The sequence below is a fragment of the Staphylococcus massiliensis CCUG 55927 genome, from assembly GCF_000298075.1.
Taxonomy (GTDB): domain Bacteria; phylum Bacillota; class Bacilli; order Staphylococcales; family Staphylococcaceae; genus Staphylococcus; species Staphylococcus massiliensis.
Map to the genome: position 1 here is coordinate 1,363,751 of NZ_JH815593.1, position 57,671 is coordinate 1,421,421.

At 36.6% G+C, this 57,671-nt stretch carries 53 protein-coding genes and 1 pseudogene (2 of these 54 running past the window's edge); 17 read left to right on the plus strand and 37 right to left on the minus strand.

All coding sequences use genetic code 11. The annotated features are described in order from the left end of the window. The 4 genes from A33S_RS0106765 to A33S_RS0106780 all read right to left on the minus strand — a co-directional run. A protein-coding gene (locus tag A33S_RS0106765) for an Ig-like domain-containing protein (RefSeq protein ID WP_017176660.1) crosses the window boundary here: on the minus strand, window positions 1-1,189 show its 5' portion. 12,857 nt of this gene lie to the left of the window's left edge; only the first 1,189 of its 14,046 coding nucleotides appear in the window; the start codon lies at window positions 1,187-1,189; the stop codon falls past the left edge of the window. 277 nt (window positions 1,190-1,466) lie between these two features. Beyond that, on the minus strand, window positions 1,467-2,372 hold the full coding sequence (gene rocF, locus A33S_RS0106770) for an arginase (protein ID WP_009384692.1): 906 nt from the start codon (window positions 2,370-2,372) through the stop codon (window positions 1,467-1,469). A gap of 358 nt (window positions 2,373-2,730) precedes the next feature. Continuing rightward, window positions 2,731-4,104 (minus strand): YjiH family protein, encoded by a 1,374-nt coding sequence (locus A33S_RS0106775; protein ID WP_009384694.1) that lies wholly within the window; start codon window positions 4,102-4,104, stop codon window positions 2,731-2,733. Window positions 4,105-4,365: 261 nt separating this feature from the next. Next, window positions 4,366-5,496 carry an MFS transporter gene (locus tag A33S_RS0106780; RefSeq protein ID WP_017176661.1) on the minus strand — a complete coding sequence of 377 codons (1,131 nt, stop codon included), beginning with the start codon at window positions 5,494-5,496 and terminating at the stop codon, window positions 4,366-4,368. A 108-nt stretch (window positions 5,497-5,604) separates the two neighbouring features. On the opposite strand from A33S_RS0106780, the gene A33S_RS0106785 reads away from it, so the two are divergent. The 4 genes from A33S_RS0106785 (at window position 5,605) to A33S_RS0106800 (ending at window position 9,260) form a co-directional block, all read left to right on the plus strand. Then, window positions 5,605-6,432: a LysR family transcriptional regulator gene (locus A33S_RS0106785; protein WP_009384698.1), complete on the plus strand. Its 828-nt coding sequence runs from the start codon at window positions 5,605-5,607 to the stop codon at window positions 6,430-6,432. 197 nt (window positions 6,433-6,629) lie between these two features. Then, window positions 6,630-7,814, plus strand: coding sequence for a S8 family peptidase (locus A33S_RS0106790; protein WP_009384700.1), 1,185 nt, complete (start codon window positions 6,630-6,632; stop codon window positions 7,812-7,814). Window positions 7,815-7,901: 87 nt separating this feature from the next. Beyond that, window positions 7,902-8,273 carry a PH domain-containing protein gene (locus A33S_RS0106795; protein ID WP_009384702.1) on the plus strand — a complete coding sequence of 124 codons (372 nt, stop codon included), beginning with the start codon at window positions 7,902-7,904 and terminating at the stop codon, window positions 8,271-8,273. Window positions 8,274-8,750: 477 nt separating this feature from the next. Further along, the gene (locus A33S_RS0106800; RefSeq protein WP_009384704.1) at window positions 8,751-9,260 is read left to right on the plus strand and encodes a GNAT family N-acetyltransferase; all 510 of its coding nucleotides are present in this window, start codon (window positions 8,751-8,753) and stop codon (window positions 9,258-9,260) included. 922 nt (window positions 9,261-10,182) lie between these two features. Here A33S_RS0106800 and galU read toward each other — a convergent pair. Further along, a complete protein-coding gene (gene galU / locus A33S_RS0106805) occupies window positions 10,183-11,052 on the minus strand; it encodes a UTP--glucose-1-phosphate uridylyltransferase GalU (protein ID WP_017176662.1) in 870 nt (289 codons plus the stop codon). Between the two features lie 244 nt (window positions 11,053-11,296). On the opposite strand from galU, the gene A33S_RS12500 reads away from it, so the two are divergent. Continuing rightward, window positions 11,297-12,880, plus strand: coding sequence for a M20/M25/M40 family metallo-hydrolase (locus tag A33S_RS12500; protein ID WP_026048974.1), 1,584 nt, complete (start codon window positions 11,297-11,299; stop codon window positions 12,878-12,880). A gap of 20 nt (window positions 12,881-12,900) precedes the next feature. Here the strand turns inward: A33S_RS12500 and A33S_RS11685 are convergent. Next, window positions 12,901-14,598, minus strand: a pseudogene (locus A33S_RS11685) (SdrD B-like domain-containing protein); the annotation flags it as partial. Window positions 14,599-14,740: 142 nt separating this feature from the next. Between A33S_RS11685 and A33S_RS0106820 the strand changes: the two are divergent. After that, window positions 14,741-15,268: a hypothetical protein gene (locus A33S_RS0106820; RefSeq protein WP_017176664.1), complete on the plus strand. Its 528-nt coding sequence runs from the start codon at window positions 14,741-14,743 to the stop codon at window positions 15,266-15,268. On the opposite strand, the gene A33S_RS12585 is transcribed toward A33S_RS0106820, so the two are convergent. Further along, a complete protein-coding gene (locus A33S_RS12585; protein WP_009384712.1) occupies window positions 15,200-15,643 on the minus strand; it encodes a YSIRK-type signal peptide-containing protein in 444 nt (147 codons plus the stop codon). The genes A33S_RS0106820 and A33S_RS12585 overlap by 69 nt on opposite strands. Before the next feature lie 471 nt (window positions 15,644-16,114). Between A33S_RS12585 and A33S_RS11690 the strand changes: the two genes are divergently transcribed. Further along, window positions 16,115-16,372, plus strand: coding sequence for a hypothetical protein (locus A33S_RS11690; RefSeq protein ID WP_009384713.1), 258 nt, complete (start codon window positions 16,115-16,117; stop codon window positions 16,370-16,372). Between the two features lie 37 nt (window positions 16,373-16,409). On the opposite strand, the gene sdaAA is transcribed toward A33S_RS11690, so the two are convergent. From sdaAA to A33S_RS0106845, 3 genes are read right to left on the minus strand one after another with little or no spacing between them, the layout of a single operon-like run. Continuing rightward, window positions 16,410-17,330 carry an L-serine ammonia-lyase, iron-sulfur-dependent, subunit alpha gene (sdaAA, locus tag A33S_RS0106835; protein ID WP_017176665.1) on the minus strand — a complete coding sequence of 307 codons (921 nt, stop codon included), beginning with the start codon at window positions 17,328-17,330 and terminating at the stop codon, window positions 16,410-16,412. A 13-nt stretch (window positions 17,331-17,343) separates the two neighbouring features. After that, the gene (sdaAB, locus tag A33S_RS0106840; RefSeq protein WP_009384715.1) at window positions 17,344-18,021 is read right to left on the minus strand and encodes an L-serine ammonia-lyase, iron-sulfur-dependent subunit beta; all 678 of its coding nucleotides are present in this window, start codon (window positions 18,019-18,021) and stop codon (window positions 17,344-17,346) included. Window positions 18,022-18,041: 20 nt separating this feature from the next. Next, window positions 18,042-19,073 carry a PTS sugar transporter subunit IIC gene (locus tag A33S_RS0106845; protein WP_009384716.1) on the minus strand — a complete coding sequence of 344 codons (1,032 nt, stop codon included), beginning with the start codon at window positions 19,071-19,073 and terminating at the stop codon, window positions 18,042-18,044. A 519-nt stretch (window positions 19,074-19,592) separates the two neighbouring features. Between A33S_RS0106845 and A33S_RS0106850 the strand changes: the two genes are divergently transcribed. Further along, window positions 19,593-20,948 carry an alanine/glycine:cation symporter family protein gene (locus tag A33S_RS0106850; RefSeq protein WP_009384717.1) on the plus strand — a complete coding sequence of 452 codons (1,356 nt, stop codon included), beginning with the start codon at window positions 19,593-19,595 and terminating at the stop codon, window positions 20,946-20,948. 514 nt (window positions 20,949-21,462) lie between these two features. Here the strand turns inward: A33S_RS0106850 and A33S_RS0106855 are convergent. From A33S_RS0106855 to A33S_RS0106935, 17 genes are all read right to left on the minus strand, one after another. Further along, window positions 21,463-22,236 carry an inositol monophosphatase family protein gene (locus A33S_RS0106855; RefSeq protein WP_009384718.1) on the minus strand — a complete coding sequence of 258 codons (774 nt, stop codon included), beginning with the start codon at window positions 22,234-22,236 and terminating at the stop codon, window positions 21,463-21,465. Between the two features lie 14 nt (window positions 22,237-22,250). Beyond that, a complete protein-coding gene (locus tag A33S_RS0106860) occupies window positions 22,251-22,751 on the minus strand; it encodes an isoprenylcysteine carboxylmethyltransferase family protein (protein ID WP_009384720.1) in 501 nt (166 codons plus the stop codon). 33 nt (window positions 22,752-22,784) lie between these two features. Further along, the gene (locus tag A33S_RS0106865) at window positions 22,785-23,378 is read right to left on the minus strand and encodes a YdeI/OmpD-associated family protein (RefSeq protein WP_009384721.1); all 594 of its coding nucleotides are present in this window, start codon (window positions 23,376-23,378) and stop codon (window positions 22,785-22,787) included. A gap of 106 nt (window positions 23,379-23,484) precedes the next feature. Beyond that, the gene (locus A33S_RS0106870; protein WP_009384722.1) at window positions 23,485-23,832 is read right to left on the minus strand and encodes a zinc ribbon domain-containing protein YjdM; all 348 of its coding nucleotides are present in this window, start codon (window positions 23,830-23,832) and stop codon (window positions 23,485-23,487) included. Between the two features lie 76 nt (window positions 23,833-23,908). After that, entirely contained in the window at window positions 23,909-24,769 is an 861-nt protein-coding gene (locus A33S_RS0106875) for an NAD-dependent epimerase/dehydratase family protein (protein WP_009384723.1), read from the minus strand. Next, a complete protein-coding gene (locus A33S_RS0106880; RefSeq protein ID WP_009384724.1) occupies window positions 24,769-25,326 on the minus strand; it encodes a sugar transferase in 558 nt (185 codons plus the stop codon). The genes A33S_RS0106875 and A33S_RS0106880 overlap by 1 nt, the downstream gene beginning before the upstream one ends. Window positions 25,327-25,338: 12 nt before the next feature. Beyond that, the gene (locus tag A33S_RS0106885) at window positions 25,339-26,544 is read right to left on the minus strand and encodes a glycosyltransferase family 4 protein (RefSeq protein ID WP_017176666.1); all 1,206 of its coding nucleotides are present in this window, start codon (window positions 26,542-26,544) and stop codon (window positions 25,339-25,341) included. Window positions 26,545-26,569: 25 nt separating this feature from the next. Then, on the minus strand, window positions 26,570-27,793 hold the full coding sequence (locus A33S_RS0106890) for a lipopolysaccharide biosynthesis protein (RefSeq protein WP_017176667.1): 1,224 nt from the start codon (window positions 27,791-27,793) through the stop codon (window positions 26,570-26,572). Then, a complete protein-coding gene (locus A33S_RS0106895; RefSeq protein ID WP_017176668.1) occupies window positions 27,783-29,201 on the minus strand; it encodes a hypothetical protein in 1,419 nt (472 codons plus the stop codon). The genes A33S_RS0106890 and A33S_RS0106895 overlap by 11 nt, the downstream gene beginning before the upstream one ends. Continuing rightward, window positions 29,188-30,270 (minus strand): glycosyltransferase family protein, encoded by a 1,083-nt coding sequence (locus tag A33S_RS0106900; RefSeq protein WP_017176669.1) that lies wholly within the window; start codon window positions 30,268-30,270, stop codon window positions 29,188-29,190. The genes A33S_RS0106895 and A33S_RS0106900 overlap by 14 nt, the downstream gene beginning before the upstream one ends. Window position 30,271: 1 nt before the next feature. After that, entirely contained in the window at window positions 30,272-31,396 is a 1,125-nt protein-coding gene (gene wecB, locus A33S_RS0106905) for a non-hydrolyzing UDP-N-acetylglucosamine 2-epimerase (protein ID WP_009382153.1), read from the minus strand. 3 nt (window positions 31,397-31,399) lie between these two features. Then, on the minus strand, window positions 31,400-32,506 hold the full coding sequence (locus tag A33S_RS0106910) for a polysaccharide biosynthesis C-terminal domain-containing protein (protein ID WP_009382155.1): 1,107 nt from the start codon (window positions 32,504-32,506) through the stop codon (window positions 31,400-31,402). Window positions 32,507-32,518: 12 nt separating this feature from the next. Next, window positions 32,519-33,547 (minus strand): nucleoside-diphosphate sugar epimerase/dehydratase, encoded by a 1,029-nt coding sequence (locus A33S_RS0106915; protein WP_009382156.1) that lies wholly within the window; start codon window positions 33,545-33,547, stop codon window positions 32,519-32,521. A 5-nt stretch (window positions 33,548-33,552) separates the two neighbouring features. Continuing rightward, window positions 33,553-35,331: a polysaccharide biosynthesis protein gene (locus A33S_RS0106920; protein ID WP_392450426.1), complete on the minus strand. Its 1,779-nt coding sequence runs from the start codon at window positions 35,329-35,331 to the stop codon at window positions 33,553-33,555. Between the two features lie 65 nt (window positions 35,332-35,396). Next, a complete protein-coding gene (locus A33S_RS0106925) occupies window positions 35,397-36,161 on the minus strand; it encodes a tyrosine-protein phosphatase (RefSeq protein ID WP_009382158.1) in 765 nt (254 codons plus the stop codon). Between the two features lie 5 nt (window positions 36,162-36,166). Continuing rightward, complete coding sequence (locus A33S_RS0106930) at window positions 36,167-36,862, minus strand: polysaccharide biosynthesis tyrosine autokinase (protein ID WP_009382160.1); 696 nt, start codon at window positions 36,860-36,862, stop codon at window positions 36,167-36,169. 11 nt (window positions 36,863-36,873) lie between these two features. Further along, window positions 36,874-37,533 carry a Wzz/FepE/Etk N-terminal domain-containing protein gene (locus A33S_RS0106935; protein ID WP_009382161.1) on the minus strand — a complete coding sequence of 220 codons (660 nt, stop codon included), beginning with the start codon at window positions 37,531-37,533 and terminating at the stop codon, window positions 36,874-36,876. 445 nt (window positions 37,534-37,978) lie between these two features. On the opposite strand from A33S_RS0106935, the gene scdA reads away from it, so the two are divergent. The 3 genes from scdA (at window position 37,979) to A33S_RS0106950 (ending at window position 41,189) form a co-directional block, all read left to right on the plus strand. Next, entirely contained in the window at window positions 37,979-38,656 is a 678-nt protein-coding gene (scdA, locus tag A33S_RS0106940) for an iron-sulfur cluster repair di-iron protein ScdA (RefSeq protein ID WP_009382162.1), read from the plus strand. Window positions 38,657-38,839: 183 nt separating this feature from the next. After that, entirely contained in the window at window positions 38,840-40,369 is a 1,530-nt protein-coding gene (locus A33S_RS0106945) for an AbgT family transporter (protein ID WP_009382163.1), read from the plus strand. 406 nt (window positions 40,370-40,775) lie between these two features. Then, complete coding sequence (locus A33S_RS0106950; RefSeq protein ID WP_009382164.1) at window positions 40,776-41,189, plus strand: 6-pyruvoyl trahydropterin synthase family protein; 414 nt, start codon at window positions 40,776-40,778, stop codon at window positions 41,187-41,189. 672 nt (window positions 41,190-41,861) lie between these two features. Here the strand turns inward: A33S_RS0106950 and srtA are convergent. From srtA to A33S_RS0106975, 5 genes are all read right to left on the minus strand, one after another. Next, a complete protein-coding gene (gene srtA, locus A33S_RS0106955) occupies window positions 41,862-42,488 on the minus strand; it encodes a class A sortase SrtA (RefSeq protein ID WP_009382165.1) in 627 nt (208 codons plus the stop codon). A 132-nt stretch (window positions 42,489-42,620) separates the two neighbouring features. Then, window positions 42,621-43,199 (minus strand): tubby C-terminal domain-like protein, encoded by a 579-nt coding sequence (locus A33S_RS0106960; protein ID WP_009382166.1) that lies wholly within the window; start codon window positions 43,197-43,199, stop codon window positions 42,621-42,623. A 411-nt stretch (window positions 43,200-43,610) separates the two neighbouring features. Beyond that, complete coding sequence (locus tag A33S_RS0106965) at window positions 43,611-44,306, minus strand: thioesterase II family protein (RefSeq protein ID WP_009382168.1); 696 nt, start codon at window positions 44,304-44,306, stop codon at window positions 43,611-43,613. Then, window positions 44,303-45,037, minus strand: a complete 735-nt coding sequence (locus tag A33S_RS0106970; protein WP_017176670.1) for a 4'-phosphopantetheinyl transferase family protein — start codon at window positions 45,035-45,037, stop codon at window positions 44,303-44,305. Before A33S_RS0106970 ends, A33S_RS0106965 begins: the two co-directional genes overlap by 4 nt. Before the next feature lie 391 nt (window positions 45,038-45,428). After that, complete coding sequence (locus A33S_RS0106975; protein WP_009382171.1) at window positions 45,429-46,082, minus strand: metal-dependent transcriptional regulator; 654 nt, start codon at window positions 46,080-46,082, stop codon at window positions 45,429-45,431. 127 nt (window positions 46,083-46,209) lie between these two features. Here A33S_RS0106975 and A33S_RS0106980 point away from each other — a divergent pair, with 127 nt between their 5' ends. From A33S_RS0106980 to mntC, 3 genes are read left to right on the plus strand one after another with little or no spacing between them, the layout of a single operon-like run. Next, window positions 46,210-46,968: a metal ABC transporter ATP-binding protein gene (locus A33S_RS0106980; protein ID WP_009382172.1), complete on the plus strand. Its 759-nt coding sequence runs from the start codon at window positions 46,210-46,212 to the stop codon at window positions 46,966-46,968. Continuing rightward, entirely contained in the window at window positions 46,965-47,801 is an 837-nt protein-coding gene (locus tag A33S_RS0106985) for a metal ABC transporter permease (protein ID WP_009382173.1), read from the plus strand. The genes A33S_RS0106980 and A33S_RS0106985 overlap by 4 nt, the downstream gene beginning before the upstream one ends. Next, on the plus strand, window positions 47,798-48,706 hold the full coding sequence (gene mntC / locus A33S_RS0106990) for a manganese ABC transporter substrate-binding lipoprotein MntC (protein ID WP_009382175.1): 909 nt from the start codon (window positions 47,798-47,800) through the stop codon (window positions 48,704-48,706). The genes A33S_RS0106985 and mntC overlap by 4 nt, the downstream gene beginning before the upstream one ends. A 152-nt stretch (window positions 48,707-48,858) precedes the next feature. Here mntC and A33S_RS0106995 read toward each other — a convergent pair whose 3' ends face one another. The 3 genes from A33S_RS0106995 to A33S_RS0107005 all read right to left on the minus strand — a co-directional run bounded on the left by A33S_RS0106995 (window position 48,859) and on the right by A33S_RS0107005 (window position 50,306). Continuing rightward, complete coding sequence (locus A33S_RS0106995) at window positions 48,859-49,533, minus strand: DNA-3-methyladenine glycosylase family protein (protein ID WP_009382177.1); 675 nt, start codon at window positions 49,531-49,533, stop codon at window positions 48,859-48,861. A 1-nt stretch (window position 49,534) separates the two neighbouring features. Next, window positions 49,535-49,894 carry a DUF488 domain-containing protein gene (locus A33S_RS0107000; RefSeq protein WP_009382179.1) on the minus strand — a complete coding sequence of 120 codons (360 nt, stop codon included), beginning with the start codon at window positions 49,892-49,894 and terminating at the stop codon, window positions 49,535-49,537. A 118-nt stretch (window positions 49,895-50,012) separates the two neighbouring features. Beyond that, a complete protein-coding gene (locus A33S_RS0107005; RefSeq protein ID WP_017176671.1) occupies window positions 50,013-50,306 on the minus strand; it encodes a hypothetical protein in 294 nt (97 codons plus the stop codon). Window positions 50,307-50,870: 564 nt separating this feature from the next. Between A33S_RS0107005 and A33S_RS0107010 the strand changes: the two genes are divergently transcribed. The 3 genes from A33S_RS0107010 to A33S_RS0107020 all read left to right on the plus strand — a co-directional run bounded on the left by A33S_RS0107010 (window position 50,871) and on the right by A33S_RS0107020 (window position 55,055). Beyond that, window positions 50,871-52,247, plus strand: coding sequence for an alanine/glycine:cation symporter family protein (locus A33S_RS0107010; protein ID WP_009382183.1), 1,377 nt, complete (start codon window positions 50,871-50,873; stop codon window positions 52,245-52,247). 181 nt (window positions 52,248-52,428) lie between these two features. Beyond that, window positions 52,429-53,580: a dicarboxylate/amino acid:cation symporter gene (locus A33S_RS0107015; protein WP_009382188.1), complete on the plus strand. Its 1,152-nt coding sequence runs from the start codon at window positions 52,429-52,431 to the stop codon at window positions 53,578-53,580. Between the two features lie 407 nt (window positions 53,581-53,987). Continuing rightward, on the plus strand, window positions 53,988-55,055 hold the full coding sequence (locus A33S_RS0107020; protein ID WP_009382193.1) for a YkvI family membrane protein: 1,068 nt from the start codon (window positions 53,988-53,990) through the stop codon (window positions 55,053-55,055). 486 nt (window positions 55,056-55,541) lie between these two features. On the opposite strand, the gene A33S_RS0107025 is transcribed toward A33S_RS0107020, so the two are convergent. Both A33S_RS0107025 and A33S_RS0107030 read right to left on the minus strand, forming a co-directional pair. Beyond that, window positions 55,542-57,143 (minus strand): ABC transporter permease, encoded by a 1,602-nt coding sequence (locus tag A33S_RS0107025; RefSeq protein WP_009382194.1) that lies wholly within the window; start codon window positions 57,141-57,143, stop codon window positions 55,542-55,544. A 1-nt stretch (window position 57,144) separates the two neighbouring features. Further along, window positions 57,145-57,671: the 3' portion of an ABC transporter ATP-binding protein gene (locus A33S_RS0107030; RefSeq protein ID WP_009382195.1), read on the minus strand. It continues 367 nt past the right edge of the window; the window shows 527 of its 894 coding nt (coding positions 368-894); its start codon lies off the right edge, out of view — the gene reads right to left on this strand; the stop codon is at window positions 57,145-57,147.

Genomic DNA, 57,671 nt, shown 5'->3' on the forward strand with positions numbered 1-57,671 from the left:
CTGTAGTCATCGCTTCAGTCACTACTACTTCTGAAGTATCCTCAGTATCACGAGGCGATTCAGTAAACGTTGTCGCTTCAGTCTTATCTGAAGTAGTTGATGCTTCAGTTGTACTTTCTTGTGTTGGTTCAGTAGACGTTGAATCAGCCGTTTGAGCTTCATTAGTCTTATCAGATGTTTCTGATTGCGCTGTATCTGCTTCGTTTGTAGCTTGAGACGCTTCAGTTGTTTCAGGTGACTCACTCACTAATTGCGCTTGAGGTGTCTCTTCAACTTTAGAATCTGTTTCAGATTGAGGTTTTTCAGATGCTTCAGTTACACTTACGGTATTTGATTCTTGTGATTCAGTTTCAGTTGATGATGGACTTGTCGCTTCATCGCTAGTTTCAGTCGTTGATTCTTTAGATGCTTCATTAGTCGCATCAGTTGTCGATGTTTCTTCAGTTTGTGCTGGTTGTGTGATTTCTTCAGTGCTTGAAGGTTCTTCGCTTATAATCGTAGGTTCTGGTTCTATTGAAACGTCTTTAGATTCAGTTTCAGTTGAAGTAGTGTCGTCTTGATTAGTAGTATTTTGAGAAGTTGTAGATTGATCATCAGTAGTTGGTGGTGTAATTTCATTTTCAGTTGTAGAAGGTTCACTAGCTTTAGCTTCAGACTCTGTAGATGTCTCAGAAGTGCTATCACTAGATGTTGTTTCAGTAGGTTGTGTAATTTCTTCAGTTTGAGATGGTTCATCACTTACAATTTCTGTTTCAGGTTCAGTAGAACTTGGTGGCGTTGTTTCATCAGCCGCAACTGTTTCCTCGGCAGTTGTAGTTTCGGTTGCCGTCGCATCTGTAGTCGTATCGGCTTCAGCTGATTCTACTGCTTTATCAGGTGTCTCGATTGTCACACCTTCAAGTTCGATATTTGGATTGTCATTATTCTGAATAACTGTTTCAACTGGTGCTTCAGTAGGTGCGACAACTGGTGTTTCAGTACTTGTTTCTGGAGGTTTATCGCCATCTCCTACATCAGCTTTATTTTCCCCTTGCGACGTTAAAGGACTTTCTGCTGCTTCTGCTTGCTTATCAATACTAAATAGTAATGTAGCCCCTAGCATAATTGACGCAGTTCCCATAGAGAACTTACGTATAGAGTAATGGTTAACTTTCTTAGGTAAAACACGGTTCTTCTTACTTTTTTTCATTCTATCTCCCCTGACCCAAATAGATTTATTATTACTATACACTTATTTAAAAGATTCAATCATCGCTGTTTTTATTTGTTTGAATATTTAGAATTATACTAGTCTTAAACTTTTAGATAAAGCAATAAATTAGGTTAGGATTTTATTATAATTTACTAATACCAAATTTGTCTTTAACTAAATTTTTCAAAATACAAAAAGTCTACCTCATAAAGAGATAGACTTCATATATACCAAGCGTTAGCACATTATATATTTTTTAAGAAATATTGATATTTTACAGTAAAGTTTCACCAAAGAATGACCCTAAAAGCAACACTGCTTGTTCAGCCGTTCGGTTCTCATAATCAATAAGCGGATTTACTTCTACTAAATCCATTGAAGTAATTACGTCTGCTTCATGTAATAACTCTAATGCATAGTGACTTTCGCGATATGTAATACCGCCAGGAACTTTAGTACCTGTACCAGGTGTTTCAACTGGATCTAGCGCATCCACGTCTAAAGATAAGTGAATGCCATCTGTTTTGTCTTTTAAATAAGAAACACTTTCTTCAATCACAGCTTTGATACCCATCTTATCGATATCTTTCATCGTGTACGTGCGAACATTGTGTTTCTTAATATATTGTCGCTCACCATAATCAAGGTCACGCATACCAATTAACACAATGTTCTCAGGCTTCACTTTCGCACCATTGAAATTCACATTCGCAAGCCCTTCATCACCTTCACCTAGCAACATACGTAAAGGCATACCGTGCACATTACCACTCGGAGAATCTTCAGGTACGTTTAAATCACCGTGCGCATCATACCAAATGATGCCTAAATTTGAATAATGTTCCGCAACGCCTGAAATAGAGCCGATTGCGATCGAATGGTCTCCACCGAGAATGAGTGGAAACTTATCATTTTTAATTGTTTCAGAAACGGATGTCGCGAGCGCATTCGATACTGACAGAATTTCTTCATAGTTTTGAAGCCCTTCTTGTTGAGAATGAAACTTGTCTAAATCAAGAAATGGCATTTCAATATTACCTTTATCGACAACATCAAGTCCGATACGCTTTAAACGCGGTATCAAACCTGCATATCGTATCGCATCCGGTCCAAAGTTCACCCCTAATTTCTTCTGACCAAATGTCGATGGTGCACCAATGATTTCAATTTGTTTCGTCATTACATTTACCCCTTTGTCAAAATATTGAAATAATTCAGTTTATAACTTATCCCTTTGAAAAGACCTAAAATAAAGACCCAGAACACAATCGTTCCAGGTCAATAACTTTAGCTTTTATATAAGTAATCATACGCGTTTAATACAATTTCTTAACAGCTGACTCCTAGGGGAGTAGCGTGAGTCCGGAGACTACAGGCTCCGGCCACGCCCCAGGAAAGCATGCTATTATAAGAAATTGTATTCAATTTCTTAAACACTTAGACTACGACTTATATTTAAAAGAGATATCAACCTTACTATTATTTTCAAGGAATTAAATCAGAATATCAAGTTTAAATATAAAACATTACTTATTATATTAAAAAATTAAATGCGCAATGAGTACAATAATCGGTAATGTAATAATTGTACGAATTAAGAAAATCACAAATAATTTACCAATACTTACTGGTATCTTCGAACCTAAAATAACGCCACCAACTTCAGATAAGTAAATCAACTGGCTGACACTTAATGCGCCGATTACAAAGCGTGTTAAATCACTTGATACATCTTGGATGAGAATTGAAGGTAGGAACATATCCGCAAATCCAATAATCATTGCTTCAGAAGCATCTTTCGCTTCAGGCACTTGAAGTAAGTCTAAGATTGGTATGAAAGGCATACCTACAATTTGGAACACCGGCGTGTACGTTGAAATAATTGTAGCAAGCGTTCCGATAGCCATCACGACTGGTAAAATAACGAACCACATATCGATTACAGTTTTGAACCCTGAAATAAAGAATGATTTTAAATCAGGTGCCTTGATACCTTGTTCAACAGCTTGTTCATATCCATAACGTATCGGCGACATCCCTTTAGGTAATCGTTCTTGATTAGAAGTATTCTTTTCACCTGTAACATACGTATCCGACACTTTGTTTAAAGGCCAAATTCTCGGCATAATGAACGCTGCAACTAAACAAGATGCGATTACAGTTAAGTAGAATAAAAAGAATTTATCCATTAAACCTACCGTATCTGCGATTACAATCGCGAACGTTAACGATACAACACTGAATGTTGTTGCGATAACCGTCGCTTCACGTCTTGTGTAGAAACCTTGTTCATATTGTTTACTTGTGATGATAACCCCTACCGTACCATCACCGATAAACGAAGCTAAATTATCTACAGTTGAACGTCCTGGTAACGTAAACAACGGTCTCATGATTGGTCTAAATATTGGTCCTAATAGTTCAAGTAATCCGTATTCCATTAATAATGGTAGAAACAGGGCAGCAAAGAAGAATACTGCGACAAGTGTCGGTAATAAATCGTTAAACACAAGCGCACCTGTATCTCCTGAATACACCATTTTAGATCCGACTTTCAGATACGTCATCCATGCGAATACAACCGCAAGAATTCGGATAATTAACCACCCTGGATGTAATTTAAATGTACTTTCGATTAAGCTATCTGGTTTCACTTTGTGCTTCAATACCGTTGAGAAAAGTATTGATAAGATACCTGAAATCGTGATAATCGCTACGATCAAGATAGGCATCGCGTCCCCTAATAAATCCTTTAACTTTCCTGCTAAGAAGGCAACAGGTAAAGTCGTTTCAGTTTTACCTTCATCATTCGTCGTAGGTACTGGCACTAAGAATAGGATAATACCAATCAAAGACATTAATATAAACTTGAGACGTCCCTTATTTTTCTCTTTTTGTGTATAAGTTGTCATCATTCCACCTCAATTCTCTTAAATATTTGAGTTAGTCACTCATCTAGTGTTTTTATATTTATACATTCCTCATAATTATTACACATTTTACATCACTTGAAAAGCCCTTTTAATAAATCAATCATTTTAATTTAGAAATGATAAAACCTTTTAGTTTTACGTGTTTTCACTAACTTATTACCGCGCTAAAAGACTAAAATAGGCAATGACCTCGATCAAGAGATCATTGCTTACATTCATTTAATATGCATAAATATTAAATTAAGCCTTTCGAGAAAGGTATATTTGCATGGTTATCGTAAATAATAGTATGCATAATGCATAAATCGGTAAATAAGCAGCTTGATGGATGAAGTAGAGCATAACACCTCCTAATAAAGCTCCTAAAGCACTCCCTAAATAATTCATTGAATTGTTCAATGCGATAGCAGTCTTGTGATGCTTGATAGGCATTTTCAAGATGATGCTTTGTGGCGGGGCTTGAGATGCCCAACCTGCTAATCCCCATAAAAAGAAACTTACATATGCGATATATGGCCACAGTGGTACGACGATTAACAATGCTATGGAAATAAATAATATACCAATTACGAATACTTGAAGTCTTTTCACACGGGATGAACGATCGATTAAGTAACCTATCCCAAAGCTACCTATAAGACCACCGAGTCCCCATACCATCAAGAGTAGCTTCATGTGACCTTGCATCGAGTAAGATTGAGGTATTGAGGCTGAGTACGTGTATAACCCGAGACTCGCCATACCCATCGTTAACGTGACTGCTAGAACACATAGGACGGACGATGATTTTAAGACATTTAAATGGTCGAGTATCGAAGTCTGCGCATGACCCTCAAGCTTAGGAAAGAAACTGATACAAACTAAACTTACTAAAGCAATAAATGTTATTATCATGAAAGCGATGCGCCAATTAAAGACATCCGCGATCATCATACCAAATGGAACACCGAGCACCGTTCCGACACTCATGCCACCGATTAATGTCGCGACAACTTTACCTTTATGCTTAGCCTGAGCGAACTGACTTCCAGTGTGAATCGCTTCAGGTACGTACATACCTGCACCTATACCTGCCAAGCCACGACTTAATACGTAAACCCAAATTAAATTTGAAAAACTTGTCGAAATATTTGCTATGATGAACGTAATTAAAGCAATCATGAGTAACGTCTTATGACTCAATTTACTAAATATTGCCGCGCTTAATGGCGCCGAACACGCAAAACACAACGTGAATATGGTAACACCCTGCCCGATTAAACTTTCATTCACCTGAAACGATTGACTCATGCTTGGTATTAAACCTGCAATAATATACGCATCCATGCCGAGCGCAAACATACCTATTGCGAGCACAATAATCTTACGCATTCGAATTCCTCCTTAAATATGACTAGTTCCAACATAGCGTGTGGTACTTAACTAAGGAATATCGAATCGTTTAACGGGGGTTTAACTATTATTTAAGGAGTGATAAAAGTGGACATTGATGCGATACGTTCGTTTATAGATGTATCTCAAACTAATAGCCTGTCGAAGTCATCTTTAAGACTTAATATGACAACGCCAGCACTCAGTAAACGCATCAAACTCATTGAGGCACATTTCGATACCGTCTTATTTAACCGTTCATCTAAAGGAATATTTTTAAACGAGGATGGCAAACGCGTGCTTGAATCATTTCAAGTCATTCAACATGAACTAGATGAGCTACAACAGGCGCTCAAAACTGCATCGTGGTCACGCATTAGAATCGGCGTCCTACCAAGCTTCTCATTATATTATATGACGCAATTCTTAAATTTAGACCAGCTTCAACAACTTGATATCGCGATTGAGAATAATTCATTTACCCTCAAGGAAAAGCTCAACCAGGGGGCATACGACGCTATCGTGGGGGATTTAAGCCTTTTTGAAAAGGGACAATATGTACATGAAACACTTTACAAAGAACCTTTTACGCTCGTGCTTTCAAAGACACATCCTTTAAATAAAACTGCAATAAAAGATTTAAGTTCACTTAAAAATTATAACTTGTTATTACTTGAACCGCCGTGCGACACGTTTAATTATTTAAGCCATCATTTTAAAATGGATGCGACCAATATACATTATTATAGAAGCTTTGAATCAATGCTTACGAAGCTGATTACAAGTCACGCGATAAGTATCGTGCCTCATTCTTATACAAACACAACTTATCGAAACCTTTCATATTTAAAGTTAAATCATCATAAGCGTCATATCGGTATTGTAAGTTCGAACTTTGAAACTTTACGTCGTCTCAAACAAATTACACATGAGTAAATAACCTTTAAATTTATTTTATAACCATTTTTTAAAAATTAATTATTTTTGTAAAATAGTGATTTTTACACAGAATTAACAAAAACCCCTAAATATAAAGTTTATTATAAAATTAAATATTCGTATTGTTTCTTTTTCTAAAATAACCTATATTAATACATGTACCTTAAAAGATAGAATAGAAATGGGGTCTTTTAATGAAGAAAGTATTATTTGCGACAGTTGCAATGTTCGTAACGTTATTACTTGTTAGCACAAGTGCTTTTGCTAAAAGTAATGACAACAGCAAGAACGACAAAAAAGCATCTGATGAAACGTACATCGTGAAATTTGATGGACCAGCTGGCAATGGTTTATTAAAAGCTAACGGTCTTTCTAAAGAAGATATCAAACATAAGTTTGATTACGACAACGTGTATCAACTTAAATTATCTGACAAGAAAGCGAAACAACTTAAGAAACATCCTCACGTTGAATTCGTTGAAAAGAACAAAACTGCTAAAGTTGATCCTATGAAAGGTAAATCATCAGGTAGCGGTATGTCAGCTCAACGTATTCCTTACGGTTTACAAAACATCCACGCACCTCAAGTACATAATCAAGGTGTAACTGGTAAAGGCGTAGATGTAGCAGTTGTAGACTCTGGTGTAGACGCTAGTCACGAAGATTTAAATGTAGTTAATTCTTTCTCAGCATTTAACGGCGGCGCTAATGGCGACCCATCATACGACGGTGTAGGACACGGTACGCATGTTGCGGGTACAATCGCTGCTAAAGACAACGGCTATGGAGTTGTAGGTGTAGCACCAGATGCTAATATTCACTCAGCTAAAGTTTTAGATAGCCAAGGTTATGGTGACTACGTAACAATCGGTCGCGGTATCGAATGGGCTGTTCAAAACAACGTAGACGTTATCAACCTTTCATTATATGTAGGTCAAGATTCTCAATTCATCCGTGACGTAACCCGTTACGCTAACAATAACGGTATCGCAGTTATCGCTGCTTCAGGTAACTATGGTAACCCTCAAGGTACAGGCGATAACATCAAATTACCTGGTCGTTATGAACAAGTTATGTCAGTAGCGGCAAGTGACCGTAACAACTACCGTGCACCATTCTCATGTACAGGTCCAGCTAACGAAATCACAGCTCCTGGTGTAGACACATTATCTACTACACCTAACAACACTTATGGTGCTATGAGCGGTACTTCAATGGCTTCACCACACATCGCTGGTGTAGCAGCATTAATCGAACAAAAATATCCAAACGAAACAACTTACCAACACCGTGCACGCATGAACAAAACTGCAGAACCACTTGGTAACCCTTGGTGGTACGGTAATGGTTTAGTTCAAGCAGATAGAGCAGTAAGCTAATCGAGCTTAAATCAAGCAAGTATGGAACACTTTAGTTGCATACTTGCTTATTTTTTGACATACTTTTAACAAAAGGAGTGATCATATATGGGTTTATTCGATGAACTACTCGGTAGCGCGAGTGAAATGCATCCCGGCGACGTTGAACAAGAATTTGGTGACTTTCTTATAGAGAATGAGCACGTTGAAAAGACCTTTAAGCTACTGCGCGACTTACTCATTTTCACCAACAAACGCCTGTTAATTATTGATAAACAAGGTTTTAGTGGTAAGAAGATGGAACTTCGCACAGTTCCTTATAGTTCAATTAAGTCCTTTTCAGTGGAGAATGCGGGACGCTTTGACATCGACGCAGAATTAAAACTATATGTCGCTGCAGCACCACCGTTAGCTTTCCTACTTGATAAGAAGACTGATATCAAGCATCTAAATGCGATTCTTTCAAATGCAATCTTATAAAGTTTATTGAGTTGAAGCTTATGTAACATTTAAGCTTCAACTTTTTTTATTTCTTGAAAATGGGGGTAAGAAAAGGTATGGCTTTTCAAGGGGAGTCACTGGCAAGCTAAGCGATGTGAGTTAGTATGGGTGAAAGTGTATTGGGTTATGTATGATTTCGCGCGGGTGCATGTTATTAGCAAGATTACAATTCGACCGACGCAAGGTTAGATTTAGCATGAGAATAAGCGATATAAACAATCGTTCCAAGGCAGGATTATCACGAGAATAAGCGATATAAACAAACATTCTAAGGCTTGATTTAACATGAAAATAAGCGATATAAATGATTTGAATTCAAGCGTTACAACACTTGATATCATGCGGTTGCATGCGATTTACATATATCCCACGAAAGGTCTAGACCATATCTTTTTAAAAATTTCTAATTTTTGTATATAGTGACAATGTACTACGTTAAAAAAGGAGTGTAAGATTATGATCGAAACAAAACATCTTAATTTGATACAACCTTCTGTAAAGTATAACGAGGATTTATTTAACATTCATTCAAATCCCGTCGCAACAAAATACACCCCTCAAAATATTCATAGCCAGTCCGATGAAACCAAAGAAATGATTGGTTTATGGCAAGAACATTGGTCTAAACATGGCTACGGTTATTTCATGATAATTGAAAAAGAAGAAGACAAATGCATCGGCGCTTGTGGCATCGGTCATAAAGAAGTCGAAGGCGAAACATTCTTAAATGTGTTCTTCCGCTTACACCCCGACTATACCGGCAAAGGTTATAGTAAAGAAGCACTGAGCGCCGTATTGAAATGGGAACAAGAAAAATTACAGTTGAACCGTCGTTTACTCGTACGTACCGACGTTGAGAACATTGCAGCTATCAAATTAGCTGAATGGTTAGAACTCGAGTACAAACCCGAGTGGGACAACAAAGAAGTTGAAGGCGACAGATTCTTCTTATCTAAAAAGCAATGAACATATACAAACACCCGATATCACTGGGTAAGTTAAGGACTAAGTGTCTAATAGACTTACTTTAAGCGATATCGGGTGAAATTTTTAGGTTTGACTTATGTTGTTCAAAATATTTTAAGTGAGGATATACAGTTTATGATATATAGTCGCCATGTTACATTGTTTGCGTCAGTCTTTGTAACATGCGCTCCTTATTACATTGTTTGCTTCAGTCTTTGTAACATGGCTTCCTTGTTACATTGTTTACCTCTGTCTTTGTAACATGGCTTCCTTGTTACATTGTTTACCTCTGTCTTTGTAACATGGCTTCCTTGTTACATTGTTTACCTCTGTCTTTGTAACATGGCGTCCTTATTACATTGTTTAACTCTGTCTTTGTAATAAGGAAAATTTTCGAAACCGAAAATTTCTCATTATTTAAATCGTTCGGTAAGTATTGATTTAGACTTATATACGGTAACGGGGTCGTTATGCGATTGTTTTATTTTTCTTTCGCGTAACGGCGTCCTTATGCGATTGTTTTTATTTTCTTTCGCACAACGGCCTCCTTATGCGATTGTTTCATTTTTCTTTCGCGTAACGGACCCCTTATGCGATTGTTTTTATTTTCTTTCGCACAACGGCCGCTACCCGGCTGTTTTATATACTGCTATAACAATGTAAACCAACTTCAGCATCCGAAATTGCCCGTACCACCTATACCAACCCTTATACCTTCTGCTCAATTCTCAAATAGGTAACTTGAAGCTCAAAGCTTCAAGCTCCTTCTTTAATTGCTCGAATGAAATATTGAAGCCCCAATGGCTTCAAGCCCCCTCTTTAAATCTTCGATCGGAAACTTGAAGCGCCGTCGCTTCAAGCACCACTTCTAAACATAAAAATAGAACCTTGAAGCACGCATGCTTCAAGGCTCTTATCTCAATTATTCATCTAGTAATGATTTCATGTATGAACGAACTTCGTCTTTCATTTTAGGGTCTTTTAATGCGAAGTCTAAAGTTGTTTTAACGAAGCCAATTTTTTCACCGACGTCATAACGTTTGCCGTCGAATTGGTAAGCGTAAACTTGTTCTTCTTGGTTTAGTGCTTCAATCGCATCTGTTAATTGGATTTCGCCGCCTGCACCAATACGGTGTTCAGCTAAGTAGTCGAAGATGCGTGGTGATAAGACATAGCGACCCATAATTGCTAGGTTAGAAGGTTCTGTACCTGGTTCCGGTTTCTCAACGAATTGGTTAACTTCGTATAAACCTTCTTTTTGGTCTTTCGGGTCAACGATACCATAGCGATGTGTCTTTTCACGCGGGACCTCTTGAACGCCAATTACAGATTTACCAGTATGTTCGTATTGTTCAATTAATTGTTTGATCGCAGGTTTCTCAGAAACGACGATGTCATCTCCTAATAACACTGCAAAAGGCTCGTCGCCAATAAATTGACGTGCAATCCAAATTGCGTGACCTAGCCCTTTCTGAACTTTCTGACGTACATAAAAGATATTCGCAAGTTCAGAAGAATACTGTACCTTCTTAAGTATGTCTTCTTTCCCTTTCGCTTTTAAGTTCATTTCAAGTTCTGTTTGAATGTCAAAATGATCCTCAATCGCTCTCTTATGTTTACCAGTAACAATAATAATGTCTTCAATTCCTGCGTCTGCCGCTTCTTCAACAATATATTGAATCGTTGGCGTATCAAGGATTGGTAACATTTCTTTAGGCATTGCTTTTGTTGCCGGTAAGAAACGTGTGCCAAGTCCTGCAGCAGGTATAATTGCTTTCGTTACACGAGTCATACACTTTCCTCCATTTAATAACAACTAATTTCATTTTATATGAAACAACCGTTTAAAGACAACTAAAGTTATTTATTTCTTTGAAAATTAAAATAATTATATGAAATATTTCTTTAACTTTAAGTCAGAATACAACTCATCATTGAAAAGTTTAGTAAAAAAGTATATATTTTAAAATAGTGAGAATTTTCTAAATAGTTTACAATATATGTAAACCTTCATTAACTACCAAGGAGTGAAAGACATGACAGCATTATGGCAAACGCCTGAAGATCGTTATGATTTACTGCAACGCCTAATCAATCATCAATCTGTTACATTTTCAGAAGGTGAACAATCATTTCCTTATCTTGTAAGAGACTTGATGATGAAGCTCGATTATTTTAAAGAACGTCAACATCAAATCACTTTAGAACCAGCCGATGACGCACGTCATAGCGTCCTCGTTCATTATAAAGCACCTACTTCGAAACAAACGATTGTACTCATTAGCCATTTTGATACAGTAGGTGTCGAAGATTTCGGCACAACCGAATCACGCGCATTCGACAGTGCTGACTTGGAAGGGCTTTTCAAGGAGGAACCAACACTACTGAACCAAGAAAGTTTGAAGGACTTTGAGAGCGGTGATTACATCTTTGGCCGTGGTGTGATGGATATGAAGGCCGGGCTGATGTTACATATGTCACTCATTGAAAAGGCCATTAGAGAAGCATGGGATGTTAATTTAGTCCTTGTTACGGTGCCTGATGAGGAAGTCAATTCGCTCGGTATGCGTACGGCGGTTAAGGCTTTACGACGTATTAAAGAGGCACATGACCTCGAGATTAAATTACATTTAAACGGCGAACCAACGTTCCAGCAGGCGTCAGATGACAATAGCCATTATGCGTACACAGGTACGATTGGTAAGTTAATGCCAGCGGTACTGTGCTACGGGCGCGAAACGCATGTCGGCAACCCGCTAAACGGCGTGAGTTCGAACTTCATGTTTAGCTTTGTGAATCAGGAGATGGAGTACAATACGGCCTTTCAAGAGGAATTTGAAGGCGAAGTAACGCCACTTCCTCTGTCGTTGATGAATACGAATCTTAAGCATCATTACGACGTTCAAACGCCGTTTCGAACAATTGGACTCTATAATGTATTCACGTTTAAGGAAACGCCTGAGACGGTATACGCGAAGTTCCAAGAGATTGTGAAGAAAGCCGCAAAGTATTGTGAAGCGCGTTATCAAGACATCATGGCTCAAGCGAATTATGATATGCCAGTCACTATCAAAGTCCTTTCTTATAAGGAGCTTAAGGCATATGCGACTGAAAAACTCGGTGCCGACGCCGTAAATGCTATTATCGACGAATGCTTGAAAGCACAATCTGAAACGCATATGCAGTCGATTCATCTTGTAGACACACTGATGCACCGTTGTCGTGAAATCGGACCTGCGATGGTCACATTCTTCGCACCGCCTTATTACCCGTCAGTGAATACGTCGTATAACGATGAAGTCGAAAGTATCTTAGAAACCATTCGCACGACGTCAGCTGAAAGATTTAATCGCGAAAGTAAGCGTCTGCACTACTTCAACGGTATTTGCGATTTAAGTTACGTGCGCAAAGATGCCTCATTAGAAGACATCGATACCTTCGTCGACCAAACACCGGTTTACAATTATTCTTATGTAATTGCAGCCGATGATATTGAAGCAATTTCTGCGCCTGTCTTGAACTGCGGTCCTATCGGTAAGGATGCCCACAAGATTTCAGAGCGCTTGCATAAAGAAAGCGCTTTTAACGAGTTGCCCGTCATACTAGAATCAATCGTGTAATCATTCGCATTATTGATTGTTACCTCTACACTTGATCCGTCTGAATCTAGGGCATCATCACCATTATTCACAACTGTTGCTTCGTAACCTTCCGGTGTTTTGAAGTTTACTGTGTAATTTCCATTTTCTAAACCTGTGAAGTTGTATTTACCTTCATCGTTTGTTGTTGTCTCAGTCGTACCGTCTGGTTTTGTAAGAGTAACTTCTACTCCTGAGATTCCTTTTTCATTACTATTTTGAATACCATCATTGTTACTATCTTCCCATACATAGTCACCTAATTCATATTTCGCTGGATCTTTAGGTGTTTCTACAACAGGTTTTACATATCCTGAATCAATCGTGTAATCATTCGCATTATTGATTGTTACCTCTACACTTGATCCGTCTGAATCTAGGGCATCGTCACCATTATTCACAACTGTTGCTTCGTAACCTTCCGGTGTTTTGAAGTTAACCGTGTAATTTCCATTTTCTAAATTATTAAAAATATAATTACCATAGTTATCTGTGTATTGCTTTACTGTTGTACCGTCTGGTTTTGTAAGGGTAACTTCTACTCCTGAGATTCCTTTTTCATTACTATTTTGGATACCATCTTTATTGCTATCTTCCCAAACGAAATCACCTAAGTTGTATCGTTTATTTACGCCATCTGCGTTACCTTCATTTCCAGTAACAATTGTTGTATTATCCCAGAAATACGATCCTCTATTACCATATACGTCTGAAGATTCAAGAATAGATCTCAACTTTAAAGGATTACCAGATTCATCATATTTACTTGTTACTTTGATAATGTACGGTTGGCTAATATTTCCAAGCTCTACTATAGCTCTGTCTTGCCCATCTTGATAAATATTAAGATTATTTGAAACATTTTCATAATTAGACTCGTCTACGTAATAACTTTCTGTTAATTTATCAGTAGGATCTACGTAAAACACTTGAATGTCAGTCACGTCAGTGTTTATTTGACCACTACTTGTACTAGGATCATCTAGATAGCCTTGAAGAATAACGTTGGCATTATAAAGTTCATTGTCTTGGGGATTTACATAAATATATTGAGTATAATCATTAGAGCCACTTTCGTAGTCAACGTCTGTTATCATAGAAGTTATACTTTGAACACCATTACCTTGTGCAACATCACCAAAATTGACTTCTAACGTTTCGTTTAAAGATTCTCCTGCAATATTATAATTTAAATTATATATACCACTGTCTTGAGTATTTTTGCGATCAATAAATTGTGATAAAGAAAATGAACCAGTTACTTCTGATTTGTTATTAACATAGTCTGTGAATGTGTAAGTAAGTTCTTTAGTCTCTGTATTGTATACTCCATCAGCTACCTTATAACCCTCAGAGTTTACTAACTCCATGATTTGCTCATTGTTAAGTTTACTATAATCAGCATCACCATCTATGGAAACATTTTCATCAATTTTTACAGTGAAATAATCTCCACCTTTTACAGGGCCTAAAGTTTTAAAAGAACTTTCTAACTTAAAATTACCACTATTATTTGGCTCGATATAATTTTGTGTTATCGAAGCGCTAGTAACTTGAATTATGTCGTTAACATTAGAACCTGTGGTCGCTGATAAACCTGCTAAATAATTATCAGTTGTATTGCTCATATTGTATGTTGTTGCGACGTTTCTAGGCGCAATCGCAGGTGTAGCAACAGGCGCTTCAGGACTATTAGCCATAGCTATTAATGCAGCAGCTTGAATTGCTTCTTCAATTTCAGCATCTGTAGCATTCGCGTAGTCTACATTTAAGTTTTCTTTAACAGCTTTAGCTGTTTCAACATCGTAACTTGAATCAATGTAGTTATTAACGAAAGCTTCTTTGTTATCAGTAGTAGCTAAAGATTCTTTAGCTTCTGGTGCTGATACTGTAGAACGTGTAGCAGTTTTAGTTGAAGCTGGTTCTTCAGTTGATGATACTACTGAGTTTGTAGTTGGTTCTGAAGTTGCAGCTCTTTCAGCAGTTGCTGGCTGTTCAGTTGAAACTTCTTCTGTACTAGGTTTCTTTTCTGTTGAAGATTGCTCAGTTGAAACTTCTTCTGTACTTGCTTTTTCTTCTGTTGGTTGCTCAGTTGAAACTTCTTTAGTACTTGCTTTTTCTTCTGTTGAAGGTTGCTCAGTTGAAACTTCTTCTGTACTTGCTTTTTCTTCTGTTGAAGGTTGCTCAGTTGAAACTTCTTCTGTACTAGCTTTCTCTTCTGTTGAAGGTTGCTCAGTTGAAACTTCTTCTGTACTTGCTTTCTCTTTTGTTGAAGGTTGCTCAGTTGAAACTTCTTCTGTACTAGCTTTCTCTTCTGTTGAAGGTTGTTCTGTTGAAACCTTCTTTTGTACTAGCTTTTTCTTCTGTTGAAGGTTGCTCAGTTAAAACTTCTTCTGTACTAGCTTTCTCTTCTGTTGAAGGTTGTTCTGTTGAAACCTTCTCAGTGCTTGCTACTTCTGTTGTAGCGGCCTCTTCTGTACTTGGTTGTTCTGTAGAAGCCTCAGTTGTAGTGTTTTCCACAGTTGCAGGTTCTTCTGTTGATGTAGGTGTTTCAGCCGAAGATGCGTCTTTGTTCGACTCTTCAATTGACACTGCCTCCGCAGCTTTAGCATCTTGTCCTGCTCCGAATAATAGAGTAGCACCGACAATAATTGAAGCAGTTCCTACTGAAAATTTTCTAATTGAGTATTTGTTTAACTGATTTGGTAAGTAATTCTTATTTCCATTTCTTTTCAATTTAGACATTAATTTACCTCCATTTTTTATAACAACATTATCTTTATGTATATGTTGTTTTGCACTATATATTTTACTGTATACCTCTTTAAATGTAACTATTTTTCATGAAAATTAATATTACATTTTTATTACAACATTATTTATATTAAAACTATATTTTACAAAAGTTTATAGTTTCAAATAATGTTATAGCAATCTTGTTACTTATATTTTTTTCAATTTATTCAATAAAATGACACACAATGATAAGAATTTGTCTACATTTATTTTCTAAATATTTTGATAGAATGAAGTTGGGTTACAAAGGAACCCTCCCACATCCCTATACGTCTAATATGGATACCTATCATTAAAGAAACAGGCACGTTTATACGACTCCTATATAAACGTGCCGCTCTTTTATTTTTCAGAAAATTTAAAAATTGACTTGCTTGTTTTATAAATAAACTATAGAATGATGCTAAGGGGATGAGGGGTATGATTAAACAACTCGCTTTTATATTTTTAGCATTTGTCGTCAATACGACATTAACGGTATATTTAACGACCGAAGGATCATCATTAAACTTATTACTTAAATCTATGTCAGTCAGTTTGATGATTTTCTTTATCGTTTATTACGTCAAATTAAATATTGAGCTGCGTAAAAAGGAGTCTGAAGAGGAAACTCAAAGAGAGACGATTACCCGAGTAACGCGTAAAGCACATAAAAAAGACAGTGATGCACTCGAATGAGTCACATCACTGTCTTTATTTTATATCGTTACTTCTATTAAGAAAGTGTTTCTACTGGGTCTTTTTCTTGTGATTCTTCTTTCTTATCACCAAAGATTTTAGCTTTGATTGCTTCACCAGTTGGCGTACCAGCTAAGCCACCAATACCTGTTTCACGTAATGACGCTGGTAAGTTACGGCCAATTTTGTCCATAGCCATGATAACTTCATCAACAGGAATTTTACTTTCAACACCAGCTAACGCTAAGTCAGCTGAGATAAGACCATTACCTGAACCGATTGCATTACGCATTACACATGGAATTTCAACTAAACCTGCAACTGGGTCACATACTAAACCTAATAAGTTACTTAAGCTAATTGCTAAAGCGTGACCAGCTTGGTCAGGTGTACCGCCAAATGTTTGAACCGCTGCAGCTGATGCGATTGCTGAAGCTGTACCAACTTCAGCTTGGCAACCACCAGTAGCACCTGCAACACTGGCATTATTCGCGATAACCATACCGCATAAAGAAGATGCAAATAAAAATTCAATCATTTGTTCATTTGTTAAACCGTGTGTTTGTTCTAACTTAAATAATACACCTGGGATAGTACCTGATGAACCAGCAGTTGGTGTCGCACAAATGATACCCATAGCTGCGTTAACTTCGTTAGTAGCTACAGCACCTTTAACTGCTTCGATCATTTCATTACCTGATAATGCGTGGTTATTTTCTAAATATTTTTGAACACGGATGGCATCTTGTCCTGTATAACCAGTAACACTCTTAACGCCCTCGCCTGTTGTACCTTTTTCTACAGCATCACGCATAACATCTAAGTTCTTTTGCATAAGACCAATTACGTCTTCGCGAGACATTTGTCTCATATCCATTTCATGTTGAATCATGATTTCAGCAAAAGTCATATTGTGTTTATTCGCATACTCAATAATTTCTTGAATTGAATCAAACATTGAAATCTCTCCTTTATTGAATATAAGAGAAATGTAATCTCGAATATTTTTCTTTAATCTTATTTAATAAGTCTTCTGATATACCTTTGTTCAAATGAAGTGCTAGTAAACATTTATCTTTGTTCATTGTTTTAATTTCTTCATTAATATCAATATTGTTTTCAATTAAATCGTTAATTAAGTGGTTTACTGATGAGATATCACTTTTACCATCTACTACTAATAATGGTGGAGTGTGATTTAAAAGAATACAGCTTTGGTTAACGTGGATACTCTTAATCTTGATGATACCGCCACCGATTGAGATACCGTTAACTTCTACGTGACGATCACCAGCATCAATTTTAATTAATGCACAGTTAGGATGTTCACCTAAGCTTGTACCTTTTTCTTCGATGATTTCGATTGGAATATTTTTCTCTTCTGCGATATCAAATGAATGTTTGATACGTTCATCGTAAGTACTAAATCCTAATAATCCACCAATAATAGCTAGGTCAGTTCCGTGACCTTGATGTGTCTCTGCGAATGATTCGTAGTAATGAATTGTAATTGATTCAGGCTCAGCGTCAAGAACTGCTAAAGCAGATTGACCGATTTTTACAGCGCCTGCTGTATGAGAACTTGATGGTCCCATCATAACTGGGCCGATAATGTCAAAAGCACTTTGATAGTTTTTTGTACGTGCCATTTATAAACACTCCCATAAAATTAATTTGTTTGTTTCTTAAAATGAGGCATTTTTAAGTTAAAGTTGAAATTCATTTTTTGCATACCTTTTGAAATAATGAAAGCTAGTACTAAGCTTGTAATAGCCACAATAACAATTGTGATAATAGATGTCACGGCATTGTTGAAACCAAATAATACGATTGCACCTGCAATAGGTGTTGCCATGCCTGTCACACCAACGACTAAACCAAATGCTGTTACGATACATGCGTTAACCATACCGATGATTGCATTCGCACCATAAAGCTGAATTGGATACTTCGCAATTAAGTCAATTTGAGTTAATGGTTCAATTGCTACAGCAAAAGCCTTTGAAGGATTACCAATTTTTAAGTTCTTGAACATAACGAAGTTTACGAATGAGCTACCCATACAACATAATGCACCGATTGCCATTGGTACGCCTGTTAAACCAAGTAAGCTTGTAAATACCATTGAGCTTAGTGGTGTCATACCAACTACAGGAATGATAGCACCTAACACGATTGCAAGGACGTAAGGGTTAGCGTCACCTACAGATGTTACGGCTGTACCGATTTGTTTTAAGACAGCTGTTACACTTGGAGCGATTAATGTCGCGATACCAAATGCTAATGCTGGACCAACTAAGATCACTACGATTAAGTCGATACCTTCTGGAAGTTTCTTCTCTAAGAATTTAATTAAGAACGCAACTAAGTAAGCTGCTACGAAAGCTGGTAACAATTTGAAATCATGAAGTACTAAACCGATAATAACTGCGAATACTGGCGATACTTTCATGTTTAAACATGTTAGAATACCAACAGCAATACCGCTTAGACTTCCTGCTAAGTCACCTAAAGTTTGGAAAAATTCGATGTGGAACACGCCACCTATCGCATAGCTTAAGAACGCTTGGGGTAAAAACGTTGCACAAGCTGCACCAGATAATGCCTGTAAACTAACTTTTCCGTTTGGAGCGAAATTTAGGAACAATGTCATAGCGAGTAACACTAGAATTAATGTTCCAATTCCTAAAATAATATTCATTTTTTACTTACCTCTTTTCTAGACCTCTATTCTTTTCTTTACCACTCATAGTGTACAACTAAATGAAAGCGCTGACAAATGAGTGCTATGTATAAAAATACACTTTATTAAATTTAAATTCACATTTTTAACATTGAATTTACAATTTGTGAAATCATTTAACGCGTTAAAGCGTGTCATCACTGAATACTGCCAAACTTTATCACAATAAAGCGGTGATGTAAATATGTAAAAAAATAAATTATGACGATTTTTTGAATAACCCGTTTTTGCAATTATTCACTATTTTTCGATATTTTCCGAAAATTTGGATAAATAGAATTTTACTTAAAATAAGCATTTTTATTTAAAAAGAATATTGGTATAATAATTGATAATACAACTTGAACGTGTAATTTTATCACTTTAATTCTTTAAAAAAATAATTACATATATTTAATAAAGGGGATATATATGTAAATCACGATTCAAAGGGAGAAATTTTCAAGTTGTGATTTAAATGACAAAGGGGTCATCAACATGGAGAAAATCGTAGCTTTTTCAGATTGGTTGTGGGGCTACCCACTTGTTTCATTGTTGCTACTCGCAAGTTTGTTTACAACCATCTATTTAGGGTTCATCCAATTTAGGCATTTCCCTACTATTATGAAGCAAACTTTCGGAAGCATTAACAAGACGCCTAAAGGTGAAGGTACCATCACACCAAGGCAAGCATTAACATCCGCACTATCATCAACAGTTGGTGCGGCAAATATCATCGGTGTACCTACCGCGATCATGATGGGTGGACCAGGTGCCGTCTTCTGGATGATCGTCATCGCCTTCTTAGGTATGGCACTTAAATTTAGTGAGAACGTACTCGGTATTCACTACCGTGAGAAGAATAAGAAAGGCGAATTCGTCGGCGGTCCAACGCATTATATGAAGAAAGGCTTCAAGAATAATTCAGTCGGTAAAGTCTTCGCCTCTATCTTCGCATTCGCGTTAATGATCGAAATCATTCCAAGTATTATGGTACAAGGGAACTCAGCTTCAGGTACCGTGAGTGACACATTTAACGTAGACGCTGGCATCGTAAGTATCATCATCGCTGTAATCGCAGCACTCGTTGTATTCGGCGGCGTTAAACGTATCGCGACATTCACAGAATTCCTCGTGCCCATCATGGTAGGCCTCTACCTCATCCTAGGTTTCGTCATTATTATCATGAACATCGCACACTTACCTGGTATTGTGGCCCTCATCTTTGAAAAGGCCTTTAGACCAGACGCGGCAATTGGAGGTAGTTTCGGTGCAGCACTAGCGGCAACCATTCGTTGGGGATTCGCACGTGGTATCTATTCAAACGAAGCAGGTCTAGGTACATCACCTATCGCACATGCTGCAGCTAAGACCGACCACCCTGTACGCCAAGCATTCTGGGGTATCAGTGAAATCATCGTAGATACAATCGTCATCTGTAGTACAACAGCTTTCGTCGTACTTGTATCAGACGTATGGAAAGAAAGTGACGCTAAAGAGAATTCAGCAGCACTTACTGCACGAGCATATGAACACGCTTTTGGTGGTATCGGTAGTTCGATTGTATCGATTTCAATGATATTCTTCGTGTTCTCAACTGTTATCGTTATTATCTATTATGGAACACGTATGGCGGAGTTCTTGTTCGGTATGACAGCTAGTGCAATTATGAAACTCGTTTACCTTGCTTCAATTATTATTGGTGGCTATGGTGTAGGTACTGAGTTATGGAAATTACTCGATTTAGCATTAGCAATCGTTTTAATTCCAAACATTATCGCCGTCCTCATCTTAGCACCACAAGTTAAACGTCTTACAAAAGACTTCTTCGATCGTAAACTTCATCATGATTAATAAATGAACGCGTGCTTTCAATGAGCACGCGTTTACTTTTTATATAATAATGGTGAAACGTGTTACACACGTTTCTTCAACTTTGATTCAGAGAAATAAACGAAATTACACATGCCTTGAAACTTGATTACGATTTCACCATCAAGTTTCAAACGCCTTGAGACTTGATGACGGTTCGCTCATCAAGTTTCAAACACCCTGAGACTTGATGACGGTTCGCTCATCAAGTTTCAAACGCTCTGAGACTTGATGATGGTTCGCTCATCAAGTTTCAAACATCTGGTATAACAGGTTTAATCAATACTTACGTTATTTCCGTAAACTACTTCTTATATATTTCCTAAAAGGACAGCAGTTTTCCAAAAACTGCTTCCTATTAAACCTTTTCATAAATTAATGCTACCGTATTACACAGTCTCATTAACACCGAGCTATAGCATTACCTACTCTACATATCCAATATAATTACAAATTAAAAAGACGTGATATGCCTCGACAATCACGCCTTACCTTATTACTCATTAATTAACTTGATCACATCATCAAATACATCTGGATGCGCAAATACCGCACCTTTCACATGATTCAAATCAATCGGATTTCCTTTTAAATCAGAAATTACTAAACCAAGTTGTTCGGCATACAATAGCTGCGTACTCATATCCCAAACATTCGCATAGAAATCGATACTCGCTCCAATTTGCCCGTTTATAATCTTCATCGCACCAATACCGCCTGCACCTTCGTATCGAAAACCAAACGATGCTTGAATGAGCTTTTCAGTGAGGAGACCGCCGGCAGGCTCAGGATCAAATGAAATTAACGAATCTGCTAACGATGGTAATAAAGGCGTCTTGATTTCAGTACCATTCACTGTAGGCACTTCGCCATCAACTGCTTTATAGAATTTCTGGTTCACGAAATCGTAATGGTAGGCTAATGACGGCTTGCCATCGATAAATAAACTTAACACAAGACAGTAGTCATCCTGTTGTTTAACAAGATTTGTCGTGCCGTCAATCGGGTCGATAATCCAAACATAACCCTGGTTCATGTTGATGCCTGAATTATCCTTCTCTTCACCAACAATTTGATGATCTGGAAAGTGTTCATCGATTAACGCTTCAAAATCACGCTGGATATCTTCATCGAGACTTGTCACGAGATCAGTAGGACTTAACTTCGTTCCCACTTCAAACGTTTCCATCTTCTTGGCTACAAAATCAGGTAGTTCTAAGATCCATTGTGACATGATACCATCTATTTCAAGCAAATTACGGTTCGCCATCAATACCGACTCCTTTAGAAACTTTCTTTTAACATTGCATTCTCGTCTTTAATTCGAAACCACATGTAAAATACATATGGAATCATAATCAATATATTAAAATATGTTTGCGAAATGAACATGATTCCTAGAACTTCAAGTGGTGTCACGATAAAGTACTCAGGGTGTCGTACGAACTTGTACACCCCGTCCGTCACGCGCATCCCACTCGGCACCTTAAACAAGCGCAATGCCCACGTTTCATGTAATATGTACCAAATATAAAACCATAAACTATAAGCTATCGTGATAAGCACGAGCCCTATCACAACGTTCATCGTATATGACGGTTTCACAATGAGCGTCATCACAATCGTACATAAATAATAAATATGACAAATGAGTTCAAGCTTCATCGACGTTTCAATTTTAAGTTCCTCTAAACCGTGCTGCTTTAATGCTCTGGCATGCCACTCAGACACACCTAACATAAAGCAACGCATTACATACAATAAAACAATAATCCAAGTTATCATGATGTTCACCTCTCGTTGTAGTTGGATTCAAAATTATTTATCGTTTATACCTTTACCATCTAGAATATGATCGTAGTACTTTTCAAGACGTGATTTCTGCGTCGCCTCACGCTTCGCACCACCAATAAAGAGTGCATACGCACGTTGACGTCCAGGGGTTAAACCTTTAAACGCCGCTTCAAAGTCTTCGTCTTCTTTAAAGGCCTCAAGCAATACTTCAGGGAAATCTTCCTCAGACATGCCCTTCTTCTCAACCTTTAAACCTTTCTTCTCAACTTCAATAGCCGCTTCAACATACTTTGGAATCTCATCAAAGACTGCCTTCACGTCTTCAACACTCTTAAAGCGCATTTGACGCGCAGATTGAACATGCTTCGTTTGTTGAATTAATAATTGCTTCTTATCGTCAATTAATGCACCCTTATGGAAAAGCAACGCACAATAATCATTAAATCCATGAATCAATACAATATTCTTACCATCTAATGTATAACAAGGATGATTCCACTTAACATCCTCATCTAGATCACACTTTAAAATCGCTTCACGCAATAACTTAAATTCCTCATGCCACTTCTCTTCCTTCTCAATATAGGCATATACTTTAGGATTTAATTCCTTCGCCATGGATAGTATCCCCCTTTAACTTAATTTAATTATAACGAAACGTACTCAAACTTCCTATAAAAAAAAGAGACCCGAGTTTAAATTCAACTCAAGGTCTCTAACTTCTTTATAACTTTTTCACAAACTCAGATTTTAAACCGACTTGGCCAACGCCCGGTACCTTACAATCGATGTCGTGACCGTCATCAGGATCCACAAGTTTAATACCTTTAACTTTCGTACCTTGTTTAATGACAGAAGACGCACCTTTAATCTTTAAGTCTTTAATTACAGATACATCATCGCCATCATTTAATACATTGCCGTTCGCATCTTTAATCAGCGCGGCTTCTTGTTCTTCCTTAAGTGAATCCTCCGTCCATTCATATGCGCACATCGGACATACGTACGCGGCACCATCCTCATAAGTATATTCAGAATCACACTTCGGACAATTTGGTAAAGTTGCTGCCATTGTTCTCCTCCATCAATCTAATTTAGTTAATAATAATGTACCACAAATTTTTATCGCTTTCTTTTATTTTTTAGAATTAGCGAATCGTCTTTTTAAGCGCGTCACCGAAATCAATAAACCCTTTACGATAATCTTGTGGTTTATCAATATTCTGTGAGTAAACTAAATTACCATAAACTTTCTTAAGCATTGGTACTTTATTCATCATCTTGAAAAGCCCTTTAGATACAGGGAACGTTTTCAGTTGCTTACCTTTTAACATGCGAATATCGTGAATCGTTTCAGTCGTCGACATATATGAAAAGTCCTGTGGGTGAAAGATGCCACTAGCTTGTTCGTACACGAGTGTCTCTACAAAGCGAGTTAAGTTATCTATATGAATGACACTGCGATGATTATGAATATTAGGAAATAACGAACCTAAACGCGCTATTTTTTCAAGTTTAGCAAAATTACCTGGTGCATCTTTGCCATATACCATAGGAGGTCTTACAATGCTCACCTTAAAACGATTTGTTTCAATTTGTCTTAAGTAATCTTCAGCATAACCTTTAGAGATACCATATGCAGTTTGAGGGTTGGTAGGCGTAGTTTTAGTAATAATCGTTTCATAGCCAACCCCACCAAGTAGTCCAAAAACATTCATAGTGCTAAAGAATATAAATTGAGATACGCCATCCTGTTTAGCCTTATCAGCGATCTTGCGCGTTAAATGATAATTAATATTCATATAATCAAGCATGGAAGCATTCTTTAGGTTGTTATGCACGATAGCAGCCGTATGAATGACAACATCAAAGCTTTTAAAACTCTGTGCTAAGTAAGTAGGCGACTTAACATCTAAACGCTTAACATCATGTCCTAAATCCTTAAAATGTTTTTCTAATGCACAACCAATGTAACCCTTAGTACCAGTAATTAAAATGCGTTTAGCCATTAGTGAGAAACTCCTTCTGAAGTCAATGTATTACGTATTGTCTTATATATGATGAACATATCTAGCATAAAGGATTGATTATCAATGTAATATTTATCGTACATAACCTTTTGATCGTCATTATTGTCATCACGCCCCATAACTTGAGCTAATCCTGTTAAACCCGGTTTAACTTTATGCACACCTACTCTAGTTCGCTTTTCAATAAGTTCATATTGATTATATAAAGCAGGTCGAGGTCCAACTACAGACATCTCACCTTTTAAGATGTTAAATAATTGAGGAAGTTCATCTATTGAAGTTTTACGTATGAACTTACCTGATTTAGTAATATATAGACTAGGATCTATTTTGTCAGTAGCTACATTGGGTGTATCTACCTTCATTGAGCGAAACTTATAAATTTCAAAAATTTGGTTGTTAAGACCTGGGCGCTTTTGCCTAAAAATAATTGGGCCTTTCGATTCAAGTTTTATAAATAACGAAGTAATTAACAAAATTGGAGAGAATACAATAATTGCATAAGACGTACTTAAGATATCAAATAATCGTTTCATACATTTACCCCCTTACTTTAAATATTGGTAATAACGTGCTGTCCCTTTTTCACGCGTGTAATGCTTTTCATAAAGTTCATATGCCTTAGTTCCCATTTGTTTGAGCTTTTCACGGCTCGTTAGATCAATGAACTTCAGCATTTGGGTTGCGGCTTCATTAGGTATATGAACACCCGCTTGATATTCTTCAATTTGTTGTACGATGTCAGTTGAAGCATCCATAATTGTGATTAACGGTTTTTTAGCAGCAAGATAACCATAAATCTTACTTGGTACACCTAATCCAATTCCTTCTTTAATAAGGGAGACAATAGCCGCATCAGAAATTTTTAATACATCTGAATAATCCGTACCAGTTAAGAAATCATATAACCGAACGTTTTCAATTTGATGACGTTCGATAAAGTCTTTAACAGCTTGATACTTCTTCCCATGACCACATAGAATCGTGAGTACATTCCTGTTTTGTTGATTGAGCTTTAAGAAATCTAGGATAGTATCCATGTCTTGTAACTGTCCCATATTACCGCTATATAAAAGTATCTTGTCGTACTGCTCACGAAGCATTTGGAACTCTTGATTATAAACTATTTCGTCTTTAAGTCCTTTATTATCGTACCAGTTAGGTGTAATACGAATCGTTTCAGGTTTCTGACTTATTTTTTGACTCAATAAATAATTTTTCATCTCAGAACCTAGTACAAAAACATTTGATGCGTTCTGATATACATGTTTATTAATATAAGTCATCAACCGATCAATCATACTACCAGGTTTGGTAGCTCCAGTCTTAATCGCATTATCTGGCGCAATATCATATACCACAAAAGAATACTTTTTTTTAAAAAGACGATAAAGCACATCAGGTATCAAAGGTAATATAGGCGGATTCGAATATACGAGAATATGATCATACTTCAGCATCCGTGGTGTCTCTAGACAAAATCGTATAAACAATGAGAAGAAATTAAGGATACGCCCTATTTTAGATTTATTATTGAAGGTGAAATACTTTAAGCGTTTGATACGAATACCTTTAAACAATTCCTTGTAAGGAACACGTCTTGATTTACTGTATTCACTTGGGTATCCACAAATTACATCAACCTTCATTTGATTACTAATTAAATCTTCTGCTAATTGAGTTGGTAATGTTGCTGAAGAGACATATTCCGGATAAAAATACTGACACAAAATAAGTAGACGTTTTTGTTTCATAGATAATCTCCTATTATAAAAGAAGTTATATGGCCTTCTTAGATTTTTTAAATATATAAATATAAAATGTTATAAATGAAACAGTTACAGTTAATGAATTCAACCATACAAAACTTTGAAAATCTAATCCCAAGATGTAACTAATTAAGCTAGAAACTATCGTTAAACCAAGCGTCCCTCCTTGGAATATCAAGTCTATATGTTGCTTATTTATAACGATGTTAGCTAATGATATTGTAGAGACGATTAGTCTTGTCACATATAGAGTTACAAATGGTATGAATAATATTGTTACCTCTAACCAATCGCGACCTAAGAATAATAAAACTACCTCTTCTTTTAATAAAAGTAATGGTCCATATGCTATTAAACCAAGGAAAAATAACCCTAGAGAGAATTTAAGCAATACCGGTCTAAAGTTATTAAATTTATAATAATCTTCACTAGCTTTTTGCATAAAGATTTTTGATAACCCCATACCTGCGACTACTATAGGAACATTAAGTATTCTTGTTGCCATACCATAAATGCCAACGTCCTTTGTTGAATACATTAGTCCTATTATAAAAACAGTTACACTAAACGTTAAGCTATTAATGATTATAGAAGGGGTAGAGTAAAATAATTGATTAGAATGTAATTTAAACACTTTTTTCAAATATCTAATATTCTTGTTTAATTTAAAGTGCTTTTTAAATTCTTTAAAACCTATTATAATCCCAGCTAAATAAGATAAAGTGAAGCCTAGAACCAGACCTAAACTATTATGAGTTAACCAACCAAATGCTATTTGGACAATGACCATAAGTAAAGTTCTAGTGATATTAATAATGCTAATATGAAAATACTTTTTATTTAGATTAAGATAACTCGTAAAAATGTTAGTTAAACTAACGAAAACTAGTAAAAGCACAAAAGAAATTATTTCTAGATAATATCCCTTTAATACTATTGAACCAACTACCCCAGCTAGGATAGTAAATATTATTATAATAAGGCTTATCATTATTGAAATTTGAGCTATTGCGTTTGCCTTTTTAGTAGTCTTAGAATTTATAATAAGCAAATCAAATCTAGCGTTTATTACAGGTATAAATATTAAAGCTAGATAATTAAATAAGGTAAATATACCAAATTGTTCTGGGGAATAAATTCTAGATATTATTGGCACACTAAAGATCAATACTATTTGTGCTATAGCACTTGATATAACTAATAAAAAAGAGTCTTTTAAAAACTTATTCTTCATAAAAATCACCTTTAATCGATTTAGTAAGAATAAGAGAACCACTTAACTTTCTTAATAGGTAACTTACTATAACCACAGCTCCAAAAACTCCAATTACCATAGTTGCGTGACTTAGTAGTTGGGGTGTATTAGAGAATGTACTAAAAGTGAATCTCATTAATACATAGTAAGATATAAATTTTATTTCTAAGTACTTATTTAAGTTGGCAATATATTCAACTAAAGCTATTAAGAAAATATTTAAAATAATTATTATTCCGAAGCCATAGCCAAATATCGAAAAACCATAAGCACTACTTGATATCAAGTGACCCGTCATTTGTTCATTGTCATACATCAACAAATTAAATCTCTGGCTTAGTAGCAGATAATTTTCGTTAATAAAAAAATTAAGTACAAAAATCGATCGAATTATATCTAGGACAAAGTCTACAAAAGTCACATCAAAGTATTGACTATATTTGATAAAAGATCCTATATTATGTGGTCCATAAAAATATGATTGTAAAGTGTCGACAAATTTTAGTTGACCTAATGAATTTGATGATAAAGCTTGTTGATACGAAGCATATTTAAAAATATAAAGTTCCTTATATAAAGTGACACCTATAAATACTAAACCACCTATAGATATAAGTATTTTATTAATTATCTTACTGTGCTTTTTAAATAGCAGAGTTATTATACCTACTATAGCTAGCAACGTATAAATTTGGTAACTTCTTCTTTCGCCAACTATTATAGAAATATTAATACTAGCTAACAGTAAAGGTATAACTAAGTATTTAATATTAGGATTTATAACGTACTTTTTATAATTCTTAAAGCTAAATAATAAAAATAATAGTATCATCGCAAATTGAAAAAACATTCTTAGTAGCACGATATAGGAGGGTAGCTGTTCACTTTCTCGTCCAGATTGAGTTGTTTTAATAAAAGTGAATGATAAACCTTCTTTAATCCCAGGTACTACTAATAGAATTCCAATAGCAATGATTATAAATAAGCTATAGAAAACTTTAGAACCTAATAAGTTTACATCTTCAAGTCGATTTTTCTTTACTTTTATTAAATTTGATAATATTAAGATAGTTAAAGCACCAATTACATACTCTATCCCCATTAAGGTATAACCTTGGTTAATAACGGAGTATCCTAAAGGTAGATTATCTACTTTGTCATCTTTAGTTAAAGTTATTAGAAATGGAATGTTAACTAGCCTAATAAATCCTAATAATTCATAAGAAACTTTTAGAACAATGAAGTTATCTTTAGGGGTGAAATTCAAAATACTTAAACTTAATAAATACACTAGCGGCAAAGCTAAAGTATAATTGATATCTACAATTACTTGAATTATCAATGCTAGTATAGTTAGTAAGTAAAGTAGTAATTTATAAACCTTCATCTTCCACCACCTTTTTTAACTCGTCGTATAATCGTGTATTTCGATTCTCGATTTCTTTTATTTCTTTTTCAACCTTATGATTTACTATTTGATATAGTTTTTGAGAATACCAATCCCAAATTTCGTCTCCGAGCTTGTCATTCTCAAGATTCACATCAAACCCTAAACTTAAATCATGTGCTTTCTTACTCGTAAATGTATTTGGCGAGGTTAAAATAGGCTTTCTTAAGTATATTGCATAGTAAAGACGAATTGATAAAGCAGTATCTAATGCTATATCATTATTGCCATAAACGTTGTTTAAAATATCAGTTTCATCAAGTAGTCTCGGTGTCTCTTCAATTGGGAAACCACCAAGAAATTTTACGTTATTAATATCATTCTCTTTAGCAAATTGAGCTAACCTCTCAGATCCTGTACCAAAATATTGCAGTACAAAACGATCATCATTTTTCAATTTCATTAATAAATTCTCGTGTACGTTAAAAAATCTATTGTTACCGATAAATGAAATTCTTAAAGGTTTTTCACGTTTAAAATTACGCTCAATTCGGGCTTCGCTAATTATATTGTGATTAGCACTATAAATAACAAAGTATTTATTTGATTTAGGTAAAAAAGTTTTAAAACCTTCCGAAGATAAAGTTACAAATTTACTTTTATCAATAAGCCTCTTGAGTAAGAATTTAATGATTGGATTCTTTTCATGAAAGTAATCTCTTATATTAATGATGTACTTTCCTTCGTATTTGCGCTTTAAAATCTTACTGAAAAGATGTGCGGTATAACTTCCCCATACTATTACGAAGTCGTAATCATTGGCTTCAAGTAGTTTTAGTACTTTATTTTTATAACCTAAATAAGTTTTAATTTTTCTTAGTTTCGACCAATCAGGGTCTATTTGAATGTTAAATTTATATCTTCGTACACCTTCAACGTACTCATCTACGCCATGTTTATCCGCATAAATAAGGTCAACCTGATGCTTATTTAAATCTATATTCTCTAAATAATGTGATATTAAAGTCATGTGTTTAACGTTTACAGAACTTAAAATTGCTATTCTCACATCATTTCCTCCACACTACGTTATTAATGATTGGTGTATAACTTTGGATAATCTTCACGACTTTTTGAGATACGTTTGTATCTTTGTAATCCACAGCATCTACCATTGGTGCATCATTGTTTACCATTGAACGCGCTAACTCTACAGATTGAAGTAAACCTCCGTACTCGATGCCACCCACAATTACAGTACCTTTATCTAACACTTCTGGTCGTTCAGTTGACGTACGGATTAATACACCTGGGAACTTTAGAATTGAAGACTCTTCAGACAAAGTGCCACTATCAGATAACACGACGAAAGCATTTTTCTGTAGCGCATTATAATCAAAGAAGCCAAACGGTTTCATCTGGCGTACTAGCGGATGAAATGTAAAGTTACGTTCTTCAATCTTCTTCCAACTTCTAGGGTGGGTTGAATAAATAACTGGCATTTGGTACTTTTCAGCTATATCATTAATCGCATTCATTAACGAATTAAAGTTGGCTTCATTATCAATATTTTCCTCACGATGTGCAGAAACTAGAATATAGTTGCCCTTTTCGACATCAAGTTTACTTAAGACATCACTGTTTTCAATCTTATGCGCATACGTTTCAAGTACCTCACGCATAGGTGAACCTGTCACAAAGATATGTTCTTTTCTGAAACCTTCATCAAGCAAATAACGTCGACTATGTTCTGTGTACGGTAAATTCACATCACTCACATGGTCAACAATCTTACGGTTAATTTCTTCTGGCACATTCTGATCAAAGCAACGGTTACCCGCTTCCATATGAAAGATAGGAATCTTAAGACGCTTAGCCGCTACAGCCGACAAACAACTATTCGTATCTCCTAAAATAAGTAGCGCATCTGGATTCACTTCGCTTAAAACCTCATACGATTTCGCGATAATATTCCCCATCGTATCACCTAAGTGAGTACCAACTGCCTCTAAAAAGTAATCCGGTTCACGAAGTTCGAGTTCTTCAAAGAACACCTCATTTAACGTGTAGTCATAGTTTTGACCCGTATGTACAATTGTTTGGTCAAAATAAGCATCACAAGCTTTAATCGTACTTGATAAACGAATAATCTCAGGTCTCGTACCAACAATAGTCATTAATTTTAATTTACTCATTTTCTAAACCTCCAAGTAATACGTGTCTGGATTCTCAGGATCAAAGATTTCATTCACCCACATAATCGTAACCATATCCGTATCGCCTAGGTTCTCAATATTATGTGTGTAACCAACTGGAATATCTACAACTTCAAGCTTGTCTCCTGAAACAAAGTACTCGTGCACAGCATCTTCATCTGGCTTACGAAATCGAATCACGCCTTTTCCTGAAACAACCAAGAACTTCTCATTCTTTGTATGATGCCAATGGTTCCCTTTAGTAATGCCTGGTTTCGAAATATTTACAGAAACTTGGCCATGTTTCTTAGTCTTAAGGAACTCAGTAAATGATCCGCGTTCATCCGTATGCATCGTTAAAGGATAACTGAAATCATCTTCAGGTAAATAACTTAAATACGTGCTATATAAAGCCTTTTGAAAGGGTTTATTTAAATTCGGCACTCTTAAAGTTTGGCGACTTTCCTTAAATTTATAGAGTAAATCACGAATATCACCTAAACGCTCTAAGTGCACATTAGGCACGGTTGGCTTACCCCCTTCAAGATTAGGAAAGCCTTCTATCGCACGAATAAATTCATGAATGACATCATCAATATAGTTCAGCGACAACGCAACATTCGGGTCATTAACCTGAATATCAAGGTCACGCGCAATATTGTGACAGAACGTCGCGATTACAGAGTTATAATTCGGACGACACCATTTTCCAAATAAGTTAGGTAAACGATAAATGTATACCTCATTCCCATATCTCTTTGAAAAGTCACGTAACACCGCTTCGCCTTCCGCTTTACTTTGACCATACGGATTGTCCTTCGAAGCTTGTATCGATGACGACATAATGATAGTTGGCGCTTTATCATTATCTTTAACAATTTCAAGATAAGATGTAAGTAAATCAACATTTCCTGCTTTAAATTCAGCATCATGTTCAGGACGATTAACACCAGCTAAATGCACGATTGTATCCGCTTCAAGTAAATGTTGACGTACATCTGCTTCAGACGTATGTCTCGTAATAGGAAGTACTTCATATTTTTGATGTTTCAGTTCTTGAATTAAGTTCTTACCAACGAATCCATTTGCACCAGTAACAGCTATTTTCATGAATGGGGCCTCCTAATTAATTTGTGAAACCTTTTCTTTTAATGCTTCTTTTACATAAGGAAGTGTTAATAACTTCTCTTTAATTGCTTCAATTGATAGACGTTCTGTATTATCGGACGTATATTCGTATGCTTCTGTTATGTTTTTACTACCGTCTTCAAAGTATTTATCGTAATTTAAATCTCTAGCATCAGCTGGTACACGATAATAACCACCCATGTCTTCAGCATTCGCATATTCTTCACGCGTTAATAACGTTTCAGCTTTCTTCTCACCATGACGTGTCCCAATAATCACGATGTCATTGTCTGCTTCAAACAACTCAAGTAACGCTTGTGCTAAGTCACCAATTGTAGAAGCAGGTGCTTTTTGAACCATAATGTCTCCAGTTTCAGCATGCTTAAATGCATGAACCACAAGTTCAACTGCTTCTTCTAAACTCATTAAAAAGCGTGTCATAGTAGGATCGGTAATTGTTAGTGGTTCGTTATTTCTAATTTTATCGACGAATAATGGAATCACCGATCCTCTTGAGGCCATAACATTGCCGTAACGTGTTCCACAGATTAATGTTTCATCACTATTAACATTACGACTCTTTGCGACAAAGACCTTCTCCATCATCGCTTTAGAAACCCCCATCGCATTGATTGGATAGGCTGCTTTATCAGTCGATAAGCAAATGACTTTCTTAACACCCTCTTGAATCGTCGCTTCAACAACGTTTTCAGTTCCTAAGACATTTGTTTTAATTGCTTCAATCGGGAAGAATTCGCATGATGGTACTTGCTTAAGTGCCGCAGCGTGAAAGACGTAATCAACCCCACGCATCGCCGTATCAACACTATGTCTGTCACGCACATCCCCAATATAAAATTTAATTTTTGGATTGTTATAAAGTTTACGCATATCATCTTGTTTCTTTTCATCTCGTGAAAAGATACGTATTTCGCTAATATCTGAATCAAGGAATCGTTCCATAACAGCGTTCCCAAACGACCCTGTACCTCCAGTAATTAACAATGTTTTTCCTTTAAACATAACCATCACCCATTGATTTTATTATTGTAGTTCGTGAATCGAATTAACTCTTCTTTGTTGAAGCTTGTGATGAGTTTATCGATCATTTCGTTCACTTCTTTGCTATCGAGTTCGCGTACTTTACCGCGATAGATTTTTTTATAGACTTGTTCTGGATGTACTTCATCTTTGTTAAGCAACTCTTCAAAGAGCTTTTCACCGGGGCGCACACCAGTAAAGACGATATCGATTTCATCTTCTTTGTAACCACTTAATCGAATAAGGTTCTTCGCAAGGTCAACAATCTTAACAGGTTCACCCATATCGAGCACGAATACTTCGCCGCCTGTCGCGAGTGCACCTGCTTGAAGTACGAGGCGGGATGCTTCAGGAATTGTCATAAAGTAGCGTGTCATTTCGGGATGTGTCACGGTCACTGGACCGCCTGCTTCGATTTGCTTCTTGAAAAGTGGTATCACAGAGCCTCTCGAACCGAATACATTACCGAATCTAACGGCTACAAAGTCTGTATTATAGTTGTCGCTATTCATACCTTGAATGACCATTTCGGCAACACGTTTCGAAGCACCCATGACGTTCGGCGGGTTAACAGCCTTATCAGTCGAAATCATGACGAACTTATTCACGTTCGCATAAGCCGCCGCTTCGGCAGTATTTCGTGTACCGATGATGTTGTTCTTGATGGCTTCCATTGGGTTACCTTCCATAAGTGGTACATGTTTATGCGCTGCCGCATGATAGACGTTGTACGGTTTGTGCTGCATCATGATTTCTTTCATTCTGACTTTGTCTTGAACATCTGCGATAACTGGCACAATTTCAATCGCATCTTTATAAAGTTTCGTAAGTTCGCTATGGATGTGATAAATACTCGTCTCACCGTGACCGAGTAATAAAATTTTACTTGGCATGAACTTACAAACTTGGCGACAGATTTCAGAACCAATCGAGCCACCTGCGCCTGTTACGAGGATTGTCTTACCTTTAAGCTCGTTTGAAATCATATCCATATCAAGTTCCACAGGGTCACGACCTAATAGATCTTCAACTTCAACCTTTTTCAATTGGTTAACTTCAACATCCCCGGACATTACATTTTCAATATTTGGCATTTTGAACACTTCGACATCTAAACCTTCGACAAGTGCGTTGATATCTCTGAGTCTCTTTTGAGTTAGCGTTGGAATCGCAATGATGATTTTCTTGATTCTAAACTTTTGTACGAGCTCTGGAATATCATCAATGAAACCTTCTACTTTAACACCATCTACAATCGTCATCTTCTGCTTTCTAGGGTCATCATCAACGACAAGTGCAGGTTCCATGCCCATGTACGGCGTTGAAATCATCTGTTTGATTAAGATCGAGCCACCTCGCCCGGCACCAACGACTAATGTCGATTTCTTATTGATATCTTTATTGATAAAGGTTCTTCTATAAAGTCGCCATGACAAACGTGACCCACCGATTAAGATAAGATGCATCATCCAAGTGATGAAATAAAGTCTTATGAAAGTTGGATGATTGGAGAACAGTGTCATGATAGCCATAGTTAATACAACTGAACTCGTAACAGACTTCACAATCAGCATTAATTCACTCACACTCGCGTACTCCCATGCGCGATGATATAAGTTAAAGATATTCGCAAATAGATGATGTAAGAGTAGTAAGCATATCGATGAGATAACTAAGAAATTAAAAGAGTAAATTTTAAAAAATGGTTCTAAAATGAAATAACTTAAAAATATTGAAAATGTAACGATGAATGAGTCAACAAGCATGAGTAATATAAACCGTTGTTTTGTTGTCAAAAACTGCACGTTACATCCCCTCTTTTCGCTTTACATTAAAATAATTTAAACCACTTTTTCTTCTTCGGTAAAAAGGGTTGTGATTTAAAAATCGGTTCGTTCGTTATAATATGGTTCGCATTATCGATCAGCATGTTTATCGTTTCTTGATGGTCCTTTAACTTAACGTCCTTTTCCAAATGACCAAGTTGAAACGGACGTATCGCGGCATCATGTGCGTCAGATGCGATGAAATGCGTTAGGTTACAATTCATCATTTGAATGGAAATCTTACACACGTGTTTACCGAAATTTCCCAATAATGAACTTGCGGTAATTTGGCTTAAGGCACCTTGATTGATAAGGTCATACAGGACGCTTAAATCGTTCGCGATTTCCTTATTACGTTCTGGGTGCGCGATAATCGGCGTGAAACCTTTGTTGAGTAGCTCATAGAAGATACGACTGGTTGCGCTCGGTACATATGATATTGGTAATTCAATCAATATGTATCGTGATGTATTCAATCCCTTTATCTCTTCAAATTCAATCTCTTGAAATATTCTATCGCTAATTCGAATTTCCTGACCTGGATAAATACGGACTCCTAGTTGTTTTATAGTCAAGTTTTGATTCAGTTTTAATGTAGTTTGCGACACCGACTTGTAAGTATTGTTATACTTACGATGCAGATGATGAGGTGTCGCGATAATATCTGTAATCCCTTGGTCACGGGCTTGCTTTAATAGAGTTATTGTATCTTCTAGCGAATTTGGACCATCATCACAAGCCATTAAAATATGATTATGCATATCTATCATTGTTATCAATCCTCGCCGTAGTATGAGTAGCCTGCGTTTTGAGCTTTAGAAACTTTAGCATTGTTGAGTACCGCACCGATGACTTTACCATTAGCTTTTTTAACAAGATTCATAGCCTTTCTAACATGATCACGGTTGTTCATTTCGGCGTCAATTACAAATAATACGTTCCGTGCTACTTCAGTGAAAAGCTGTGCATCCGTTACACTTAATACAGGTGGTGTATCAATAATAATCATGTCGAATGTTTCATTTAGTAAATTAATTAATGTTTCAAGTTTAACCGATCCGATAAGTTCTGATGGATTAGGTGGGATTGGGCCTGATGGTAAAATGAATAAGTTTTCAACCATTGTCGATTCGATGACTTCCTCAGGTTCATGTTGATTTATAAGCACATTGGATAAACCTTTTTGGTTTTGAACGCCGAAAATATAATGCTGAGTTGGTTTACGCATATCACCATCAAGTACTAAAGTCTTGAATCCTGCTTGTGCATAAGTTACAGCTATATTTGATGACATCGTGGATTTACCTGATGAAGGACGTTCCGATGTTATTACTAAAGTACTAATTGCCTTATCGGATGCCGAGAACATTATGTTAGTACGTATGCCCCTAAATCTCTCACTCATCACTGACTTACGATTCGTGTGCGCAATAAGAGTTTTCATACCACCTCTTGTTGGTGATTTCCTCATTTCTTTTCACCTCATTTAAACTTTTGAATTACACCTAAAACTGGAATATCGAGGTATGATTCAATCTCTTCTTCTGACTTAAGTCGTTTATCGAATAATGCATTGAGTAAAATGTATATGCTTGCGATGATTAAGCCAATAATTAATGAAATCGCCGTATTCACCATGATTCTTGGTGACACCTTGTCAGCTTCATCTGCCTTAGAAAGTACCGTTACGTTATTTACGTTCATGATGTTAGGTACTTCTTTCGTAAAGACTTTAGCAATTGTATTCGCGAGTTGCTCTGAGTCTTTTCGATCGCCGCTTTTAACTGTGATATTTAAAACTTGAGATTCTGCTGAATTACTCACATTTAACATTGAAGCGATTTCTTCTTGGTCATATGATTTATGCTTTTTCGACACTTCTTGTAAAATTCTTGGACTTTTAATAATTTCTGAGTATGTATTCACAAGCTGTAAGTTACTTTGAACTTCCTGGAATTTAAACTCTTCAGATGTTTCGTTTTGCGCAACAAGTATTTGTGTACTCGCTTCGTATTTAGGTTTCATCACAAATACGGTTAGTAATAAACCGAGTAGCAATGTCACGAGAGGAATAATGATTAATAGCTTAAGATTTTTCTTAAGAAGTGCGAATAGTTTCGTTAGGTCAATCGTGTTCTCCATCTTTGAAGCGCCCCACCTTTCTTATTTAATTTTCTAAATAGATGTAGTTTAAGACATTATTAAGATATAACTATAAATATGGTTTTGTATAAAACACTAAATTACACTACTTTTTATTTATAATTATATACTTTATAGTGTTATATTAACAGAATTTTTGTGCGTGTCTATGCATAGTAATTAAATTTATTTAGTTTTAACCAACTTATAATAATTTGATAAATCTATCTTTACATTTCTGAAATAATTGAATTATAGTTTTATTTTATATGGGATTAGAAGTTGAATTTATATGTTAGAAAATCTTATCCACATATTTGTCACAACTTTGTGACGATTTATCAACACTCAATATTATGAATCTTTAAATTACTTAAATTGTCATATAATGAAGATGTATTTTACAAAATCTATTTATATGACGTAAGTAAGGGAGACGGTTTAAATGCTTGATAAGTCAATGTTAGTAGCTGATGCGGTGACTAAGTATCCGAAGACAGCTGACGTATTTAGAAAGTATGGTATAGACTTTTGTTGTGGAGGTAAGATCTCGATTGAAGAAGCTGTTCACAACCATAAACGTGTGGACTTATCCACAATTATGAACGAACTTGAAGCAGTTTCTGAGGACAAACAAGATGGTATCCAAGCTTCGGATTTAAATGTGCGTTCTTTAGTTCAATATATTCAAACGCATTTCCATGAACCTTTAAAGGAAGAATTTAAGCAACTTACGCCGTATGTAACTAAGTTAGCGCGCGTACATGGGTCTAATCATCCTAACCTTCTAGAGTTAAAAGACGTTTACGATGCTTTTAAAGAAGCGATGTTAACGCACACTGACGAAGAGGATCATGTATCGTTTCCAAAGCTAGTAGCGTATTCTGAAGGTGAAAGTGTAGCAGATATTAATGAAACGATTCAGTCGCTTGTTGATGACCATACGAATGCTGGACTAAAGCTCGTTGAAATGCGTAAATTAACAGGTGGCTTTGTACCGCCACTAGAAGCGTGTGGCACGTGGCGATTAGTCTATAATCGTCTTCAAACGTTAGAAAAGGATACGCACGAACATGTACATTTAGAAAATCATGTCCTTTTCGAAAAGGTAAATCAATTATAAAAAGTAATTAAAGAGCTACAATGACTTGCATAGCGGGTTGTTGTGGCTTTTACTATATGGGAAGCGAATTTAGTTATAGTTTCAAGTTATAATTAGGTGTCTCATCGCACAATTATTGTTTTCTAAATATTCCTAAAATTTGTTATACTTACTTCAACTTTGCAATTAGTTGGGGGTCGTATGATGATACGAAAAAAGCAATCTTTCTTTAACCGGTTTTTAAACTTTGTTGAAAAGTCAGGGAATAAATTACCTGATCCGAGTATGTTGTTCTTTATCATGTGTGTCGCACTCGCAACAATTACGTGGATTGTGTCGCTATTTAATGTAGCAGTGGAACATCCAGGGACACATAAAATGGTACATGTAAAAAGTATCTTTAGTCGCGACGGGCTTGCGATGATATTGAATGACGCGATTAAGAATTTTGCAGAATTTCCAGCGTTAGGTCTCGTGTTAGCTGTGATGATTGGTATCGGGGTAGCTGAACGAACGGGCTACTTTGATAAGTTTATGATTCTCGTTGTGAATAAGGCACCGACGAAGGTCATTATACCGACAATCATCTTTATGGGGATTATGGGGAATGCGGCAGGTGATGCGGCACCGATTATTTTACCGCCACTTGCAGCATTAGTGTTTATTAAGCTTGGCTACCATCCGATTGCAGGACTGACGATGGCTTATGCATCGGCGTTGGGTGGCTTTGCGGCGAACTTGTTGATTGGTATGAATGATGCGCTTGTGTATGCATTTACGCGACCGGCGACGAATATCATTGATAAGGACATGCCGTTGAACGTTGCGATGAACTGGTATTTCGTAGCAGCAAGTGTCGCGATGCTTGTGCCAGTGATTTACTTTGTGACGACGAAAATTGTCATTCCGCGACTTGGTACATATGATAAGAGTAAGCTTAAAGCGGATAAGGATGAAACGTCTTCTACTGTGTCGCCTCAAGAACGAAAGGCGCTTCGAATCGCGAATTTAAGTTTCTTAGCCTTTATCGTACTTGTTGCGTTACTTGCGATTCCAGAGAGTAGCTTTTTAAGAAATGCGAAGACGGGCAGTATCTTGAATGACTCACCTTTGATTAACGGCGTTGGGATCATTATTCTTCTCGCCTTCTTACTACCGGGTTTGATTTATGGGATTATGACGAAATCGATTCGAAACTCTAAGGACCTTGGTAAGATGCTAGGTGAATCGATGTCGACGATGGGCACGTTTATCGTGATTGTCTTCTTCGCGGCGCAACTACTTGCCTTCTTAGAGTGGAGTAATCTTGGTGTTATTATCGCGGTTAAAGGGGCTGCTTTACTTCAGAATCAAAGTGGTATTGTATTGATACTTGGCATTATCTTCCTAGGTGGTCTTATTAACATGATTATCGGTAGTGCTTCAGCAAAATGGGGTATTCTCGCGCCTATCTTTGTTCCAATGTTATTGATACTCGGTTATCACCCTGCGTTTACGCAAATGATGTACCGCGTGGGTGATTCGATTACAAACCCGATTACACCGATGATGCCGTACCTACCACTGCTGCTTTCTTACGCGAAAGAGTACGATCCTAAGATGAAACTTGGTTCGTTGATTGCGAGTCTCATGCCTTATACGTTATTCTTAGCAATATTCTGGCCATTATTTATGATTGTGTGGTATCTGCTTGGTATTCCGATGGGACCAGGTGGACCGATACACGCGAAATAGTGTAGGGATTTTCAACTCAATTTCCTTAAACAGCATGCTTTCCTGGGGCGTGGCCAGAGCCTGTAGTCTCTGGACTCACGCTACTCCCCTAGGAGTCAGCTGTTTTGGAAATTGTGTGACGTAAAGCTTACAAGCTTTGTATTGCGACTTAAGTATCGGACAGGTCTGCTATAATACCAATCGATGGCGACGTTAATGAAGGTTTTAATGAATTAACTGTGAGGAGAACTTTTGGAACACTAGATTTTAAGACTTTAATATAGGGGACTTAGGGAACCCTACAGTTTTAAAGTAGTTAAAGACTTAAATGTGGGGAACAGTTTTTGAGAAACTGCTTTCCTTTTTGAAAAGAAATAGCGTAAATATAACCAAACATATGTAAAATGATAAGGAGATGTAGACCCCGATGTCACGTTTAGATGGTATTAAAGCGCCGAGTCAGTTCGAGATTCACGCCGAACCTGTTACAGTCGAGCAGCATTTTACATTCCACGCCGACAACCGTATCTTCTTCAGCGACACGGCTTATAAAGATTTATTTCATCATGAATATACGTTTGTGCTTTCTTTAAAAGCCCTTACAAGCAAGCTAGGCATTGCCGTAGACTTTCATGAAATAGACCGTATTTACCGTGACTATCTTGAACCGAAGTTAAACGACGTTTGTTTAAATACGACTTTACCTGAAATGAATACGACCGTAGAAAATATAGGCTACTGGATTCGTGAACAATTCAAGCAATACTTACCAGACGGCGTTGGAATCGAACAACTAACGATTTATGAAACACCAAAGCACGCCGTCATTCTAAAGGGATAAGATGAAGACAAGTCACCACGCAACGCGCCCCCGCAAAAGCTATAATGTGTTAAGCGGCTTTTGCGGGTAGTGTTGCGGGCCGGTGACTTGTTTCTGTTTGGGTTCAATCGGTTTGAAGTGCGACCGTGGTTGCACTTCATTCCTTTGATGGGGAGTGGATACGGTGAGATAATCATGTACGATTTTGAGTATGCTTAATTTATCGGAATTGTACATGCTTATCTCGTCATTGTTGTACGTTTAAACTAGCATGTTCGCTCTTTGGTTTACATGTTTCTAAAGTCTTGTAAATCAAACACCCCTTCGTATACACGTTTCTGAAGTCTTGTAAATCAAACGCCCTTTCGTTTACACGTTTCACAAGTCTTGTAAATCTAATGCCCTTTCATTTACACGTTTTCATAGTCTTGTAAATCAAACGCCCTTTCGTTTACACGTTTCTGAAGTCTTGTAAATCAAACGCCCTTTCGTTTACACGTTTCCATAGTCTTGTAAATCAAACGCCCTTTCGTTTACACGTTTCTGAAGTCTTGTAAATCAAACGCCCCTTCGTTTACACGTTTCTGAAGTCTTGTAAATCAAACACCTTTTCATTTACACGTTTCTGAAGTCTTGTAAATCAAACCAAAAAAGTAACCCCTAGCACGCCACAACGCACTAGGGGTTCTTTATTTAAGCGACCTTTTCAGCGACATATATCGTACGGTCTAACCATTCACCTGTATTTGGATCAAAGTTATCGCACGTAATTAAAGTCAATCGGTCTTTTTGATTTTGTTGTTCGTCTAAAACAGAAACTTCAGTGGGCGGTACGTTACGAATCGACGTAATTTTATATTTACGCTTATCATTACCGACAGTGAAGCTTACGTCACTGCCCTTCTTCACTTTACCTTTTAGATTCGTAAACTGGTAATCTTTCAAGCTATAGTCAGTATGACCGGCAATTGAGATATTCTGATCGCTCAACGATTCCTCTTCCTCCGCAAAGCTTACACCACGCTTCAACTGCTCTGGCGTCGCAGGTCCAGGGTAAACGGGCTCTTTAATCTTCGCATCAGGTATCTCTAAATACCCTGCCATCTTAGATTTATCTTTAGGGATTTCAGCCTTGTCTTTCTGACTTTCACCATTCTTATTTTTATCGCTCTTATTCGCGTCATTATATTCTTCAATCTTCTTATCATTTTCCTGGTCTTTAAAGAAATCATCAATCTTTGGTTTAAAGAACAAGAACACCGCGATTAAGATACATATCACACCGAGAACTGGCAACAATCGGTTCATTAGGTTTTTCATGGTACAACGACTCCTACTTTCGTTCGCTATTAATTTCCTTCATCAAAAGCAACGTCACTTCTTATAATTGTTCAGTTAATTATAAATGCTTTTTTATCTTAAAGCAAAATTAAATGGACTTAAACATAAACCTTAGTCGAAGAAATCGAAGTCGAAGCCGCCGCCACCTGATTTCTTACGTCTATGTTCTTGGAATTCAAAGAAGCCTTGGAATAATAAAATAAGCATCATTGGATTGTATGTACCATCAGTAATATGGATATCGTGACCTGAAGCGATTTTAAAGCGCTCTGATTTAGTCGTCATGATCACGCGACCAGAATGGTCTTTTGCTTTAACGGAACGAGAAATGAAACCTGATTCTAGCGTAATGGCATCGCCTTGAACGCCTTTGAACACCATACGTGGTTTAAGTGCCATCTGCGTTGAAAAGACACCAATCTTACGACCATTCTTCTCAACATCCCATACCGTTGAAAATGGCGTCTTAATACGTCCTTCAATCGAACCTTCTTGTGTGATCGTGTAAATATTCTTGCCATCCTCTATCTTAAAATTATGTTTTTGACGTCCCATGAAAGACATAACTTGTTGCGTACCTGAAGTATAGAATAAACTCATTTGATAAACAGGTCGATTGCTTTCATCAAATACATCGATTACTTCTGTAGAAGCATCAAAGAAATTTTCTTTAAAATGATAACGTCCCATACATACACCTCATTTAAGAATTGATAATTTTATATTATAAGTATGACACAGATACCCTTTCTTGCCTAATAACTAACCTACAAGGTTGTGTTCAATTAAAATTTTGATACTAAATTGCAATTCCCTAAAACAGCATGCTTTCCTGTAAAGCCCAACTCAAACTTTCAGTTTGTTAGTTGGACTTACAAAGTAGCATAGCTACTTTGTACCACGCTTAACCCCCGGCTTGCATAGCTTGTTAATTTGCTTGCGCAAATTTCTTTGCCGGGGCCCCGCCCTCTGAGTCAGCTGTTTTGGAATTGATTAAGACAATTTATTAGCCGCTTATAGATATTTAAGTCGCGTTCCTTCAAGTCTAACCATTAAAAAAGGATAAGCCCACTTCCCATGAGCTTATCCGCTTCGTTGATATTAACTTAACGCATGTTGATGAATCACTTCTGCGATGGCTTTAGGTTCATTGTGTAAGAAGAAATGACCGCCATCGAAATATTCGATCGTTACTTTTCCTGAGAAGTAAGCTTCCCATTTAGACAACGTTTCAAAATCGATATCGTCTTCACCTGACATAATGACCGCATCTAAGTCAATCTCGTCATCATGAGGCTTATCTGAATACGCATCGATTGCTTCAAAGTCAGCGCGCAGTGACGGGCTTACAAGCTGCCATAGTTCATCATTTTCAAGGACTGCCTCAGGTGTACCGCCCTTATCTTTAATGAACGTCTTGAACGCATCTTGATCCATATCTTTCACACCTTCAGGTTCACCGCGATAACCAATCGGTTCACTCGCTGCTAGGAATAAACGCTTTGGCAACGTCATGCCCGCTTCCTTAAGTTTAAAGTACGTCTCATAAGCAAGAATCGTCCCTAAACTGTAGCCTAGAATATCATAATCACCGACATTTAAATCCTTAATTTGAGCTACGACTTCATTTACCATATCTTCAATAGAAGTTAGTGGTGATTCAGTAAATCGTGACCCTTTACCAGGAAGTTCGATGGTCTTCAGTTCTATATCGTCTTGCACGTGTGCTTTTAAATCATTATAGATGGATGCACTACCACCTGCGTAAGGTAGGCATATTAGTTGTCGTTTACTCATACATGCTCCTTCGTCTTATGGAAGTGATTCATAATAGTATCCATTGATATATGATTAACATGGTAAGGTCGCACTTCGTTCTTACTATGATGTCTTACCACGCGACTCAACGCGTAGTTTGTATTTAATGGAAAAGTACCATGGTTCACATTAATCTTTTCAGTTGGAAATGTCTCATAATCCGTTAATTCATATCCAATACCTTCTCTATGTATAAAAAATGAATCTAAATTACGATATAAACCAGTTCCAATATATTTTAAATAACTTTCTTTAATCGTCCAAATTTCATAGAATCTATCATATTGTTTCATCATCTCGGCTGCATTATAAATGTATCGTTTCTCACATGAATTAAAAAATGCTTCTGCTAATGATAAATCAATGGGTGCTTTATGTTCGATATCAATACCAACTGGGTAAGAATCGACAATACAAATAATCCATTCATGTGAATGAGATCGATTTGCGTAAACATTCATAGGTGAACTTAAACATGGTTTCCCGTATTCATTTTCATATTGAACAAGTTCGTCGATATCACATTCCGCATAATTTGCCACACTATATTTGAAAAGCAGTGCAGATAATAGCTTCGTGACATACATTTCTCGCGTCTTCATTCGAGAAACATTCTTTTGTTCAGTAGGATTTAAGCTCGCATATAAACCATCTAATTCATCATTTTCTAAGGTGAAGTCAACTTTTAATGCATATAATTGATACGGCACTGTATCACATCCCCTACTACGAAATTTAATAAAAAAGGAGAAGACACGATTGAAACGATTTCTATCTTTCAATCTCACTTAGACTTAGGCAATCAACTAAGCGTCATTGAACAATGACTCACGGCCATGTTCGCTTAAAGCGCAGGAGCTAAATTATAATTATGTTATCTAACAGCATGCTTTCCTGGGGCGTGGCCGGAGCCTGTAGTCTCCGGTCTCACGCTACTCCCCTAGGAGTCAGCTGTTTGGAAATTAGCTTTAAACTTTTTGAACTTTAATAAATCCCTAGACACTAATAATAGATGTCTCAATTATAATTTTATTTAACTTAACGAGATATCTTTATTTCCAAAATTAAAAAACAGAAAAAGGTTGGCTGTACCTTCTCCTGTTACGCTTCATATGGTTCGACGTATATTTGATCTGCGTTGAGGTAACTTAAATGAATCGTTTTATCATCTGATTTCAGTTCGACAATTTGATTCGTTGCGTCTTTATTTATGATTTCAACACTTTCACCAATCGTAATGTCTTTGTTTCTTAGATATACGAGTAAGTTTGTATGGTCTCGCACACGTTTGATCATGACTTTATCCCCTGCTTCAAAGGATAATAATGGTGTTGTATAAATCTCCTCAAATGTATCATTGCGTGGGATAACACCACCGTGCGGGCACGTTTCAGGCTCACCGAGTAATTGATCTAAGCGTTCTACGAATTTTTCTGAAACACGATGTTCCAGTACTTCCGCTTCTTCATGAACCTCTTCCCAATTATATTTCAACACTTCGATTAGGAATAATTCAATCAATCGATGTCGCTTAATCACATCTAAAGTATATGTTAACCCCTTCTCGGATAACTTAACACCCTTATAAGGTTTAGTTTCAACATACCCCGCTTTTAAAAGTCGGTTCACCATCTCACTAACTGAAGGTGGTTTGATATTTAAATACTGCGATAAAACTTTATTAGACACGTACGTGTTCATCCCATTGTTATAAAGTATGGCCTTTAGGTAATCCTCATTTTCCTCAGTTAACATTCCTATCACCTTTTCGATTTGACTCACCATCATTATAGCATGAAATATCTTGACAAGTTAAAAAGTTAAGATTATCATAAAATAAAATTAGGTTAACCTAAAAATATTTATAGGAGGTGTTAATAACGTGCTCGAAATTAAAAATCTACATTTGTTTTTAGGCAATCGCCACGTCCTTCAAAACATCAATTTAGCGTTACCCATTAACGGTGACATTATAGGTGTTATGGGACCTAATGGCGCAGGTAAGTCCTCATTACTGAAATCAATAACGAAGACATTCAAAGCTTCAGGTCAAATCACGATTAACGACCAACCCATTCACAAGCATTTGAAGAAGCTTTCATACATTCCTCAGAAATCTCAACTTGATTTAGACTTCCCCATCAACGTAGAGAAAGTCATTCTATCGGGATGTTTCAAGCATACAGGTTGGTTTAGAAAGATTTCGCATTACGACAAAGGCCGTTATATCAAACTGATTAAAGACTTAGAACTCTACGATTTAAGACATCGTCAAATTAAGGCCTTAAGTGGCGGTCAACTACAACGTGTACTCGTTGCACGCGCATTGATGTCTCAAAGCGACGTGTACTTACTGGATGAACCATTTACTGGCATCGATTTTCATAGTGAGGCTGTCATTTTCAAACAGATTGAGAAATTGAAACAAGAAGGTAAATTAGTCATTATCGTACACCACGATATCCAATCAGCTCGCGACTACTTCGACAAAGTGATTCTAATCAATCAAGACATTATCGCGTTTGGTGAGACTCAAGATGTCTTAACTGACATGCATATCAATCGCACGTTTAATCAAGCATCCCGAGCAAAAGCCCATCAAGGCCTCGCTTTTCAAAGAAAGGAAGTTACGCAACCATGATGGATTTCTTTCAACATATCTTTGAATACCGTTTCTTAAACCGTGCATTACTGATCGCAATATGTGTTGGCGTTGTATGTGGTGTCGTAGGTTCTGTAATTATATTAAGGGGACTCGCATTAATGAGTGACGCGATGAGCCATGCCGTACTACCAGGTGTTGCCTTGTCTTACCTCTTTCAAGTACCTATCCTAGTCGGTTCTCTTGTAACCGGTATGTTATCAAGCTTATTAATCGGGTTCTTCCAAGACCAATCTAAGACAAAGAAAGATGCGGCTATTGGGATATGTTTCACGGCGTTTCTCGCGACCGGTATTATTCTGATCAGCTTAATTCAAAGTACAACTGACTTATATCACATCTTATTCGGTAATATTTTAGCTATCACAAACGAAGTTTTCTGGACAACCATTATCGTAAGTGTGATGGTGTTACTCTTAATCATTATCTTTTATAGACCGCTCATGCTTTCAACATTCGACGCAGAGTTCAGTCGCTTAAGTGGGTTAAATACAACATTTATCCACTACTTTATCATTTTACTCCTTGCATTAGTTACAATCGCGAGTATTCAAACAGTCGGCATCATTTTAGTGGTCGCAATGCTCATTACGCCAGCTTCAACAGCGTATTTATTCGCGAAACACTTACACACGATGATGATATTCGCTACGCTATTCAGTACGATTAGCGCAATCGTCGGCATATATCTCAGCTACATTTATAATTTACCGAGCGGTGCCTGTATCGTACTTTGCGCGTTTAGTTTATATATCATCACATTTTTCATTCAATATTTAAGACCATTCTTTAGAAAAGAGGCGACATCATGAAGCGTATCCTATCGATTATCATAGTCTTTATTATCCTTCTAAGTGGGTGCGGAAAGGAAGGCAGTCACAAGCTTAATATCGTGACGACAAACTCAATATTATATGACATGACACACAACATTGTCGGTGACCATGCCGAAATACACAGTATCGTCCCGGTTGGTCAAGACCCACATGAGTATGAAATTAAACCTAAGGATGTAGAGGCCATTCAGAACGCTGATATCATCTTGTATAACGGTTTAAACCTTGAAACTGGTAATGGCTGGTTTGAAAAGGCACTTAAACAAGCAGGCAAAGATTTAGATGACGATTCAGTCGTGAAAGTTTCTAAACATGTGAAACCCATTTATCTCAAGCACCATGCGACAGCGGAACAACAACCTGACCCTCACGCTTGGTTAAGCTTAGAAAATGGTATTCAATATGTAAAAAACATTCAAGATGCGGTCGTCAAGCATGATCAATCTAACAAAGACAGCTATCAAAAAGATGGCGACCAATACATTCAAAAGTTAGAAAAACTCAATCAATCGAGTCATCAAAAATTTGAAGATATTCCTAAATCTAAACGTCATATGATTACAAGTGAAGGTGCATTTAAATACTTTTCAAAACAATATCAAATTAACTCAGGATATATTTGGGAGATTAATACGGAAAAGCAAGGAACCCCTAAACAAATGAAAGACGCGATTAAATTCGTTAAAGATAACAATCTTAAACATTTACTACTTGAAACAAGTGTCGATGCGAAAAGTATGAAGGCACTAGGTGAGGAAACACATGCGACAATCTATGGAGAAGTTTATACAGATTCAATAGGTAAGAAAGGGTCTAAAGGTGACTCCTACTATAAAATGATGCAGTCAAATATCGATACCATTCATAGTAGTATGAAGTAGACAACACGCGCTAAAAAATTAGCTTTCCAATTACATAACGTAATTCTAATGCCAGATTATGTTGTTGCGCGAAAAGCAGATGCATTAAATTATCCTCCAAAACTATGAAAAGTCGAGCCTGAGGTCCCCATACCCTTATGGCTCGACATTTTTTATAAATTCCTATTTTCAATGGCTTCATCTAAATCTCGATATTTGAGTAGATCTAAACTTAACGTTTCCCATAAATAAAATGAAGCATAGGAAAGATAAGGCGACCAAAGCGCCTTTTTCTCTTTCAATACACGTTTACGTGAGTCTCTATCTACCTGATAAAGCCACTCTACTACACGTTGTAACGCTACATCGTCAACCGCTAGTATATTCGGCCTTCTAAGCGTAAAGATGAGATACATTTCAGCAGTCCACTTACCAATACCTTTCACTTGCGTTAATTGTTTAAGTACCGTTTGATCATCGAGACTATCTAACCTTTCAAGATCTAATTCGCCTGATTGGATACATCTAATTAAATCTCGTGTGTACTTTACTTTGGCACGAGATAAGCCCACATCTAGTAAAGCTTCGTCAGATAATTGAGCAACTTTATCTACTGTAAAGTCGTGGCCCGTTAATTCTACAACACGACTAAATACAGCTTCCGCGGCTGGAAAGGATATTTGTTGGCCAACGATAGATCGCACTAACGACTTAAAATAATAAGGACGTATATCAATTTCAATATCGCCTAAATGTGTGATGAGCTTTTTTAATGTGGCATCTTTTTCAATAAGCGCTTGTACGGGCGCCTCTGATATCCTAATTACCGCCTTTTCATAAACTGTCATCCTAATCCAATCCTTTTTCGAGCGCCTCTTTTAATATCACAACATGGTTGTATGTTTCATCTTTAGCAGCATAAACAAGCCAAGTCGTCTCTTTAGCTTCAGCTTCAATTTCTTTAAGTTGGTCAAATGCCTCACGTTGTTCACCTGTCTGAAGTTCTTCTAAATATTTTTCCTTAAAGGTATCGATTTTCTCAGGGTCGTGATCGAACCATTGTCTTAATGATTTTGTAGGCCCTACTTCTTTAAGCCAATAATCAAGTTCTGCTTTTTCTTTTGATACACCACGCGGCCAAACACGGTCGACAAACACGCGTACGCCCTTTTCATTATCGTTGTATACTCGAATCATGTTAAATGCCATCCTATCACCTCATGACACCTTTACCCTATTTTCCACACGAAAAAAGCCGGGACAAAGCCCGGCTCTTTATATAAGTATGTTGTTTTTATATGAATTACGTACCTATGCTAGTCGGAAATTATTTTTCTTCAGATGAAGAAGATGAAGAACCTGAACCTGATTCTTCTGATGAAGAACCTTCCTCAGTTGACTCTTCTGATGAAGAACCTTCTTCAGTTGACTCTTCTGAAGATGAACCTTCTTCAGTTGATTCTTCTGAAGATGAACCTGAACCAGATTCTTCAGAAGATTTGTCAGATGAACCTGACTCTTCAGATTTTTTCTCTTCTTTTTTGTCTCCACTACCTGAATCTTGACCACAAGCACCTAGTACGATACTTGCTGCTGCGAATAATGCTAAAAACTTTTTCAAAACAATACAACTCCTTGTTATATATAATTTGGATATTGCACTTGTAAGATAGCACATGTTTGTAGCTTTGAAACTGTTTTTTACAATATCCAAACAATAGTTTATAGAGAGTTTTCATAATAAATCTAAGATTAATGTTTTTAGTTTTTTATTAATATTTCGAAAATACTTACTTCAAATTCTAACGAATTAAATTAATTATCTTAATTTTACATTTACATTAGTAATATCCAAATTCTTTCATTTACATGCTGTTTAATATATCAAAAGTAATCACGGAATTTTTAATCCATAATTCAAACTGTAAAGAAATAAAGAGGTTGAATTTTCTGTAATTTTTATACTTAAGATGTTATTTACCTTTAGGTGTTCTTTTTACACAAATTAATGTTTAATATGAATATATATTCTAAAATGATTTGCCAATTGCGTTCATTTCATAATAGAATTGTTTTTGTAAACACAAATTTAAGGTAATATAAAAATTTGAATAGACTTTTTTCACAAAACTACATATCTAGTTTTTTAAAAGTACTCAAATGACTAGAAATTGGAGGGGATTAAGTGTTTGAGTTCTTAAATAAAATCAATGATATTTTGTGGGGGGCCCCTAGTTTAATATTATTGACAGGTACAGGTTTATTTTTCACTTTACTTTTGAAAGGTTTACAGTTCACGAAACTGTTACACGCATTCAAACTCGCGTTTATGCCGTCAAAACCTTCTAAGGATGAACAAGGTGACATCAGTAACTTTAAAACCTTGATGACATCTTTAGCCGGTATGATTGGTAATGGTAACATTGCAGGGGTAGCAACCGCCATTACACTCGGTGGACCAGGCGCAATCTTTTGGATGTGGGTTGTTGGTTTACTCGGTATGACCACAAAATACGCCGAAGCATTACTTGCGATGAAATATCGTGAGAAGAATCCGAACGGCGAATATTCAAGTGGACCAATGTATTACATAGAAAAAGGACTCGGTTCTAAATACAAATTCTTAGCAATCGCATTCGCAATCTTCGGTGCTTTTGCAGCATTAGGAATTGGTAACAGTGTTCAATCTAATACCATTGCTGATGTGATGACACATAGCTTTAATATTAATGGATTTATAACTGGTATTGTACTTGTTATCTTAATTTCATTAATTATCTTTGGCGGTATCCAAAGAATTAGTAGTGTTGCAGGCGTATTCGTTCCGGTAATGGCCATTTTATACATAGGTGCATCATTACTTATCTTAGTGTTAAACTTCGACCAAATCATTCCAGCATTTGGATTAATATTTAAATATGCATTTACACCTGTTTCAGCTTTAGGTGGCTTTTCAGGGATTGTAGTGATGCAAGCCATTCAAAATGGTGTTTCAAAGGGGATCTTTTCAAACGAAGCTGGTCTTGGTACGGTTGCTTTAATCGCAGGTAACGCGAAGACGAATCAACCTGTCGTTCAAGCGCTTGTAGCGATGACAGGTACATTCATCGTAACGATTGTTGTATGTACGATGACTGCCCTAGTTCTACTTGTAACAGGGTACTGGGATCCAACAGGCGGTCTCATTTCAGGCGTTGAACATAGTAAAGATATCGAAGCTGGTGCTTTAACAAGTGCCGCATTCGGTCATTCATTAGGCGTAATCGGTGAATACATCGTTTCGTTCTCGGTTATCTTCTTCGGTTTCTCAACAATCATCGCTTGGTTCGTGTATGGCAGTAAATGTTTAGAATATTTACTTGGCGTGAAAAGCGTGATGTTCTACGGTATCGTGTACGTATTATTTACATTCATCGGTACAGTAGCTAAACTTGAAACAGTTTGGGTATTCGCTGATATCGCGAACGCGTTAATGATGATTCCGAACTTAATCGGTTTATTATTACTTTATAAAGTCATTAAACGTGAAACTGAGAAATATTTTAAACCTTCTATTGATTAATTCATATCAGAAGTCGACCATGGTGCTTATTTGAGCACTGTGGTCTTTTTTTATTTTTGAAAAGTCCATTAAATACTTTATGCAAAATGTAGAATGCTCTTTTATAACATTGTTTAAGTATGGTACAATATTGAAAATGTTTAATTTTTGAAAATTGTGTTTATTTCGGGGAGGGTAACAATTGAAACTTGTTATTAAATTATTATTAGGGATTGCTTTAGGTATTGTAATTGGTTTAATTGACATCGACTTTGTTACAAAAGCTATCGTGACATTCAAGTCAATTTTCGACCAAATCATTGGCTATATCATTCCACTTATCATTTTCTTTTTCATTGCAGCAGGGATTACGTCACTTGGACAAGGGTCAGGTAAACTTGTTGGACTTACAGTAGGTGCTGCTTATACATCTACAATCATCGCAGGTTTACTTGCTTTAACAGTTGCTTATAACGTGATGCCTTTTATCGCGAAAAAAGGCGCAGTTCCAGGTGAACCTGAAGAAATCAAACCTTTCTTCACATTCGAATTTGATCCACTTATGGGTGTTCTAACTGCATTAATCACAGCTTTCTTAGTTGGTATTATTGCTGCCAGTTTAAATAGCCCTACTGTCATTAAATTAATTGATGAAGGTCAAAAAATCGTTGAAGTCGCGATTTATAAAATTATCATTCCATTCTTACCATTCTATATCGCAAGTATCTTCACAGAAATTGCTGCACAAGGTACGGTATTCAACATTGTTAAAATCTTCGGTCTCGTTTTAATCTTAGCAATCGCACTTCACTGGGTATGGTTAATTATTCTTTATACAATTGCGGGAACATTGAACAAACGTAATCCGTTCAGTATGATTAAAAACATGATTCCAGCCTACTTTACTGCCGTTGGTACAATGAGTAGTGCTGCTACAATTCCAGTAACGCTTGAACAAACGAAGAAGAACAAAGTTACAGGTTCTATCGCTGACTTTGCGATTCCGCTTCTTGCGACGATTCACTTATCGGGGTCAACGATTACATTAGTAAGTTGTTCAATTGCGGCGATGATCGTACTTCCAGGTATGTCATTACCTGCTATTCCAACTATGATTGGTTTTATCTTTATGTTAGGTATTATCATGATTGCGGCTCCTGGTGTTCCAGGTGGTTCTGTAATGGCAGCGAGTGGTATCCTAGGCTCTATCTTAGGCTTTAACGAATCAGCTATTGGTTTAATGATTGCGCTTTACATGGCTCAAGATAGCTTTGGTACAGCGACTAACATTACAGGTGACGGTGCAATTACAGCAATCGTTGATAAACTCGGCTTTAAAAACAAATCAGCTTAAGAAATGTCAGCTGTCAACCTATAGCCTTAATAACAATTCCTTTAACAGCATGCTTTCCTGGGGCGTGGCCTGAGCCTATAGTCTCAGGACGCACGCTACTCCCCTAGGAGTCAGCTGTTATGGAATTGTTAAAGATAAATTGCTTTAACTTATTTTATAAATTTCAAATCTGATATGTATGAAGTTATAGAAGTTTATAATGGGCTTTTCAAGAAGTAAATTTAATAGTAATAATTAGAGGACGAAGCATATTTAAAAATATGTTCCGTCCTTTTATTTTTGACATTTATTTATATTCAAAAGATAATAAATGTATATTACCATAAACATATTTTCGAAAAGTTTCAAATTTTACAAAAATTTGTAGTTCGTTTATAGTTAACTTGTAGTACAAGGGGGGAGATAAGATGAAGAAGATCCTATTAATTGGGAGTGCCTTCATCGGAGTTATAGTGGGTGCAGGCTTTGCATCAGGACAAGAAATCTTACAGTATTTCACGAGTTTTGGGCTTATTGGTACTTTAGGGGCAATTCTTTCCACAGCGTTATTTGCTTACATAGGTATGATGTTAGTATGGCTTGGTAGCCGTGAACAAACGAACTCGCATATAACTGTAATCGAAAAGATTACAGGTCATTCTACTATAGGAAAAATCATCGCGTTTATTATAGATGCTGTTTTATTATTCACGTTATTTGGCACAGGTGTTGTAATGCTAGCCGGTGCAGGTTCTAACTTAAATCAACAATTCGGTATTCCAACCACTATTGGTACACTCTTAATGACACTTTTAGTGATTATTTGCGGTATGTTTAATGTTGATGGTGTTGTAAAAATTATCGGTAATATCACACCATTCTTAATCGTATTTATTATTGGTATCGCAATTTATAGCTTTTTCAATGCTGACGGTTCACTTTCTACATTAAATGATATTTCAAGTTCTAAGAAGACGACGTTACCGAACTGGATTATTGCGGGTATCAATTATGCGTCATTCAATACGTCATTAGGTGCGTCGATGTCGATTGTGATTGGTGGTTCTGTAAAAGACCCTAAAACAGCTGCAAAAGGTGGTCTCTTAGGCGGATTGATGCTTGGTGGTTTAATTCTACTCAGTCACTTTGCTATCTTTTCTAAGATTAAAGAAGTTGGTGATCTTGAATTACCAACATTAGGTATTGTGAACCACATTTCACCGATTCTCGGTATCATAATGGCTATTGTAATCTTCGGTATGATATTCAATACAGCGTTGGGTATGTTCTATTCATTTACGGCACGCTTTAAAGATGTAGGTTCAAAGTCATTTAAAATCATTTATATTATTTCAATAATTGTCGGTTTAATTGTAAGTTTCGTAGGCTTTACGGATTTAGTTGCTTTCTTCTATCCATTAATTGGTTATTTAGGAATCGTACTCATTGGTGCTCTAATTTATGCGCCATTTAAATTAAAACGACAAAAGTCATAAAAGATTTAGTAGCACATTTTAATTTCCTTATAGCATGTTTGAATAAATAGTCTATATAATTATTGAGAACACGTTAGTTAGACTTAAAAGATGAGATACAAGTTATTATAAGGAATAAATAGCTTTATTAATGGCAATTCCATATACAGCTGACTCAGAGGGCGGGTCCCCGGCACTTACAAAAGAACAAAGAAGCTAATGCTTCTTTGTAAGTTCAACCAACGAATTGGAAATTCGGGTTGAGCTTTATACGCAAGCAAATTAACAAGCTATGCAAGCCGGGGCTTTATATTTTAATGAACGAAGAAGCCCTAGCTTCTTCGTAAGTTCAACTAACAAATTGAAAATTCGAGTTGAACTTTACAGGAAAGCATGCTGTAGATGGAATTCTAATCAATTTTCCATAATAAATAAGGTCTTATACCAAGTAAGGGTTACGCCCCCTATCTTTGGTATAAGACCTTTTTAAATGCGTTCACTTTCTTACTAGGCTTTTAAATCGCGACGCTTATACACGAGCGCACCTATCACTATGAGTGCAAGTGCGATACCTATCATTACGAGACTTTCTGTAACGTTGAACGTATCTTTAACAGGATAGTTGCTCATATAAGACGTTAGGATAAACGGTTCCATCCAATCTGCAACTGAAATCAATTCACCGAGATAACTAGCCACAAATGTGAAGATGTGAATGGCCCAAATGAATTTAATCAGACTTGGTTTGAGACCCAACAGACAAGCAGCAACGCTAATAAATAGCGCTGTAATTGGATAGTAATTCAAGCCTGCTTTAAGGAATAAGTCAAAGTCTAAACTGTCATCTAATATGAAACTTTGAGCTAACCAAATACCTAATGCATACATCACAATGAGTAAGGCATTTAAAATCAAGCTTGTTAATAGTGTTGTTATAAATAAACGTAGGCGTTGCTTACCAGTGATATAAACTAACGTTAACTGCCCTTTATGTTCTTGGCGATACAAGCTTTGAATTAAAATGATCGGATAAATGGCGCTAATTAACGTTAATACAATCGCTATAAATGGTATGAAGTTCTTGATAATTTCTTGCGTCGAACCGCCACCTAAGATTTGTTTGATCATTGGATTGTCGTCTGCAAAATCTTTAAGATCGCCAAATATTGAACCATAACTCGCACCGAGTACGAACATCGCGACTAACCAAATGATCATCGTTAACCCGAATTGTTTCACGATTAATCCTGGGAAATGGGCTAACCATCTCGGTGCACGTTCGCGTCCTTTAGGCTCACCGAATATCGCAGCACCGACGTCACGTGTTTGACGACCAAGTACGGTTAAACCAAATAGCACTAAAGTGAGCACTGAAATGATGAGAACTGGCGTTAAGTCATTCTCACCATATGGGAAGATTTGGTATAGTAACCCGATTGGTGACCATAAACTAAGGTCGTCGTTTTGTATATCCGTAATCGCTCTGAATAAATAAAAGACTATGACAAGACCGATTGCCCAGCGGATGACTTGTTCAGAGTTCTTGAAGACTTGGGACAGACATGCTGTTAAGAATGCGAAGAACATACCGCATAATGCGAGTGACAAGCCGTAAAAGAGATTCCATTCGAAATCTAAACCTTCTACATTCATGAGTTGTATCGCGAGTGTGGTTAAAGCACCGAGTAACAGGTTGTAAACGACTATATACAAGCTGTAACCGAGCACAATAGCTAAGCGTCCAACGTTACGACTATGAATGAGCTCCGCAAAACCATTCTCTTCATCTTTCTTTAAATCTTTAACGACCATCAGAACGTTTAATATGGCGATAATGATTAATGTCGTCATCAACATCTCATGAACAAAGAGATTTCCGATGGTATATTTACCACTTGATGCAGGTCCTATCATCGCTGTAATAGACGGGTTCGTCATCGTTTCCTTTAAAGCGTCTCGCTTACTTTGATCAGGATACACTTCGTACAAGGACTTTGCCATAAGCGCTGACATTAGTGCGAAACTTAGCGATACGATCAACATGTAGAGCCGTTTCTTTCTCAAATACATGAGGAACATTTTAAACCATGCATGGCATAAACGTTTCATACTACTCCACCTCACTATCTTTTTGATAGTGTTTCATGAACAATGTTTCAAGTGATGGTGGTGCAATTTGAATATCTTGAATGTGATGTTGGTTAATACGTTGTAAGATAGCTTGCGTATGTTGATGACCAACTTGGAATGTATAACGCGAGCCATCTCGTTCAAATTGGTGGACACCCGCTTCATCCTTTAAATACGTTAAGTCATCTTGTGACTCCACCGTATAAAGATGATATGTCAGATGTCGCATGTCATTTAAGGTACCCGTTTCAATAACAGTACCATCTTTAATAATTGAGATACGATCGCATAAATGTTCGACTTCACTTAAGATGTGACTGGACAAGAGCACACATTTATTGGCATGTTTAAGCTCTAAGACACATTCCTGGAATTCATGTTCCATAAGCGGGTCTAAGCCAGAAGTTGGTTCATCAAAGATATATAACATTGCGTCGATACTTAACGCACTGATGATACCAATTTTCTGTAAGTTCCCTTTTGAATAGTTCTTACATTTTTTCTTAG

Excerpts from the sequence above, each read along its gene's own strand:
- rocF (WP_009384692.1), bottom strand. The coding sequence starts at position 2,372 with ATGACGAAACAAATTGAAATCATTGGTGCACCATCGACATTTGGTCAG.
- A33S_RS0106775 (WP_009384694.1), bottom strand. The coding sequence starts at position 4,104 with ATGACAACTTATACACAAAAAGAGAAAAATAAGGGACGTCTCAAGTTT.
- A33S_RS0106780 (WP_017176661.1), bottom strand. The coding sequence starts at position 5,496 with ATGCGTAAGATTATTGTGCTCGCAATAGGTATGTTTGCGCTCGGCATG.
- A33S_RS0106790 (WP_009384700.1), top strand. The coding sequence starts at position 6,630 with ATGAAGAAAGTATTATTTGCGACAGTTGCAATGTTCGTAACGTTATTA.
- A33S_RS0106795 (WP_009384702.1), top strand. The coding sequence starts at position 7,902 with ATGGGTTTATTCGATGAACTACTCGGTAGCGCGAGTGAAATGCATCCC.
- A33S_RS0106800 (WP_009384704.1), top strand. The coding sequence starts at position 8,751 with ATGATCGAAACAAAACATCTTAATTTGATACAACCTTCTGTAAAGTAT.
- galU (WP_017176662.1), bottom strand. The coding sequence starts at position 11,052 with ATGACTCGTGTAACGAAAGCAATTATACCTGCTGCAGGACTTGGCACA.
- A33S_RS12500 (WP_026048974.1), top strand. The coding sequence starts at position 11,297 with ATGACAGCATTATGGCAAACGCCTGAAGATCGTTATGATTTACTGCAA.
- A33S_RS12585 (WP_009384712.1), bottom strand. The coding sequence starts at position 15,643 with ATGTCTAAATTGAAAAGAAATGGAAATAAGAATTACTTACCAAATCAG.
- A33S_RS11690 (WP_009384713.1), top strand. The coding sequence starts at position 16,115 with ATGATTAAACAACTCGCTTTTATATTTTTAGCATTTGTCGTCAATACG.
- sdaAA (WP_017176665.1), bottom strand. The coding sequence starts at position 17,330 with ATGTTTGATTCAATTCAAGAAATTATTGAGTATGCGAATAAACACAAT.
- sdaAB (WP_009384715.1), bottom strand. The coding sequence starts at position 18,021 with ATGGCACGTACAAAAAACTATCAAAGTGCTTTTGACATTATCGGCCCA.
- A33S_RS0106845 (WP_009384716.1), bottom strand. The coding sequence starts at position 19,073 with ATGAATATTATTTTAGGAATTGGAACATTAATTCTAGTGTTACTCGCT.
- A33S_RS0106850 (WP_009384717.1), top strand. The coding sequence starts at position 19,593 with ATGGAGAAAATCGTAGCTTTTTCAGATTGGTTGTGGGGCTACCCACTT.
- A33S_RS0106855 (WP_009384718.1), bottom strand. The coding sequence starts at position 22,236 with ATGGCGAACCGTAATTTGCTTGAAATAGATGGTATCATGTCACAATGG.
- A33S_RS0106860 (WP_009384720.1), bottom strand. The coding sequence starts at position 22,751 with ATGATAACTTGGATTATTGTTTTATTGTATGTAATGCGTTGCTTTATG.
- A33S_RS0106865 (WP_009384721.1), bottom strand. The coding sequence starts at position 23,378 with ATGGCGAAGGAATTAAATCCTAAAGTATATGCCTATATTGAGAAGGAA.
- A33S_RS0106870 (WP_009384722.1), bottom strand. The coding sequence starts at position 23,832 with ATGGCAGCAACTTTACCAAATTGTCCGAAGTGTGATTCTGAATATACT.
- A33S_RS0106875 (WP_009384723.1), bottom strand. The coding sequence starts at position 24,769 with ATGGCTAAACGCATTTTAATTACTGGTACTAAGGGTTACATTGGTTGT.
- A33S_RS0106880 (WP_009384724.1), bottom strand. The coding sequence starts at position 25,326 with ATGAAACGATTATTTGATATCTTAAGTACGTCTTATGCAATTATTGTA.
- A33S_RS0106885 (WP_017176666.1), bottom strand. The coding sequence starts at position 26,544 with ATGAAACAAAAACGTCTACTTATTTTGTGTCAGTATTTTTATCCGGAA.
- A33S_RS0106890 (WP_017176667.1), bottom strand. The coding sequence starts at position 27,793 with ATGAAGAATAAGTTTTTAAAAGACTCTTTTTTATTAGTTATATCAAGT.
- A33S_RS0106895 (WP_017176668.1), bottom strand. The coding sequence starts at position 29,201 with ATGAAGGTTTATAAATTACTACTTTACTTACTAACTATACTAGCATTG.
- wecB (WP_009382153.1), bottom strand. The coding sequence starts at position 31,396 with ATGAGTAAATTAAAATTAATGACTATTGTTGGTACGAGACCTGAGATT.
- A33S_RS0106910 (WP_009382155.1), bottom strand. The coding sequence starts at position 32,506 with ATGAAAATAGCTGTTACTGGTGCAAATGGATTCGTTGGTAAGAACTTA.
- A33S_RS0106915 (WP_009382156.1), bottom strand. The coding sequence starts at position 33,547 with ATGTTTAAAGGAAAAACATTGTTAATTACTGGAGGTACAGGGTCGTTT.
- A33S_RS0106920 (WP_392450426.1), bottom strand. The coding sequence starts at position 35,331 with ATGCTTGTTGACTCATTCATCGTTACATTTTCAATATTTTTAAGTTAT.
- A33S_RS0106925 (WP_009382158.1), bottom strand. The coding sequence starts at position 36,161 with ATGATAGATATGCATAATCATATTTTAATGGCTTGTGATGATGGTCCA.
- A33S_RS0106930 (WP_009382160.1), bottom strand. The coding sequence starts at position 36,862 with ATGAGGAAATCACCAACAAGAGGTGGTATGAAAACTCTTATTGCGCAC.
- A33S_RS0106935 (WP_009382161.1), bottom strand. The coding sequence starts at position 37,533 with ATGGAGAACACGATTGACCTAACGAAACTATTCGCACTTCTTAAGAAA.
- scdA (WP_009382162.1), top strand. The coding sequence starts at position 37,979 with ATGCTTGATAAGTCAATGTTAGTAGCTGATGCGGTGACTAAGTATCCG.
- A33S_RS0106945 (WP_009382163.1), top strand. The coding sequence starts at position 38,840 with ATGATACGAAAAAAGCAATCTTTCTTTAACCGGTTTTTAAACTTTGTT.
- A33S_RS0106950 (WP_009382164.1), top strand. The coding sequence starts at position 40,776 with ATGTCACGTTTAGATGGTATTAAAGCGCCGAGTCAGTTCGAGATTCAC.
- srtA (WP_009382165.1), bottom strand. The coding sequence starts at position 42,488 with ATGAAAAACCTAATGAACCGATTGTTGCCAGTTCTCGGTGTGATATGT.
- A33S_RS0106960 (WP_009382166.1), bottom strand. The coding sequence starts at position 43,199 with ATGGGACGTTATCATTTTAAAGAAAATTTCTTTGATGCTTCTACAGAA.
- A33S_RS0106965 (WP_009382168.1), bottom strand. The coding sequence starts at position 44,306 with ATGAGTAAACGACAACTAATATGCCTACCTTACGCAGGTGGTAGTGCA.
- A33S_RS0106975 (WP_009382171.1), bottom strand. The coding sequence starts at position 46,082 with ATGTTAACTGAGGAAAATGAGGATTACCTAAAGGCCATACTTTATAAC.
- A33S_RS0106985 (WP_009382173.1), top strand. The coding sequence starts at position 46,965 with ATGATGGATTTCTTTCAACATATCTTTGAATACCGTTTCTTAAACCGT.
- mntC (WP_009382175.1), top strand. The coding sequence starts at position 47,798 with ATGAAGCGTATCCTATCGATTATCATAGTCTTTATTATCCTTCTAAGT.
- A33S_RS0106995 (WP_009382177.1), bottom strand. The coding sequence starts at position 49,533 with ATGACAGTTTATGAAAAGGCGGTAATTAGGATATCAGAGGCGCCCGTA.
- A33S_RS0107000 (WP_009382179.1), bottom strand. The coding sequence starts at position 49,894 with ATGGCATTTAACATGATTCGAGTATACAACGATAATGAAAAGGGCGTA.
- A33S_RS0107020 (WP_009382193.1), top strand. The coding sequence starts at position 53,988 with ATGAAGAAGATCCTATTAATTGGGAGTGCCTTCATCGGAGTTATAGTG.
- A33S_RS0107025 (WP_009382194.1), bottom strand. The coding sequence starts at position 57,143 with ATGAAACGTTTATGCCATGCATGGTTTAAAATGTTCCTCATGTATTTG.